This is a genomic window from Tomitella biformata AHU 1821, from assembly GCF_000524475.1.
Lineage (GTDB): Bacteria > Actinomycetota > Actinomycetes > Mycobacteriales > Mycobacteriaceae > Tomitella > Tomitella biformata.
The window spans coordinates 1-56,461 of the sequence record NZ_BAVQ01000079.1 but is presented as its reverse complement, the minus strand read 5'-3'; the positions used below and the strand labels follow the sequence as shown (position 1 = coordinate 56,461).

Sequence of the window (56,461 nt, the reverse complement as noted above, 5' to 3'; positions counted from 1 at the left end):
GCTCCGCGGGCGGTGTCGTCGCGGACAGCACCCTGGGGGCTGCCGGGGTGGGCCTGTTGCTGGTTCCCGGACTGGTCACCTCTGTGCTCGGCATCATCGCACTGCTGCCGCCCACCCGGTGGCTGCTGCGGCCGCTGGCGCTTGCCGCCGCCCGCCGCCGCTCGCCGATGGTCGCGACGCTGGTCGGGGAGCGGGGCGCCGCGGGGCCCCTGGACAACGGCTTCGACGAGTTCGTCCGCCGCCAGTCTGCGGGCGGCACCACCCCGACGGGGGACTTTGTGGTGGTCGACGGAGAGGTCATCGACGGCGACGTGACAGACGACATCAACCCGCTCCGGCCAGGCCTTCCGCCGCGCCCGGGCCCCGCGCAGTCCCGCTAACGGCGAGCCGCGGAGCGGTCGCCGCGCCGCAGCGGGCAGACTAGAGCCTCGTGAGCACGAAACTCTTGGTCAACGGACGCATCCACAGCCCCAGCAACCCGGACGCCACCGCCATGGCGATCACGGATGGCATCGTCGTGTGGCTGGGGGACGACACCCCCGCCCGCGCTCTGCACCCCGACGCGGAGGTGGTGGACCTGGCCGGCGCCTTCGTTGCGCCGGCCTTCGTCGACGCGCATGTGCACCTGACAGACACTGGACTTGGCATGATCGGCCTGGACCTCTCACACAGCGAATCCCTGGCGGCTTGCCTGGCCGCAGTGCGAGCGCACGCGGAGCGCAACCCCGACGCGCCTGTGCTGTGGGGCCACGGCTGGGACGACACCGACTGGCCCGAGGGACGAGCGCCGCGCACCGATGAGCTCGACGAGTGCGCCCCCAGCCGCGCCGTCTATCTCGCCCGGGTCGATGAGCATTCCGCCGTCGCGTCCTCCACACTGCGGGCAGGCGCCGAGGCCCCCGACGTGCTGACCGGGCCAGAGCACCATGCAGTCCGCGCACGGGCGCGTGCGCTGCTGCCGGCGCACGACCTCGCGGTGGCCCGGCGGGCAGTCCTGGACCATGCCGCGGCCCAGGGGATCGTCGCGGTGCATGAGTGCGGCGGCCCCGAGATCAACGGCTTGGAGGACTTCCAGGCGGTTCTGGCGCTCGAGCACGGAGTCGCTGTACGCGGCTACTGGGGCCAGTTGGCGGATACCCCCGAGCACGCGCGCGAGCTCCTCGAGTCCACTGGCGCGCACGCGCTGGGCGGGGACCTTTTCGTCGACGGCGCCCTCGGCTCACACACCGCGTGGGTGACCGACGGCTACGCGGACTCCGATGCGGCCGGCACCGGCCGCGCCTTCCTCACCGTCGACCAGATCGCCGACCACCTGCGGGCCTGCACGGCGGCCAAGATCCAGGCCGGGTTCCATGCCATCGGCGACGGCGCGGTCAGCGCGGTCGCGGAGGCCTTCCGCCAGGTCGCGGATGAGCTTGGCGTCGCCGCCATCGCGTCCTGCGGCCATCGCATCGAACACGTTGAGATGATCAGCGCCGAGCAGTCCGCGCAGCTGGGCGGGCTCGCCGTCATCGCGTCTGTCCAGCCGCAGTTCGACGCGCGGTGGGGCGGCGCCGACAGCATGTACGCCACTCGCCTAGGCGCCGAGCGCGCCGCGCGGATGAATCCCTTCGCGATGATGGCCGCCGACGGTCTCTCCCTGGCCATCGGCTCGGATGCGCCGGTCACAGCTATGCGGCCATGGGACGCGGTGCGTGCTGCCATCCACCATCAGACGTCCGGCAGCGGTGTGTCGGCCCGCGGCGCGTTCACCGCGGCCACCCGCGGCGCCTGGCGTGCCGGTGGCCGGCGCGACGGACTCGCGGGCACACTCGTCGCCGGGGCCCCCGCCTCCTACGCGGTCTGGGAGACAGGGGAGCTGGTGGTCGCTTCGGCATCTGGCTCCGTGCAGCGCTGGTCGATGGATCCGCGCTCGCGGGTGCCCGCGCTGCCAGATCTGTCCGACGCTGAGAACAACCCGGTGTGCCTGCGCACCGTCCGCGATGGCGTGACGATCTACGAGAGGGCTGTGTGAGTTTCTCCTGGCGCGGTCTGCGCGACGGGGCCCTCCACGCGCTGCCCCGGCAGCTGGCCGCGGTGGCCGGCGGGCTGCTGATCTTCGCCGGCTTCCCGCCCCGGACCCTCTGGTTCCTGGCACCGGTGGGGATCACGCTGATCGTCCTTGCCATCATGTGGCCCACCACCAGGCTGGAGCATGGCGCGTCGGCCGTCGGCGGCTTCGGCTACGGCTACCTCGCGGGGCTCGGCTTCCTGGTGCCCCTGCTGCCCTGGGTGGGAGTCTACGTGGGCGCGGCACCCTGGTTGGCGCTGGCAGCGGTCGAGGCACTGTTCATCGCGCTCTTCGGCCTCGCGGTGGCGCTCGTCAATCGGCACCGACTGGGACCGCTGTGGCTGACCGCGCTCGCCCTGGCGGCCTGCTGGTCGCTGACCGAATGGCTCCGTTCGAGCGTGCCGTTCGGCGGTTTCCCCTGGGGCAAGCTGGCCTTCGGGCAATCGGAGGGCTGGCTGCTGCCCCTGGCCTCGGTAGGCGGAGCCCCGCTGCTCAGTTTCGCGGTGGCGCTGATCGGCGCCGCGATCGCGATCGTCGTGGTGGCCATCGCGGACTGGAAGTACGCCACCTATCGGCCGGCCACCATCGCCGGCCTGCTGATCGCGGGCGTCCTGGCCCCCCTCGGCGCGGGGGCCGCGTCTCTCACCCTGCCGGATATGGACTCGGGCCCGCAGGTCACGGTCGCGGCCATCCAGGGCAACGTGCCCCGGCTCGGCCTCGAGTTCAACGCGCAACGCCGCGCGGTGCTCGATATGCATATCGCCCGCACCCTGGAGCTCGCCGCGGATATTCGCAGCGGCCGCTCGCCGCAGCCAAGCGTGGTGGTGTGGCCTGAGAACTCGTCCGACATCGACCCGCTGCGGAACCCCGACGCCAACGTGGCGATCTCAGCGGCCGCCGCCGCGGTCAACGCGCCGATCTTGGTGGGTGCGGTTTTAGTCAACGGGGACGGCACCACCACCAACTCGGTGATCGTCTGGGACCCGGTCTCCGGTCCTGGGGATCGCCACGACAAGGGCATCATCCAGCCGTTCGGCGAGTACCTCCCGTACCGCGACTTCTTCCGCAAGTTCTCGTCGTATGCCGACAGCGCGGGCAATTTCGTGCCCGGCGATGACAATGGGGTCGTCACCGCCGCGGGCCTGACCATCGGCGTCGCCACCTGCTACGAGGTGGCGTTCGACCGTGCGCTGACGACCTCCGTGCGCGATGGTGCGCAGTTCCTCGCAGTGCCTACCAACAATGCGACCTTTGGCGATACCGAGATGACCTACCAGCAGCTCGCGATGTCTCGCGTCCGGGCCGTGGAGCACGGCCGCGCCACCGTCGTGGCTGCGACCAGCGGGGTCAGCGCGATCATCAGCCCCAACGGCACTGTGACCCAGAAATCCGAGTTGTTTGTGCCGGCCGCACTCGTCGCCGACATCCCCCTCCGGCAGGAACAGACCCTCGCCACCCGCCTAGGCCCCTGGCCGGAATACGCGCTGATCGCCTTCGCAGGCGCCATGCTGCTCGTCGGCGCTGTCCGCTCACGCCTCAACTAGCGGCTAGGGGAGAGGCGCACCGAGAGACGCGAGAGCCCGGGACATCGATCTTGTCCCGGGCTCTCGCATTAGTTTCTGTGGCCGGCTAGCTACACCGATCCACCGCGACGGCGAATCTTGTGCAGGTCCAGGCGCTCCTTGAGCAGCTCGTCGAGCTCCTCGAAGGAACGGCGCTCCAGCAGCATGTCCCAGTGGGTACGCGGCGGCTTTACCTTCTTGGTCTCCGGCGCGGTGCCCTCCATGAGCTTGCCCTCGAGCCCATTCCGCCCGATCCAGGTACCGGGGATCTCCGCCTCGTCCGAGAACGGAACCTCGAAGACCTCGCCGTTCTCGCACTGGAACTTGGCGGTGCGCCTCGGCGCCAGGTCGTGGTCACGATCAGTCTCATAGCTGACGGAGCCAAGTCGGCTCCCACGCAGCACGCGATCTCCCATGATCGTTCCTCATTTCTGTCGACAACTCGCAACTTCGGACCGCCAGTTCCCAGGTCGAGACCCGAAACTAGCGAACACTCTTAACAACGTACGAGGACTAGGCATCGTTCCCGAAGGTCCAACGCATCATCTTACCGTGTCTGGGCGAACCTAAAACGCCAAGTGGGTAGTGTGCGTGTTTGTGGACCGCAAACCCGACCCCTGCTTATGGTGCGGCCGCCCCGTGCCCGTGGTGGCCGCCGGGCGGCGGCGCCGGTATTGCCGACAGTCCTGCCGACAGCGCGCCTATGAGCAGCGCAGCATCCTGCGTGAGGTGTCCGTGCCTCAGGACTCCACGATCCTCACCGCAGAGGAGGCCAACGCTTTGGCCGACCGGGCATTCTTGGTCCGGTGCGCCGCCGAGGATGTCGCGACGGCGGTGCGTGAGGGCGCGACGGCCGAGGAGTTGGCGGACCTGAGCGCGGAATTGGTCAGCCTGGCCCGTGATGCCGAGCGTATTCGCTGAGTCGATCGTCGGGGCCGGCGATGCGATTTATTCCGGCCAGTCCAGAAATAGTCGACGGTGATAGAATGGAATTATAATACTCCCGCTATTCTGAGATGTGAATTCGTTAGCTAACCACCGAATTATCAGAATAGCCGGGCCGATTCCGCTTTATGTGTAGACAGGACCTAACATTATGGGCCCAATAATGGTCGACGAAAAACATTCCAGCCAGCATCAGCTGCTCGGCACCCCAGCCCGGCGCGCCGTCGCATACACCGCGGCGGTAGCCGTCCTGGCCGTCATCATCTCGGTGGTCTTCTCGTACCTCACCACCGATGCGCCGGGCTCGTGCGCCACGGAGGAGGTATTCAGCTGCATCTCCGTGAACCGGTTGATCCTCACCTTCGGCCCGAGCGGCGTGCTCGCACTCGGTGGCATCGGCGCATTTATCAAAACCCTGCGGACCTGGCGGGTCGGCGGACCATGGATGGTCTGGCACGCCAGTGGCTGGGTCCTCTTCGTGCTCATGATTATGTTCGTGGCGACTGCGGGTGGCGCGCTGATTGTCCAGCCCTGACGCCCGCGGGGCCCTCCATCCGTGCCTACACCTCGCCGTCGGCACGCCGATGCTCGTAGCGGGAAATCCCCTCGTCGGTCATCACCGGTTCCAGTGGATCATGGTGCTCGCGTTTCGAGATCCCCACCAGAATAACGCCAGCTAGGGCAAAACACACGACGGCGATAATCGCGGCGATGATGCCCCACATATAACTGGTGGAGGCAATTCCGACAATCGCCATGCCGCCTAATGCGAAGCCGAGAACGAGGAATACATAACCGACAACACCTGCATAGTTGCTGCGCATTTCTCAAACCCCTTTTCGTTCAGAGGCCCAGTTGAGGCGAGACCCGCCACACCCAGCGCCTAGCTACACGATAGAGCCAATCGATTACGGGTGCGGTCGGAATCGGCGGGCCGACGCTCCCGCAGAGGCTGGGATGCACCCTTATAACGTCACGTGACGTTATAAGGGTGCGCATCTGGGGTCAGCAGGGGACGCGGCAGGGTTCGGGAACTGGAGCATCTGGGCGGACCCCGGCGGCCCGCAGCGATTCGCCACGTCACGGTTGGATTCTGGATTCATGAGGTGGCGCCTAGTGGAGTCATCACCAGCCGTGAGCTATCGGCAGCCAGCGCGCACCGTGCGGGCAGCCGATGCGAGTCGACGGAACATGACAACTCGCATCGTGAGGCGAGTACGCCCAGGGGAACATAATGTGACCGCGCGGCAAGCTTTGGACCCGGAACCGGCCACGTCCTGGCATGCTGGTAAACATCCGATAATCTACATTATGTCAACTACCGGGCATGGAGGCCGCCCGACGCCGACCTCGTCCGCTGTTCGGCCACTACTTGCTCGCAGTACCGGCGCTGTTGACATCCAGATCGTCAATGCCGTAACCGAGGTCGAGTTGGCACAGCTCCCGGGACTCCCTCCACAACTGTCCGCGACGGCGACACTGGGCCGGGAACTCGTTCTGTTCATCGCGTGCGACGCCGGGCGGATTTGTTGCCATGGCGACCTCTGTGGCGTTTCCGCTCGGCTCTGGCTGACACAGCCTCGCGAGCGCTCTCCTAGCGACTCCCCCCCTGATCGACTCGCACACTCATGCCATGACGCTGGCCAATCCTTGTATCGTCTGTCTCAATGAATCTTGGACTCCCGCATTTGGTTGACCCCCGTCTGTTGCCTCTCGTCGAGGACTCACGCGCCTTCTATGCCAACCGCACGCCGGGACGTGGCCCAGGCAGCCTGGTCGAGCTGCGTGCCATCCGAGCCCAGCTCGTCGCCCCCACCGCGTCTCAACCGCCGCCCGCCGAGGAGCTCGTCAGCGTGGACGGGCGCACTGTTGCGCTGCGGATCCACACCCCTGCGGACAGGCCGCCGACGGGCGTCATCCTTGAGATCCACGGCGGCGGATTCTATCTGGGGTCGGCCGCCAGCAGCGACATTCGCAACCGCGCCCTCGCGGACGCACTCGGCGTGACGGTCGCGAGCGTGGATTACCGGCTCGCCCCAGAGCACCCGTGGCCAGCCGCGCCCGAGGACTGCGAGACTGCGGCGCTCTGGCTCGCCGAGCACGCCGAGGATCGCTTTGGCACATCCAAGGTCGCCATCGTCGGCTTCTCTGCCGGCGCAACTCTGGCAATCAACACGCTTCTGCGGCTGCGTGATCAGGGGGTGTCCGCAGTCGACACCGCCGTGCTGCAGTTCGGCACCTATGACCTGAGCGCCCAGACCCCAGCCGGCCGGCTGATCGCCGACGAATACTTCCTTGAGGCCTACGCCGGTTCAGTCCCCGACCGCACACGACCGGATCTCTCGCCAATCTACGCAGACCTCAAGAACCTGCCGCCAGTCCTGATGATCGTCGGCGACAGAGACATCCTGCTCCAGGACAACCTGGCCATGGCGGCAGGACTCTCGGCCGACGGCGTCGACGTCGATCTTCGCGTCTACCCCGAAGCGGCCCACGGGTTCACCGGCCATCCGACACCGATGGCGGGCGCGGCGCTCGCAGACATCGGGGCCTGGCTCTCCGGGTACCTGGGCTGAAAATCTGCGGACAGGTCGTGGATATGCGTCGCGATCACCTCTCCATGCATTACTGTGCCAATGGAACATTAAGTTGGGCAATGCCCGGCGGCCGACGGTCGTCCGGCGCGATGGGAGTCAGCATGCGGGTGGCAGTAACCGGCGGAACCGGGTACCTAGGGGCACACGTGGTCCGTTCTCTGTTGACCGCAGGCCACGAGGTGCGGCTCATGGTCGCCCCAGGAGAGCAGGTCGACAAGCTCGTCGTGGCGCTTTCCGAGCTAGGCCCTGTCGAACAGTTCGCAGGCGACGTGCGCTCCCCCGACGTGGTGCGCTCCCTGCTGGAGGGGTGCGACGCCGTCATCCATGCGGCCGGCGTGGTCGGGACGGACGACCGCCGCGCCGAGCTGATGTGGGAGGTCAACGCCTACGCCGCTGAGTCTGTCCTGCGATCCGCGGTCGATCTGGGGCTCGACCCGGTGGTGCTGGTGAGCAGTTATGCCGTGTTCACTCCCACAGACGATCCGGTCATTAATCTCGAGACGGCAACCGCAGAGGCCCGCAGCGCCTACGGCCAGAGCAAGGCGCACGCTGAGCGCTACGCCCGCACCCTGCAGGACGAAGGTGCCCCGGTGGTAATTACCTACCCCAGCAGCGTGGTCGGACCCGCTTTTCACACCAACGTCGGGATCACGGAACAGGGTTGGTCCACGATCACGCGGGCCCGCTGGGCGCCGCGCGTGCACGGCGGCATGCCGATGGTTGATGTGTGCGACATCGGCGAGGTCCATTCCCGCATCGTCGACGCCGGCCCGGGACACGGTCCGCGCCGCTACCTGTGCGGAGGGCTGCTGATGCCCTTCGATGGCATGGTCGACGCGGTCGAAAACGGGATGGGCCGCAAGGTGCGGCGAATCCCCCTGAGCCCGGGCCTGTTCCGGGCGATCGGCCGGGCGGCCGACTCGGTGGGTCGGTGGGTACCAATCAGCGGCGGATTCAGCCGTGACGCCGCCGAGCTGTTGACCGCCGCCACTCCGACGGATGATCGGGAGACGCTGGCGGACCTGCAGATGCAGTGGCGATCCCCCGCCGAGGCAATCGTGGCGACCTTCAGCTAGTCGTCGGTGCTGGCGGTCGCCACTGCGGCCGAGGACAGCAGCTGCGTGATGGTCGCCCGCAGCGCCGGCGTGTCGTCCTCCCCCGCGATGACCGACGAGAACAGCGCCGCCCCTGCCGCCATGATCAAGATCGCCTGCGGGATCGCAGTCCCGTCCCGGGTCTCATCGTCAGCGAAGAGCCCGACGGCCGGATCGCTGAACCCACGCCACAGTCCAGTCCGGAGCCCGGGGTCCTCCTGAAACGCCACCAACAGGCCGGGCAGGGCGGCGCGCACCTCGGGCCGGGCGAACAGCTGGTGGCTGCCCTCGACAACCCAGGCGATCCAGCCCGCCCGATCGGTGCCGGTGAATGGCTCCAGATCTGGCAGCTGGCCAAGGATGGCGTGCAGCACCAACTCTGCTTTGGACGACCACCGCAGGTGCGCACTGGTCCTGCTGACCCCGGCCCGCGCGGCCACCTGCCGCACGCTGAGGCTGTCCCAGCCGACCTCGAGTAGCAGCTCTCGACAGGCTTCGTACACCCTCTCGTCGATCGACTCGTCGCGCGGCCGGCCCACCGGTTGCGCACTGCGACCTTGGATCTCGCTCATGTGCCGATCCAACCATGCGGCGGGGGTCCCAGCCGACAGACTGGCACGCGCTACTTCCCTACGCCGCGCAGAACTCGTTACCCTCGGGGTCGCGCAGCACCCACCAGTGCCCGGCGGGACCCTGGTCGACCTCGCGGACCCGGCTCGCGCCGAGTCCCGCCAGCCGCTCCACCAGCGCGGTCAGTCCCTCGTCTCCGCTATGGATATCAATGTGTAGTCGATTCTTGCCCGATTTGCGCTCTGGCACATCCTGAAACAGGATCCGTCGGCCCTGCCCCACACCACTGGCCTCGTCGAATGGGTCGTCTGGATGGCGGATCGCTGCGAACCCCCGGAAGTTCCGCCGACCGTGATGCTCGTGCGTCTGGCCCTGCGCGAGGTGCCCGGCTGCCAGCAGTTGGTCCACCAATGCGCTGGGGTCCTCGACCGCATAGCCCAGGGCCGCAGCCCAGAAGTCGGCAAGCACAGGAGCGTTCTCACTGTCCACCACAAGCTTCCAATGCAAGGCCATAATCGGAGGCTACGCCCACCCCGCCCCGCTCGGCGGCCGTCTGCGACGATATCCACCATGACAGCCCGTGCCTCGGCCCTGCTCCCCCGCACCGCACGCGGGTGTCTCGGATGATCCGCTTCCTCATCTTCTCGGTGGTCCTCGCACTGCTCACATGGTGGCTCCAGCGTCGCTTGGTGCGCCGGACACGTCTCCCCCAGCCGTGGTCCCGCGCGGCGACGATCGCACTGGTGGGTTTGTGGGTGTTCGCGAGCATCGGTGTCGGCAGCGGCGAGGTGTTCGACCCGGATTGGGCACGTGGCCCCGCGTTCGTCGGGTGGGCTTGGTTGGGCATCGCCTTCTATATCGCGCTCGGCCTTGTGGTCATCGCCCTTGGCCTGCTGGTGGCCCGGCTCGTTCGTCGAGTGCGACGGACGAGCGACGGGAAGGCGCAGGGACGGGGGCCGCTGGCGGCGGTGCGCATCGCGACAGCGGTGGTCGTGGTGGCGGCGGTCGGTGTGGGGACCTTCGGCCTCGTCGCGGCCGCCCGACCCCAGGTGGTGCGGGCCGACATTGCGCTGGACCAGTTGCCGACCGAGTTCGACGGCGTCCGCGTGGCGCTGATCTCCGACTTGCATGTGGGGCCCTCCCGGGGCCGTGCCTTCACCCAGCGCGTCGTCGACTTGGTGAACGCCGAGCAGCCCGACCTCGTCCTCATCGCCGGCGACCTGGTGGACGGGACCGTCGAGAAGGTCGGCCCCGATCTCGCTCCCCTGGCTCAGCTGTCCGCGCCCCTGGGCGTGTTCGGAGTGAGCGGGAACCACGAGTACTACTCCGGCGATGGCGGCCGGTGGCTGGATGTCTGGGATGGGCTGGGGATCCACACGCTGCGCAATGACCGGGTGGGGGTCGAGCGGGACGGCGCCAGGATCGAGATCGCGGGCATCCACGACTACTCCGCGCCGGAGCCGTATCAGCCCGATCTCCCCGCGGCCCTGGCCGGCAGCGACCCCAACTCGTTCGTGTTGTTGCTCGCCCACGAGCCTCGCCAGGCGCAGGAGGCGTCGGACCTCGGGGTGGACCTGCAGGTCTCCGGCCACACGCACGGGGGCCAGATGTGGCCCATCAACTATTTGGTGCCGCTGCAGCAGCCGATGGTGGAGGGACTGGGCACGGTCGGCGACACAACGCTGTACACCTCCCGCGGCGCCGGCGCGTGGGGCCCGCCCATGCGGGTGGGCGCGGCCCCCGAGGTCACCATCCTCGAGCTCACCCGAGGGGACTGAGCCACTCCCGCGGGAGTAGCAGCCTGGGCAATGCGGCGGGCTGTAATTGTCGCCACATTCACACCTCGGCGGTCTCACCGCGGCGGGGTTAAGTGATGAAAAATACACCGTTTGCGGTCACTGCGCGTCCCGTCGGCGCGCCGCCAGCCCCGTGAGGACGAGGGCGCAGCGGGACGCCCAGCGCGCTGCCCAGCATCGCCCACACGTACAGCACCCGCCAACCCCAGCCCAAGCCGACGGCCAGGTCGCCGATCCCCGGCCGGTCGATGTTCGAGCCGATCGTCGGTCGAGCCTCTCGCCTGACGAAGACGCTGCATGGCCCCTGCCGGGGTGCGATCAGTCAGCGGTGCGGGGTGAGGGTGAAAGTGCCGACCAGCAGACCGCCCAGGTATGCCGGGCCGTCATATCCGCCCTGTCCGTCGCTGTTCATGAAAACCCGATGGCCAGGGAAGAAGTCCACGTAGCCGCCGGTGGGCGTCGGATGAATGGGGTAACGCCCGATCAGGACGAGGTCCTGGCCCTGGACCTGCCCGTCACGTTGCAGTAGCACGACACCAGACGAGGATGTCGTGGACGTGTAGGCACCCGGGGCAACGTCGGCGGATGCCGGGCCGGCCGCACCGACGAGGGCGGCGGCGCTGACCGCTACGGCGACGACAGCACCCCGGAACACAGAGGCAATGGGCATGTCATTTCCTATCTACTCGGGGTGAATCAATTATGCGCCCGACGTGTGGGTTCTGGGCGGATTCGGTTGGTGTCAGTCACGACGGTGCCGACTCTGCGATCAAGAGGGATCGCATTGAGAACCTTGAGGAACGGCGCCAAGCACTACCGGAACGACCCACCCCGGCAGCTCCCGGGCGATCCGCAGCCGCTCCTCGGTCGGCCGCGCCCAGGCAGGGACGTGCGCGGACTCGGTCTCCTGGCTGGTCACTGATCGCCTCCCATCCTCGAGCGTAGTGATCCCGGGCGCGTTCCGGATCGGCTATCGGGCGTATCAGCCGCTACTCCCGCGGGAGTGGCTGCCTGGGCAATGCGGCGACGCGTGACTCCGTGATTGCCGACAGCCGCAAAATCCCGACAGTCGCGTCAAACGCCCCACGGCATGTAATTCAATCGATCGACAGACAATGCTGGCCCCGCTGATTATTATCAACGGGTGATCACGAATTGGACAAAATCACTTGTCGCGCCCGGAATTGTCGCGGTGACGGCACTTCTCACCTTGGCCGGTTGCTCGTCCAGTCCTAGTGCCTCGGAGCCCGCCACCCACGCGGCCACCCCGTCCGCGACCGCGTCGGCGCAGCCCACCACCTCGGCGAAGGCCACCACCAGTTCGACCACGCCCACGGGCAGCACGGCCGCAACCTCCACGTCCGCAGCCCCGACGTCGGGTGCGATCTCGGCGGTGCAGATCGTGATCCAGTCCAGCGACGAGGTCTCGCCTGGCACGCTGCAATACGCTGGCTCCCTCGCTCAGTTCAAGGCAAATTGGATGGCAATAAGCAACGGCGCCACCTACGACGGCGAGAAATGCGCCGCCGTGATCACATTGGTAGATCCCAGCGGTAATGTGCTCAAAACCGACCGGCAGAGCACCTGTACCGGATCAACTTCCTTCACCCTCCGCGCCTCGACAAACGGCACCGGGCAATTCACGGTGAAGGCCGCCATCGCGCCCTGGGACAAGCCCGACAACGCGGTGCTGGCCGAGCAGCCCTTCACTGTCATCGCGAGCGGCTCGTAACTCCCACCACATCGCGGCGGGCTGTAATTGTCGCCACAGTCACACCTCGGCGGTGAGACCGCCCTTGCGCTCGACCGCGCCGGGCCACACTGGATTGATGGTCCGGTGTCGGCCGCCGGGGGTCTGTCACTAGAGTTGTCGGCGGGTCCACACCCATCAGGATCGGCTGACTGAAACAGCGGCAACTCATCCGCAAGGAGTGCGTAATGACGAACGAGTCCGGGCAACCACAGCGACACCGCGTCGTGGTGATCGGATCAGGCTTCGGTGGGCTATTCGCCGTGCAGAAGCTCAAGCGGGCCGACGTCGACGTCACCCTGATCGCCAAAACCACCCACCACCTGTTCCAGCCGCTGCTCTACCAGGTGGCGACGGGCATCCTGTCCGAGGGCGAGATCGCCCCCGCGACGCGCCTGGTGGTGCGCAAGCAGAAGAACACCGCGGTGATCCTGGGCGACGTGCAGCGGATCGACCTCGCCGCGAAGACGGTCGTCTCCTCCGCGATGAACATGGAGACGGTCACGCCGTACGACAGCCTCATCGTGGCGGCAGGCGCGGGCCAGTCCTACTTCGGAAACGACCACTTCGCCAAGTATGCGCCGGGCATGAAGACCATTGACGACGCACTGGAGCTCCGCGGCCGCATCCTCGGCGCGTTCGAGCAGGCCGAGCTCTCCCAGGACGATGACGCGCGTGAGCGCCTCATGACGTTCGTGGTGGTCGGTGCGGGGCCCACCGGCGTTGAGCTGGCCGGCCAGATCGCCGAGCTCGCCCACCGCACCCTGGTCGGCTCCTTCCGCAACTTCGACACCCGCGACGCCCGAGTGATCCTGCTCGACGGCGCGGACAACGTCCTGCCCGTCTACGGCGGCAAGCTCAGCGCCAGCGCCACGAAGAAGCTCGAGAAGATGGGCGTCGAGATCCAGCTCGGCGCGATGGTCACCAACGTCAACCGGGATGGACTCGCCGTCAAGGACAAAGATGGCACCGAGCGGGAGATCCGCTCGCAGTGCAAGGTGTGGTCGGCCGGGGTGCAGGCGAGCCCGCTGGGCAAACAGCTCGCGGACCAGTCCGAGGCCGAGATCGACCGCGCGGGCCGTGTGCTCGTCAATCCTGACCTGAGCATCCCCGGGCACTCGAACGTGTTCGTCATCGGCGACATGATGTCCTTGGACAAGCTCCCCGGCCTCGCACAGGTGGCGATGCAGGGCGGGCAGTACGTCTCGAAGAACATCATGGCCGAGAATAAGGGCCGCTCCATCGACGAGCGCAAGCCCTTCAAATACTGGGATAAGGGCAGTATGGCCACGATCTCGCGCTTTAGCGCGGTGGCCAAGGTCGGCAAGCTTGAGCTCACCGGTTTCATCGCGTGGGTGATCTGGCTGGCCATCCACCTGATGTACCTCGTGGGCTACCGCAGCCGTCTCGCGACGCTCCTGTCCTGGTCCACCACGTTCTTCGGCCGCGGCCGCGGGCAGATGACGATCACGGTGCAGCAGGTGCTGGGCCGCCAGGCGATGGACCGGTTGACCGGCAATGTCGGCGTCGGGCATGGCGACTCCCCCACGCAACAGCTCCCGCCGGAGCAGCAGGCGGCGGCGTCCACGGAGAAGGACGTCGCCAGCTAGCAGGCGCAAGTAGATGGCGACGGCCGAGCATATTGCTCGGCCGTCGCCATCTCCGTTGTCCAGGGCTACTTGCCCAGGTGTGCCGTGTCCACGATGTTCTGCAGGCGCACCTGGCCCTGGGCCACCAGCTTGCCCTCCTCGTTGGTGATGGTCACCCGCCAGATTTGCTGGGTGCGGCCGCGATGCACCGGCTCCCCCACGGCCTCGAGTACGCCCTCGCGGGTGGCCCGCAGGAAGTCGGTGTTGTTGTTGACCCCCACCACATGGCCGCGTTCCCCCAGCCAGAGCGACGCGCCGATACTCGCGACGGACTCGATCACACTGCAGTAGGCGCCGCCGTGCACGATGCCCATGGGCTGGTGCAGGCCCGGGCCCGCAGACCACCGCATCCGCATCCGATCGCCGGACGCCTCGAGGTACTCAGGCTCGAAGTTGGCATCGAACCCAACCTTGCCCATCTTGTTCAGGTCGTCGAGCATCTGCTGATTCGGGTCGGTCATCTGCACTCCATCTGATTTTCGGGATCGCGTGCGCACACCCCGCGCGGCATGGCGGGAACACCAGGGCATTCCCGTTCGTCTTATCTGTGACGACTAAATTACACACGGCGATAGCGCCGATACGGCCCGTGGTCGACACGCCGACTACACGGCGTAGTATAAAGAGTCCAGAAACAACTAGTAAGGTAAACCTATGTCAGGACTTGGGGAGCTCGAAAAAGCGGTCATGGAACACCTGTGGGCCGCCGGCGAGCCGCAGACGGTCCGTCAGGTGTACGTAGACCTGTCCAGCCGCCGCGAACTGGCGTACACCACCGTGATGACAGTACTGCAACGCTTGGCCAAGAAGGGCCTGGTCAATCAGCGTCGAAGCGATCGCGCGCACCAGTACTCACCCGTGCACACCCGGGATGAACTGGTCGCGGGGCTGATGGTGGACGCACTGGCGGCGGGCACCGAGTCCGGCGAGCGGGTGGGAGCGCTCGTGCGATTCGTCGAGCAGGTGACACCCGACGAGGCGGATGCCCTGCGCGCCGCACTGGCGGACCTCGAGGCCCGCAACACCCCGGCGGCGCCCGACGCTGCCGAACCCGCGTTCGCCGCGCCCACCGCGGTCGAGCATAATTGAGTCGTGACTTGCCCTAGGGCCAGGGGAGCGCGATGTCGGCATTGATCTTTGGGCTGCTCGCGCTACTGCTGATCGGACCCGTACCTAACGCGCTGAGTAAGGCCGAGTGGCCTAAGCGCGCCCCCCGTGCCGCCCTGGTGTTGTGGCAGGCCGTGGCTATCGCGGCCGTGCTCTCCGCGTTCAGCGCTGGCCTGGCCATTGCCAGCAGACTGCTTGTGCTGGGGCCCGACGGCCGGCCCACCACCGCCCCGCTCGATGAGATCAGTGTCCTCGGCTGGCCCCTGTGGATCCTGTACGTGCTGGTGTTCGCACTGACATTGCTGGTCGGCGCACGATTGATCGTCGCCGCCGTCCGGGTCGGCTTTCACACCCGGCGCCGCCGCTCCCATCATCGAATGGTCGTCGACCTGCTCGATCATCCGATGGAGCTGCGCGGGCGCCCCGCCTCCGCGAGCCTGCGGATCTTGGACACCATGCAGCCCGTCGCCTACTGCCTGCCCGGCATCCGGCATCGCATCGTGCTCTCGGAGGGCACTTATAGCGCGCTCGACGACGCCGAGATACAGGCGGTGCTCGCCCATGAGCGGGCGCACCTGCGCGCGCGCCACGACCTCGTGTTGGAGGCGTTCACCGCCGTGTATGAGGCCTTCCCGCGGGTGGTGCGCAGCAAGACCGCACTGGGTTCGGTCCGCCTCCTCATCGAGATGCTCGCGGACGACACCGCCCGGCGCGTGGCCGGCACCACCCCCCTCGCCCGCGCGCTGGTGGCCTGCGCGGGCGCCCACACGCCCGCGGGTGCGATGGCTGTGGGCGGCTCCGACACCCTGGTGCGGATCCAGCGGTTGGGGCTGGGCGGGAACAACTCTCGGGTCGCGCTGTGCGCCTATGCGGGCGCGGCGACACTTCTCGTGGTCCCGACGGTCGCCGTCGCGCTGCCGTGGCTCACCGAGATCTCCCGCCTGCTGCGCTCCCCCTGACCTTTCAGACAATTCTTCTGGCGCGGCTAGTAACGTGGCAGCCAGTCCGGTCAACACCCGGTGGCACGCTGCACCCGGGCACAGGGAAAGCTGAGGCAATGACTTCAACAGCGGCAAATGACGGTTCTCGCGCACAGGCGCAGATCGGTGTGACCGGACTCGCGGTGATGGGCTCGAACCTCGCCCGCAACCTCGCGCGGCATGGCCACACCGTCGCGGTGCACAACCGGAGCAAGGCCAAGACCGACGTGCTCATCGCCGACCACGGCTCCGAGGGCAACTTCATCCCGTCCGAGTCCATCGCGGACTTCGTCGCCTCCCTCGAGTTGCCCCGCCGGGTCCTGATCATGGTCAAGGCCGGCGATCCGACCGACGCCGTCATCAACGAGTTGGCCGACGCGATGGAGCCCGGCGACATCATCATCGACGGCGGCAACGCGCGCTTCACCGACACCATCCGCCGCGAGGCCGCTATGCGCGAGCGCGGCCTCCACTTCGTGGGCGCTGGCGTGTCCGGTGGCGAGGTTGGGGCCCTCGAGGGCCCGTCCATCATGCCCGGCGGCTCCGTCGAGTCCTATAAATCCCTGGGCCCGCTGCTCGAGTCCATCTCCGCGCACGTCGACGGCATCCCCTGCTGCGCCCACATCGGCACCGACGGCTCCGGGCACTTCGTGAAGATGGTGCACAACGGCATCGAGTACTCCGACATGCAGCTCATCGGCGAGGCGTACGACCTGATGCGCCGCGTCCTCGGCTACAGCGCTGCCGAGATCGCCGCCGTGTTCCGCGAGTGGAATGCGGGTGAGCTCGAGAGCTACCTCGTCGAGATCACCGCGGAGGTGCTCGACAAGATCGACCCGCAGACCGGCAAGGCCCTCGTGGACGTCATCGTCGACGCCGCCGAGCAGAAGGGCACCGGCCGCTGGACCGTGCAGTCCGCACTGGACCTGGGCGTGCCCGTGACCGGCATCGCCGAGGCCGTCTTCGCCCGCGCGCTGTCCGGCTCGCGCGCCCAGCGCGCCGCCACCCGCGGACTCACCGGTGGTGACCTCCCGAGCGCCGACGAGGCGCTCGCGGGCCGTGACGCCGACGCCTTCGTCGAGGACATCCGCCTGGCCCTGTTCGGCTCCAAGGTCATCGCGTATGCGCAGGGCTTCGACCAGATCACTGCAGGCAGCGTCGAGCACAACTGGGGCGTCAAGCCCGTGGACCTGGCGACCATCTGGCGGGGCGGCTGCATCATCCGCGCTCGCTTCCTCAACCGCATCCGCGACGCGTACACGGAGAACCCTGAGCTGCTCAGCCTGATCCTGGACCCGTACTTCCGCGACGCGGTGGGCGGCGCACTCGGCAGCTGGCGACGCGTCGTGACTACGGCCGTCACACTCGGCATCCCGACGCCGGGCTTCTCCTCCTCGCTGGCCTACTACGACGGCTTGCGCGCGGACCGGCTCCCCGCCGCACTTACCCAGGGCCAGCGCGACTACTTCGGCGCACACACCTACGAGCGCATCGACGCGCCCGTGGGCAAGAAGTTCCACATTCTGTGGAGCGAGGGCGGTGCCGAGGTCGAGGCCTAGGTTCCAGGCCGAAGAGACCTCACCGCCATGCGTTTTCTGGGGAACTCCGCGCCGCCGTATGAACTGACATACGACGACGTCTTCCTCATGCCGAGCCGTACCCGGGTGGAGTCGCGTTCCGACGTGGACCTCTCCACCGGGGACGGCTCCGGCACCAGCGTCCCGCTGATCGCGTCGAACATGACGGCCGTCTCGGGCAAGCGGATGGCGGAGACGATGGCCCGCCGCGGTGGCCTGGCGGTATTGCCGCAGGACCTGCCACTCGAGGCGTTCACCGAGGCCGTTGAGTACGTCAAGAGCCGGCCGCTGGTCGCGGAGACCCCCGTGACGCTCTCCCGCTCCGACTCCGTCGCAGACGCGGTGGTGCTAATCCCGAAGCGCTCACACGGCGCCGCCGTGCTTATCGAGGACGGCCACCCCGTGGGGATCGTCACCGCCGAAGACTGCCAGGGCGTGGACCGGTTCAGCCGCGTCACCGCCGTCGCCACAGACCTGTTCCCCACCGCCGCCGCGGACGCGACCCCGCGCGCCGTCTTCGACTTGCTCACCGCGGCCCACGCCGAGCTCGCCGTATTGGTCGACGGCGCGGGCTGCCTGGCCGGCGTGCTCACGCGCTCCGGCGCGGTGCGGGCGGGAATCTATCGGCCCACCGTCGACGCGGCAGGCCAACTGCGCGTCGCCGCGGCGATCGGCATCAACGGCGACGTCGGCGCAAAGGCTGCCGCGCTCGTCCACGCGGGCGCGGACCTGCTGGTCATCGACACCGCGCACGGGCATCAGGAGAAGATGCTCGACGCGATCCGCGCGGTGCGGGCGCGGGAGCTCCAGGTGCCGATTGTGGCGGGCAACGTCGTCTCGGCCGAGGGGACCCGGGACCTGGTGGCGGCTGGCGCGGACATCGTGAAAGTGGGCGTCGGGCCCGGTGCGATGTGCACCACCCGCATGATGACCGGGGTGGGCCGACCCCAGTTCTCGGCCGTCGCCGAATGCGCCGCGGCCGCCGCTGAGCTCGGCGCGCACGTCTGGGCCGACGGCGGCGTCCGGCATCCCCGCGATGTCGCGCTGGCCCTCGCCGCGGGCGCCTCGAACGTGATGGTGGGCTCCTGGTTCGCCGGCACCTACGAGTCCCCCGGCGATCTGCACGTGAACCGGGATGGCGCGGCCTATAAGGAGAGTTTCGGCATGGCGTCCAAGCGGGCCGTCGCGGCGCGCACCGGCCACCACGACGCCTTCGACCGCGCGCTCAAAGGGCAGTTCGAGGAGGGGATCTCCACCTCGCAAATGCTGCTGGACCCGGCCCGGCCCAGCGTGGAGGACCTGATCGACCACATCTGTGCCGGGGTCCGCAGCACATGCAGCTACGTGGGCGCGCACACCCTCGCCCAACTCCACGAGCGGGCCGTTGTCGGCATCCAGTCCGCTGCCGGATTCGCCGAAGGCCGCCCGCTGCCGACGGGCTGGTGACGGGCTCCACCGCACGCGGCACCCCACCGCCCGGTAAACTCCAGGCCAGCCCCGTCTGAGACGGGCCGTTCGACTACCGGACAAGCCCACCAAGAAAGAGGTAGCAGGTGCCCCCGGCACCCACATTCGACACCGCGGCCCAGTCCGCCAATGCCCCCGGCGGGGACACCCCGCCTGACGAGGACCCCCCTTCTGCTGGGGCTGCCCCGACGCGCGAATCGCGCAATGACGGGCGGCCCAACCGATGAACCTCGCACTGACCATTCTCAGCTTTGTCGGCTTCTTCGCCCTGACACTGAGCACCGCAGTGTTCGTGGCCGCGGAGTTCTCGCTGACCGCGCTGGAGAAGAGCACCGTCGACGGGCACGCGAAAAACGGTGACCGCCGCGCGCGCATCGTCCAGCACGCGCACCGGACTCTGTCCTTTCAGCTCTCCGGCGCCCAGCTCGGCATCACCATCACGACGCTGATCACCGGCCTCATCGCAGAGCCCGTGTTCGCCCGCCTCTTCCACACGCCGCTCACCGCCTGGGGCGTCGGACAGGGCCCCGCGGACTGGATCTCCCTCGCGCTCGCGCTCATCGTCGCGACGTCTCTGTCGATGATCCTCGGCGAGCTCGTCCCCAAGAATCTGGCCATCGCTCATCCCCTCGCGGTGGCGCGCGTCGCCGCACCCCTCCAAGCGGGCTTCTCGTTGGCGTTTACCTGGGCCATCGGGGGGCTCAACAGCGCCGCGAACATCGTCGTGCGCGGTTTCGGCGTGGAGCCGGCCGACGAGCTGCGCTCGGCGCGGTCCCCTGAGGAGCTGGGCTCGCTCGTGCGGAACTCCGCGCGGCACGGCTCCCTCGACCCGGAAACCGCGCTCCTTATGGACCGTTCGCTGCACTTCGGTGAGCGCAACGCCGACGAGATCATGACCCCGCGGGTCCGCATCGAATCCCTAGACAAGGACGACACCGTGGTGGACCTTCTCCGGTTGGCCGCCAGCACCGGCTATTCCCGATTCCCAGTGACCGATGGCGACCTCGACAACACCGTCGGCGTCGTACATGTGAAGCAGGCCTTCTGGGTCCCCGCGGCGGAGCGCAAGCGAACCCGGGTGGCCGGGCTCGCCCGCAAAGTGCCCGCGGTGCCCACCAGCCTGGACGGCGACGCCGTGATGGATCAAGTCCGGGCCCACGGCATGCAGGTCGCGATGGTCGTCGATGAGTACGGCGGCACCGCGGGGATGATCTCCATGGAGGACCTGATCGAGGAGATCCTCGGCGACGTCCGCGACGAGCATGACAACGACAGCACCGACGTCCAGCGCATCGCCGACGGTTGGCTGTGCTCCGGACTGCTCCGTATCGACGAGGTGCGCAGCGAGATTGGCCTCCCACTCCCCGAGGGCGACTACGAGACCCTCGCCGGTCTGCTGCTCAACGAGTTCGGGCACATCCCCGTCGAGGGCGATGAGATCACCCTGCCCATCACCAGCGGCCGCGAGCAGTCGGAGAACGCACTGACACGGATGGAACCCCACATCGAGGTGTGGCGGGCCCGCATCGTCAGCATGGACGGGCGCCGGATCGACAGGGTCGCGCTGAGCACCGAGCTGCCTGCGGACGAGCCTGAGGGCTCCGTCGGTACCGACGGCGAGCAGGCAGGTGAGACTCGATGACCGACGTGTGGTCGCTTCTGCTCATGGTTTTTCTCCTCGCGGGCAACGCCTTCTTCGTGGGCGCCGAGTTCGCGCTGATCTCCGCCCGGCGTGACCGGCTGGAATCCCTTGTCGAGCAGGGACGAAAGAAGGCCGAGACGGTCATGCGCGCAGGTGAGCATCTATCCCTGATGCTCGCGGGCGCGCAGCTGGGCATCACCATCTGCTCGATCCTGCTGGGCCGCATCGCGGAGCCGGCCGTGGCTCATCTGCTCGAGATGCCGATGTCCGCCGTGGGTATTCCCACAGAGTTGCAACACACGGTGGCGTTTGTGATCGCGCTGCTCCTCGTCGCGTTCCTGCACATCCTCTTCGGCGAGATGGTGCCGAAGAATATCGCCATCGCCGGCCCAGAGCGCATGGCGATGCTGCTGGTGCCGCCGCACCTGTTCTTCATTAAAATGATGCGGCCTGTCATCGCGTTTTACAATTTCTCCGCCAACCTGGTGCTCCGGCTGATGGGCGTCCGACCGCGCGATGAGCTCGACGCGACGGTGTCCATGTTGGAACTCTCGGACATCATCGGCGAGTCCCGATCCGAGGGGCTGCTAGACGCCGAGGAACACCGTCGCCTCACCCGTGCGCTCACCACCAAGGAGAAGACTGCGGCGCAGGTGATGATCCCCTTGGCGGACGTGCGATCGATCCCGATGCTGCCGGGCGGCCCCACCTTAGGCTCCATCGAGCAGGCGGTGGTGGAGACCGGCTTTTCCCGCTACCCCGTGCGCTCGGACACCGGCCAGCTGATCGGGTACCTGCACGTGAAGGACATCCTGGGCCGGCTGCTCGACGACTCCCTCGGCCCCGACAGCCGCATCCCCGTCTCGGATGTGCGGGCACTGCCCCGGGTCGCCTATGACTCGCCCCTGGATGAGGCTCTCGCGGTGCTGCGCAAGACGCACAGCCATCTGGCGGCGGTCACCCGAGTGGCGCCCACCACCGGTCTGCCCCGGCTGGTCGGGATCGTGGCGATGGAGGACGTGGCCGAGGAGTTCGTGGGCACGGTGCGCGATGCCACGCACCGCGGCGAGCCGCCGGCGCCCGAGGGGCCGGCGTGATCGGGCACCGGCAGGGCACTGACGTGTAATCCCCTGGCCTGTCCCCCGGCTGAGGCCGTGTGTGCAGTTTCACCATGAAGATTCCCACCATCGGCCAGACACGCCATGGTGTTCGATGTTGAATGCCGCGCACAGACCTAGACTCTGGGCATCTAGCTTCATCGGCGAGAGAGCGGGTAGACCATTGAGCCAACATCGCAGTGCCTCCACCAAACGCGGGATCGCAAGGTGGCCGGTGCTGGCCGTTGTCGGACTCCTCGTGCTGGCCGCTGTCATCTTCGGCTGGCTGCAACTGCGCGAGCACAATGAGAACCAGAACAGCGCCGCCGCGGCGTCGTGCTTCGACGGCGATCGCACTCTCACCATCGCCGCCGATCCCGGCATCGCACCAGTGATCGAGCAGATCGCGGCCCGCTATGGCGAGACCCAGCCCGTGGTGCGGGACCAATGCATCACCGTGTCGGTGCAGGCCGAGTCCGCCGACCAAGTGCTGGCGGCACTGGACGAGTCCCCTGTTCAGGACCTGCCCGCGGTCTGGATCGCCCAGTCCGGCGCCGACTTGGACCAGGCCCGTGCGAGCCACCCGGATGCCCTCTCGAGCGCCAGCCGCTCAGTGGCGACCTCGCCCGTCCTACTCGTCCTGCCGGAGCAGCAGGCCACCGCGCTGGCACAGCTTTCCTGGCAGGAACTGCCCGCTCGCCAGAGCGCCGGTGAGCTTGGGCTGACACTGCCCGGCGGCGCCGATTCCGGTCCCGGCACCCTGGCCCTGTCCGCGGTCGCCGCGGCGGTCGCTGGCTCCGACGGGAAGCCCGTGACCGCGGAGCAGGCAGGTTCTCCCGCGGTGCGCGACGCGCTGACCGCCCTCCGCGCGGGCACAACTGGGCAGTCCTTCGACGACACCGCCGCCGCACTCGCCGCCGTGACCGGCGACTCCCCGGGGGTCCTCGCCGTGCCCGTCACCGAGCAGCAGTTCTACATGGCAGTCAAAGACCAGCAGAATCCGAGTGCCCGCGGCCTGTCTCCCGCCGGCGCCACCCCGGTCGCCGACTTCCCCGCCACCACGCTGAGAGCCGCGGAGGCGGATGAGACTCTTAGCCGCGCCGCGTCGGCATTCAACGAGTTCGCTCGACAGCCTGACCAGCTGGGACTCCTGGCCGAGTCCGGGTTCCAGGTGGAGGGAGCCGCGCCTGTGGACACCGACAATGGCGTCGTCTCCTTCACCCGCCCGCAGTCGGTGCTCCCCCTGCCCCAGGCCGACGCCATCGCGAAGATCGCCCCGCGCCGGGGTGGAGCGCAGCAAGCGCATGCGACGACGGTCCTGCTCGACGTGTCCGGCTCCATGCGCGTGGCGGATGGGAACCAGAGCCGACTGCTCAATGTCACGGAGGCGCTGCGCGGCGAGATCGCCGCCTTGCCCGACGATGCGGCGGTCGGGCTCTGGCGCTATAGCGCGAACCTCGACGGCACCACGCCCTACGCCATCGACGTGACCACGGGCCCGCTCGGCGAGCCGGTGGGCGCGGAGGGGCAACGGCGGCAACTCCTGGACACGGCGCTGTCCTTGGCCAGTCCGGTCTCTGCGACACACACCTATCGCTCCTTGCAAGCGGCCTATGCGAGCGCGGTCGAGGGCTTCCGCCCGGACCAGGCGAACTCGGTGCTGCTGATCACGGACGGGCCAAATGACGACCAGTCCAACCTCGACTCGGCGGCCTTGCTGCGGAACCTTGCCGCAGCACAGGATCCGGCGCGGCCAGTAGCTGTCAACGTCATTGTGATCAGCCCCAACACCGATCTCGCGACGCTGCAAGCGATCGCGGACCAGACCGGTGGCACGTTGACGTTCCTCAACAGCTCTGCGGATCCCCAGTTGCCCGTAGCGATCCACACCGACATGGGCTGAGCCTCACGCAGCAAAGAGCCGCTGGCCCCCTCGGCGTAGACGGGGCCAGCGGCTCTTTCGGTTGTCCGCTCAGCCGATCTTGCGATTGCTGCGGGTCTTGCGGCGAGTGGCCAACTCGTCCTCGGGCGCCTCGATTTCATGGCCGCCGACCGCGACCTCACCTGGGAAGTCCGCGATGGAGCCGGTGAGCTCGCGCATCGCGCCGCTCACAGCGATCCCGAACACGCCCTGGCCGCCCTGCAGGAGGTCTACGACCTCCTCCGCCGAGTTGCACTCGTAGACCGAGACGCCATCGGAGAACAGCGTGATGTTCGCGAGGTCCTCGACCCCGCGATCGCGCAGGTGGTCGACGGCAACCCGGATGTTCTGCAGCGAGATGCCCGTGTCAAGAAGCCGCTTCACTATCTTGAGGACCAGGATGTCCTTGAACGAGTACAAGCGCTGGCTGCCGGAGCCCGCCGCCCCCCTGATTGCGGGGACGACCAGCGATGTCCGCGCCCAATAGTCGAGCTGGCGGTAGGTGATATTGGCGATCTGGCAGGCCGTGGGGCCCCGGTAGCCGATCAGCTCCGCTGGCGCCTGGCGTTCGGCGGCTGCTTCCTCGAGGCTGGACTCCTGCTGCGGAGACTCCCGAAACAGTTCTGCGTCCTTCGGATGCTCGCCCACTGGTAACTCCCTCTCGCCACGGCCCCGTCCCGTCGAGTTGCGAAAGTACTCTCGCACGACAACCAGGGGCGCGTTCAGACTACGCCGGATTTTGAATCACAACCATGCGATTCACTGAGCTAGACGTTATGAGGGCAACGGCGGCCGATCAATGCGACTCGCCGTAAGCCTCAACCTCAAGTTGAGGTTGAGACTCAATCGTGACCTAAGCGTGTCGCGCGCGGCTCACTCGGGCAACGCAGTGTCGCCCGGATTGAAGTCCTCCGGAGAGATCGTGTCGAGGAACTCCTTGAACTTCTCCACCTCGTCCTCGCGCTCGCTCGGCATCGCAAGTCCCGCCTCCGCGAGCACGGCCTCCTCCGCGAAGATCGGCGCGCCCACGCGGATTGCAATCGCGATCGCATCGGACGGCCGCGCAGACACGGTGACGTCCTGGTCGAACACCAGATCGGCATAGAATGTGCCCTCGCGCAGCGCGACGATGCGCACCTCGAGGAGTGTGCGCCCGAGAGCCTCCACGATGTCCTTGACGAGGTCGTGCGTCAATGGCCGCGCCGGCGCAATGCCCTGCTGCTCCAGCGCGATCGCGGTGGCCTCCGCCTGCCCGATCCAGATCGGCAGGAACCGCTCCCCCTCGGACTCCCTGAGGAGCAAGACCGGCTGCTGCTGGGGCTGCTCCACGCGAATGCCCACCAACTGCATCTCACTCATTGCACTCGCCTCCACAGCGGTAGTCCAGAATTCTCGCCGCACACACTCGTATCCCAGAGTCTAGGCGACCATCGGCCGCCCACACCACGAGACGCGACGCGTGTCCGTCAACCATCAAGCGCATTGCGCACAGCAGCCTTGACCAGGCAACTGTGCAGAGTCACAGACAAGGCCGCGAGCTCACGAACTAGCTCCTCGGCCCGGTCCCGCGCGCCAGCTTCCCGCCCCTTGGCCACGGGCGCGGCGATCTGCGCAACCAACCCGGCCTCGCGATCCGCCGCCGATTTGAAGGCCCGCAGGTGGCGCACCTCCAGCCCGAAGCCAGCCATGTCGCGGACCGTCTTCACCAACGTCACGCTGTCCTCATTGAAGAACCCCCCGGCGCCCGGCGTCAATAGCCCCGCCCGTATCAGCTCCGTGACAAAACGATCCTCAACCTCGGCCCGCGCGCACAGATCGCCTCGGCTCATACGCGCATCGGGGTCCGACCGGAACGCCTCCGGGGACACCAGCCCGGGCGCGATGGCCAGAGCCCGCGGGTGCCGCAGAGGGACCACTTCGACGGCGCCCGAATCGCCAGCCTCGAGTTGCTCCTTGATGACCTTCAGCGGCAGGTACTGATCACGCTGCGCAGTCAAGACATACTTGAGTCGCTCGCAATCGCCTACAGAGAACCGGCGGTAGCCCGACGGCGTCCGCTCGGGCGTCACCAAGCCCTCCGCCTCCAGGAAGCGGATTTTGGAGATGGTGACATCCGGGAACTCGGGACGGAGTCGATCCAAGACCGTGCCGATGGACATCCCGACTGGCGCCGGCTGGCTCGCCGCGGTCACCGGCCTTCCGACCCCGCTGACCCACTGTCCAAACCTGCGTCGCTGCGCGGTCCTGTCAGGAAGACCAAGCGGAACTTCCCGATCTGAACCTCGTCACCGTTGACGAGCACCGCCGCGTCCACCGGCTCGCGATTGACGTAAGTGCCGTTGAGGCTACCGACGTCGACAACCTCGAACGCGTCATCCAGCTGCCGGAACTCGGCATGGCGACGGCTCACGGTCACATCGTCGAGGAAGATGTCGCTGGCCGGGTGCCGGCCGGCGGAGGTCGCGGCCTGATCCAGCAGGAATCGAGACCCGGCGTTGGGCCCACGCTTGACCACCAGCAGGGCCGAGCCCGGAGGCAGCCCCTCCACGCCACTCACCGAGGACTCAGAGGTCTGTCCCGCCGAGGGGTCTAACTCACTGAGGAAGTCCGCTCGGAAGACCGAAGTGGTCTCAACCGAAGTCTCGAACCCCGAGTTCTTGTCGTTCTCGCTCACCGCGTCTCCTTCGTCCGTTGACCGGACCTCACACCGAATTTGCCAGTTGTCTTGAATCGATCTGACCGACCTACTTGACGGTACCTTGTGGCCGCCTTATTGGCCGACTCCCCACTGACAGTTTCTGCCGTACTGCCAACCAGCACACCGGAACTGGCGTGCCTGCCTAGAATCCGACAGCCAAGTAGTACAAAAATGCTACCTGAGGCTGCCACGCACAATCACCCCAGCCTAGTCGCCTGGAGTGCCTTTCCGCGGCGCAATCGGATCCCGCACCGCAGATATCTCCACCGAGTCTCGCGGATCCACGGTGACCTCGCCACCAACTCGGCGCACGGTGTCGATGACGCCGCCCGGAATATTCAATGCGGCGGACAGCGTCGGTGGGTCGCCGATCGCGGTTACCGTGAACGGCGCGCTCACCTCCACCCCGTCGATCTTGATCGCCCCGGCTCCGCCCGTGATCCACGAGTCAACGCCGATCCGGACGTTCTGATCGGCGCGGCCGCCACTGATCTGGACCGCCTCAGCGCCCGCCGCCCGCAGTTCCTGGAGCTGGTCGAGCAGCACGTCGGCGTCCACGCCCCCGCGGGGATCAGCGATCATCACAATGAGGCCGGGTCCGGTGGCGGGGGCCGAGCCCACTTGAATTTGGAGCGAGGACAGCCGCGCCCGCGCCTCGTCGAGTGCCGCCTCGGAGCTGTTCCCGTCGGACTGCATCGAGTCGAGGGAGTGCTCCAGCGCGGTGATCTCCTGGCGCAGCGCTGCCTCGCGTTGGTGCAGGCTGTCCAGGAGCGCGAGCAGATCGGACGGGCGGGCAGAATCCAGCCCGTCGCCAGATTTGGTGTCCCGGACCTGCGTGACGATGCCGATGCCCAGCAGCATGCACAGCAGCGCCACCAGGATCACGGAGACGGCGGGCCTACTCTTCCTAGGCTTAGTCTTACCGGGGCCCGGCGCCCCCGCGGGCTCAGGCACCGAACAACCTCCGTCGCAGCGCCGCGGCGTTGCCGAAGATCCGGATGCCGAGCACCACGATCACCGCGGTGGATAGCTGGGTGCCGACCCCGAGCTGATCGCCGAGCAGCACCAACAGCGCCGCAACCACCACGTTGAAGACGAACGAGACGACGAACACCTTCGAGTCGAAGATGCCGTCGAGATACGCGCGCAACCCGCCGAACACCGCGTCCAGCGCTGCGACCACCGCGATCGGTAGATACGGCTGGAGAACCACCGGAACTTCGGGGCTGAAGATGATCCCAAGGACAATCCCCGCCACCAGAGCTAGAAATCCGATCATCGCCCACCTTCCCGATCTGCTCCCGCGTGCGGTCCCTGCTGTGCCATCGCCGTCAGCTCCCGTGCGCGTATCTGAGGTCCCGAGTCGGCGCCTCCGCCAGTTGCAGGCTATCCGCCGACTCGATGGCCACAGTGGCGCCATACAACTGCTGGAGCGGCTGCAGTCGCAGATACCCGGGACTGACGATGTAGGCCGCCTGCATCGCGCCAGCGTCCCCGATCGCCTCAAGGGCATAGGGACTAGTCACTGGCTGGTTGTCCACCAGGATCGCGCCACCCGCCTGGCGGATGGACGCGCCGGGGCCAACCCGGACGCCGTCGATGGCGATGGCCTCGGCGCCGCTGGCCCACAGCGCGTTGACGACGGCCTGCAGATCATGGTCCAGGATCACCTGACCGCGCTCGGCCCCGCCAGGGCGCCCCTTGTCGGTGAGGTCGGGCCGCGCCGGCGGATCCCCGATATCCACCCGGATGCCCGGGCCCGTCACCGCGACCGCCGCCGCACCCATCTCGGCCACGCGCAGCTCCCCGAGGATCCGGCGGCCCTCGGCATCGCCGGCGAGGTTGGCGGTCCGCTTGGCCGCCTCGCGGATGGCCAAGGCGTCACGGTCCCGCGCGAGCGCGTCGTTGCCGGATTGTTGGATGCGCACATCATCTGCGATCTGCTGCTGTGCGGCCATCGTGTCCGGGGCGCGCCGGGTCTGGTGGGCGGCGCTGACGCCGAAGACGAGGCCGACCACCACCGTGCCCGCGACCAGCCAGGCGAGCCCGCCCGAACGGGACCGGGGGGTCCGCTCCCCCGCGGCCCGCAGCCGAGCCTCGTCGGCATAGCCGGGGTCCAGGTGATCAGTGAGCAGCGAGCGCAGGAGAGAGGGCACTGGATTACGCTGGACCTTCTCGGCCTGCGCGACCTCCTCCGCTGGCGTCATCGCGGTGTGGTGTCCGCCTCCGCGCGGGCGGCCCTGGACAGGTGCGGCAGCGCGCGGGCCATTCGGACGGCCTGGGCCAGGTAGAGGAACCCGGTCCACACGTAGAGGACGACACCCCAGGTCATCAGGGCCCAGCCCCACGGGTGCAGTGCGGTGGCCACCGCGGAGTCACCGAAGCCGGCCAGCATCACCGGCAGCGCGATCATGAGCGTGAAGGTGGCGGCCTTGCCGAGGTAGTGGACTTCTGGCGGTCCGAGGCCGCGGCTCTTATAGAACGGGAGCGTGGCCGCCAACAGCGCCTCGCGGAGCAACAAGATTGCGACGAGCCACCAGGGGATGATCCCGCGGGCCGCGAAGGCCAGCGGGATCGCGATCATGTACAGCCGGTCTGCGATGGGATCCAGGAGTGCCCCGAACCTGCTCATCTGGTTGAGCCAGCGTGCCAGCTTCCCGTCCAGCCAGTCCGTCCCGCCGCTGATCAGGAGGACGGCGAGCGCCCAACCGTCTGCCTCCAGACCGAGGATCAGATATAAGAACAGTGGGACGCCGAGGATCCGCAGCCCGCTAATCAGGTTGGGAATAGTCCAGATCCCGTGGTCGGGGGCGGCACCGCTCAACGTCGCGGCCGTCGCTGGCCGTTCGCCCTGCGGAGCCATGCCACCCCTTCCCGTCTGGAACCTGTGTGTCCTGATCGATACTCGATCAGGAGTTAGATGACGCCCATCGAGAACATCGCGTCGGCCACCTTGACGAAGCCCGCGATGTTGGCGCCCAGCACGTAGTCGCCGGGCTTGCCGAACTCCTCAGAAGTCTCGCTGCAACGGCCGTGGATGTCACGCATGATGGCGGCAAGTCGCTCATCGGTGTAATCGAAGTGCCAGGAGTCGCGCGACGCGTTCTGCTGCATCTCGAGGGCCGAGGTGGCTACGCCGCCCGCATTCGCGGCCTTGCCCGGGGCAAAAGCGACACCCGCCTCGCGGAAGAGCTTGAGCGCCTCCGGGGTGGTGGGCATATTGGCGCCCTCCGCGACGGCGATGACGCCGTTCTTGATCAAGGTCTTCGCATCCTGCTCGGTGAGCTCGTTCTGGGTGGCGCACGGCAGCGCGACATCACACGGCACATCCCAGATGGAGCCGTTCTCGATGAACCGCGCCGACTTCCGGGTCTCGACATACTCGCAGATGCGTCCGCGCTGGACTTCCTTGATGTCCTTGAGCAGCTCGAGGTCGATGCCGTCCTCGTCCACGATGTAGCCGGAGGAGTCTGAGCACGCGATCGCGGTGCCGCCGAGCTGGTGGACCTTCTCGATGGCGTAGATGGCGACGTTGCCGGAGCCGGAGATGACGACCTTCTTGCCGGAGATCTCGGTGCCCTTGGCCTCGAGCATGTTCGCCACGAAGTAGGTGACGCCGTAGCCGGTCGCCTCCTTTCGAACCTGTGAGCCGCCCCAGGTCAGGCCCTTGCCCGTGAGGACGCCGGACTCGTAGCTGTTCGTCAGCCGCTTGTACTGGCCGAAGAGGTAGCCGATCTCGCGGCCGCCGACGCCGATGTCGCCCGCGGGGACGTCGGTGTACTCGCCGATGTGGCGCTGCAGTTCCGTCATGAAGGATTGGCAGAAGCGCATGATCTCGGACTCAGAGCGGCCCTTCGGGTCGAAGTCCGAGCCGCCCTTGCCGCCGCCGATGGGCAGGCCGGTGAGCGCGTTCTTAAAGATCTGCTCGAACCCTAGGAACTTGACCATGCCCAGGTTGACGCTGGGGTGGAAGCGCAGTCCGCCCTTATAGGGGCCGAGCACGCTGTTGTACTGCACGCGGAATCCGCGGTTGACCCGCACATTGCCCGCGTCGTCCGTCCAGGGCACGCGGAAGATGATCTGGCGCTCTGGCTCGCATAGCCGCTCGATCAAGCCGAAGTTGGCGTAGTGGGGATGACGCTTAAGGACGACGGTGAGGGACTCGAACACCTCCGCGACGGCCTGATGGAATAGCGGTTCGCCAGCATTCCTGTTGACGACCACGTCATAGATCTTGCTGACCTGCTCATTCCCGGTCACACGTCACCTCTTTCCACACACGAATTCGCTTGTTGGACAAGCCTGTAGCGTAGCTGGATCAGGGCCTGATCAACGAACCGGCAGCACAGACGGCATTTACCGCCAGGCGAACACAGGTTGCTCTAGACCAGCTACACGAGTGTCTCTCCCCCGGAGCACAACCTCTCGAAACTGATACATGACGGCCGCCGTAGGGGCATGCAGATAGCCGTCGCGCCACGGCAACATTATCACCGGTTTGTCCGATTGCGGGATATTTTCGAACTGTGGTTCGACGTCTAACTCGGCAAAGGAGATAAAGAACACCTCAGCGACCTCCGCGGGGCTGGGAGTCACCACATGTTCGGAGTCCGCGCCCCACAGCACGACGGGGCTCATCACAAAACCCGACCGCGTGACGTAGTCGTCCAGGCGTCCGAGCACGGCGCTCGCCGGGAGCTCGACGCCTATCTCCTCGCCCAACTCGCGCCGAGCCGCGCCGGGCGCATCCTCCCCCTCATCGACTCGGCCGCCGGGCAGCGCGAACTGTCCTGGGTGCGTGCGGAGGGTGAGCGCGCGTTGGGTCAACCAGATACCCAGGGCCCCACCGGATTCCACCACCGTCAGGGCAACGGCTGCTGCGTGCGCCGAGCTGGGCACCGCCACTGGCTCGAAGGCGTCCACCCGAGCTTGGACGTCTGCACGAGACTGTGGGAACTCGACAGAGCCTGCCATCGACCGACCTCTCTCCACCGCTTCCGGCCAGCGACTGCTGCTGCCGCGCCTTCCCAGGTTACGGCAGCTTGCCGGCCATCATTTTCAGGTCCACAGGGCCTTCGGCGTCGGGCTGTCCGCCCATGTCCCGGATCTCTGTGTGCAGCTGTTCCATCCGGTGGTCCAACTGGCTGGCGATATCCGCGGCCTCAGTCAGGCTGGCCACGAGGTCTCGGGGCACCGCACCCTTGTACTTGTAGTAGATCTTGTGCTCCAGGCTCGCCCAGAAATCCATGGCGATGGTGCGGATCTGCACCTCGACCACCACCGGAACCGGCCCGTTGGAGAGGAACACGGGGATCTCGACAATCGCGTGGAGACTCTTATAGCCGTTGGCCTTGGGATGTGCGATGTAGTCCTTGACCTCGAGCACCCGCAGGTCCGACTGGGTGGTGAGCGTCTCGAGGAAGTAGTACGTGTCCGCAATGAAACTGCAGGTCACACGCAGTCCCGCAATGTCGGTGATGTTCGCGCGGATCGCGTCGAACGATGGCTCGATCTCCCGCCGATCCAATTTCTCCACGATGCTGCGCAGCGTTTTCACTCGGGAGGTCACATGCTCGATGGGGTTGTACCGGTGCAGATGCTGAAACTCTTGCTGCAAGATGGAGATCTTGGTCAGCATCTCGTCGACGGCGAACTTGTACTGCATCATGAAACGGGTGATCTGATCTCGCGCGTCCGACTCCGGCAACAGCGCCAGTGCGTTGATAGCCGCTAAATCATCCGCGCCGCTGTGCACATCGTTCTCCCGCCTCATCGCCGGCCGAATGCCGTCGGGCTCACTCTACTTGCGCGCCGCCGACAGCTGCCCGGTGATGATCTCCGCGCCGCGCGAGGACGCTAGAGGACTTGAGAGAGGAAGGTCCGCAACCGATCTGTCTTCGGGCTTTCGAACACCGCGGCGGGCTCACCACTCTCCACCACCACACCTCCGTCCATAAACACGACGGTATCCGAGACCGAGCGTGCGAAGCCCATCTCATGTGTGACCACGACCATCGTCATGCCACCCGAGGCCAGGTCCGCCATCAGCGCGAGGACGCCCTTCACCAGTTCGGGATCTAAGGCCGAGGTGGCCTCGTCGAAGAACATGACCTGGGGGCTCATCGCCAGCGCCCGGGCGATCGCCACGCGCTGCTGCTGGCCGCCGGAAAGGTTCGCCGGCCGAGAGTCTGCCTTGTGCCCCAACCCCACGAGTTCGAGCTGCGCCATGGCGAGCTCCCGCGCCTGGTCCTTCGACAGGCCTTTGAGCTTGCGGGGCCCAAGCGCGATGTTCTCGGCGACGGTCTTGTGCGGGAACAGGTTGAACTGCTGGAACACCATGCCAATGCGCTGGCGCAGCTCGTCGGGGCTATCCCTCAGCACCGAGCGTCCGTCGAGCAGGATGTCGCCGGCATCGGGCTCGTGCAGACGGTTCAGGACCCGCAGCAGAGTCGATTTCCCTGAGCCCGACGGCCCGATGACCGTGACCGCCTTGCCCGCGTCCACGTGCAAGTCCACGCCTCGCAAGATCTTGTTCGGACCGAAGGCCAGGTGCAGGCCCTGGCCGGTGAGCGAAACGCCGCGCAGCGGAGTCCCGTCAACGTTGTCAGTCATGTCAGCCCTTCTCCACGCTCAGGTTCAGCTCCACCGGGTCGGCCGCGACCTCGGGACGGCCGGTTCGCAGCCGCTTATCGATGTAGTTGACCAAATGCGTCAGCGGGATGGTCAGAGCCAGGTAGAACAGACCCGCCGCCACCAGTGGCGACAGGCTGCCGGTCTGCGCGTTGAGGTCCCGGCCCACCGCGAACAGCTCTCGCTGGGAGGCCAACAGACCCAGGAAGTAGATCAGCGAGGAGTCCTTGATCAGCGAGATGAACTGGTTCATCAGCGCCGGCAGCACACGCCGCACACCCAGCGGGATCACGATGAGCACCATTGCGCGGGCGTGGCTGAAGCCCAGAGCGCGCGCCGCCTCCATCTGGCCGGGCTCCACGGACTGGATGCCGGAGCGGAAGATCTCCCCGATGTACGCGGCGGCGAGCAGCGACAGCGCGGCCGCGCCCAGCCAGTACGGGTTGTTGCCGGTGAGCCCCTTGACCAGTGGGCCGACTCCGAGGCCGACGATCAGGATGATGACCACCGCGGGCAGGCCGCGGAAGACGTCGGTGTAGATCCGCGCAGGCCAGCGCAGCCAGCGGGTGCGGGAGATGCCCGCCATCGCCAGCAGCATGCCCACCACGGTGCCGACCACGCCCGAGACCGCGGCCAGGATCAGGGTGTTCGGCAGGCCGACCTTGAGCAGGTCCGGGAAGGCCCGCTGATACAGCTCCCAGTCGAAGAAGGTGTCGCCCAGCTGCTGCAGCGTGGACTTCGGCGCCGCCTCGCTCTGGTCCGTGTTGGCGACGCGCTCCGCGGCGAGCGCGGCGAAGTCGGGCAACTGCGGCTCGGGCGCCGCCTTGCTGCCAGGCTTCCAGCCCTCTGGTAGCTCACGTGGCACCCAGTCGGAGTACAGCTGCGCCCACTCGCCGTCGGCGATGACAGCGTCGAGCCCGGAGTTGAGCGCGTCCACCAGCGCCCTGTTGTCCTTCGCCACGGCCCAGGCGACAAAGTTGTTCAAGCTGAACGTGTTCTGCACCACCGACGCCGGGTCGCCCGGCGCGATCGCGCCCTCCGCCTGCTGCGAGGGCGCCACCCAGGCGTCGATCTGCCCGGACTTGAGGTTCGCGTAGGCGGTGTTGTAATCGGGAAACTTCACGGGGTCCAGGCCGAGCGTGTTCAACACGTATTCGTCTTGCACGGTGCCCTGCACGACGCCGATCCTCGTGCCCGGGCTGAGGTCGGAGAACGCCTTGAGCGGGCTGCCGTTCGGGACCACCAAGGAGAAGTATCCGAAGTCGTAGCCGTTGGTGAAGTCGACGAGGTTGCGGCGCTCGTCGGTAGTCGTGATCGAGGACGAGCCGACGTCGAAGCGGTGGTTCGCCACCTGCGCCAGCAGGCTCGCGAACTCGGTGCCGACGAACTCGACCCGCAGGCCCAGCTTCTCGCCGACGGCCTTGAGAAGTTCGTTGTCGTAGCCGGTGAACACGTTGTGCGAGTTCACGCAGATGCTCGGCGGCGCGTCGGACAAGGTGCCTACGGTCAGCACGCCCGGGGTGGCCAGTCGCAACGCGCTCACGTCGATGTCCGCCAGCGGGGTGACGCCCTCCGTCGTGAACCGGTCGACCTCCTTAGAAGCGCCCTGGTCCAGGTCCGTCGGCGCGGCGGACGCGGCCGCGGGGCCTGGCGGCGAGCACTGGTCGCGATCGCTCGAGCCCCCGCCGCCCGAACACGCGGCCAGGGTGATGGCTAGCAGCAGCGATAGGAGGGCCGCCGCGATGACCCGCGTGCAGACGGACATTGACCTGGGCATGGAGGAATCGTAATCGCCGAGGCGGGGCGCCGCCGCACGAAGCGCCGGGACCGGGCCCGGCAGACGCTGGAGCGCCTCCTCTATTACCGTCGTCCCCATGACCCGGCCCATGAACACCGCAGCCTACGAGCGTGCGACCAGTCGTCCCTGGCAGGAATGGGTCGACGCGCTCGACTTGGCGGGGGCACGTGATCTTCCGCACCCCGGGATCGTGCCCCTGGTCCTCGCCGACATCGATGCGGCGACAGTGAAGAACGCGCATTGGTGGGCGCAGGGCATCACCATCGCCTACGAGCAGCACATCGGACGCCGGATCCCCGGCCAGCGGGGCGACGGCACCTTCGCCGGCACCGTCAGCAAGACCTATTCGGGCTCGATGGACGAGGCAGTCGCGGCGTGGCTCGCGCTCGTCAAGGGGCGCACGGAGTTCCTGGGCCTCGAGGTGGTGGCCGAGCCCAGCACGTCGGCCACTGAGAAGTGGCGGTACTGGCGGTGTGGGCTGGTCGACGACTCCAAGGTCAACGTCACGGTGAACACCGCGTCGCCGGGCAAGTCCCGCGTGGCGGTGGAGCACAGCCGGCTCGCCTCCCCAGAGGCGACAGCCGAGGCCAAAGCCTGGTGGAAAGCGCTCCTCGCCCAGCTGTGACCGGTCCTCGAACACAAAAAATCCCCAGGTGATCGAATGATCGCGGGGGGTTCTTTGTCGGGACGACAAGGCCCCTGGCGCAAGCGGCTAGCGGTAGGCTGCCATATCGCTGCCCTGAATACCGTCGCGGGACTGCCCGGCTGCAGGCTGGTGGGCACGGGCGTCTCGTGTTAATCTGATGCGTCCGAGTTCGGCATGGCGCGAGAGAGCAGGAGGTGAGTTGATGATTGCGGCAAAGACCGCTGCCCTGGGCAGCGTCCGAATCATGCTCACTTCCTGGGCACTGTTCTAATTAATCCCCATCGCTAATAGCGGCGTGAACTACGTGGCTTATAGCCTCGATGGGTTCGATGTCCGAGCAGGGCCCCCTTTCAAAGGGTCTCACTTTGTATCAGTCTCAATCTCAACCTTCCTCGTCCTTGTTCGGTCTATCCACACTCGGTTGGGACGACTGGTTCGCAGGACAATTCGCAGAGCACGCGGCGGCCGGTCTGATTCCCGCTCGCGTCGTGCGAGTTGACCGAGGGTTCTGCGACACGCTCACCGCATCGGGTGCTGTCCGCGCGGACAGCACGGCTGTAACCTCCCTCGACCCCACTTATTCCGTGTGCACAGGTGACTGGGCAGCGCTGCGCCCAGGGCCTGAGCCGGAGATTGTGGCGCTGCTAGCAAGGCGCAGCGCCATCACGCGGGCATCGTCGGATCGGACTTCCCACCAGCAGGTCTTGGCGGCGAATATCGATTCCGTCGCTATCGCTGTCTCGCTCTCAGCACCGCTGAACGCGGGCCGGATCGAGCGGCTACTGGCGCTGGCTTGGGACAGCGGAGCGAAACCAGTCCTCGTGCTCACCAAAGCCGACGCCGCCGACGATCTCGACGCGGCGTTGGCCGTCCTCACCCCGCTGGCCCCCGGCGTGGACATCGTCACCACCAGCGCCACGACAGGTATGGGTCTAAACCTTCTGTCAACAACGATGACCGGCACCACAGTGCTGATCGGCCCGTCGGGGACTGGGAAGTCCACGCTTGCAAATGCGCTGCTCGGTCGAGAACATCTGGGCACCAACGAAGTTCGGGCCAGCGACGGCAAAGGCCGACACACCACTGTGCGCCGTGAGCTACTACCCCTGCCCGGCGGCGGGGTGCTGATAGACACCCCGGGGTTGCGAGCTATCGGCTTGCAAAACGCCGCAGATGGGGTCGAGCAGGTGTTCTCCGAAATCGAAGCCTACGCCCGGGACTGCGCATTCAGCGACTGCCAACATCGCAGCGAACCCGGCTGCGCCGTGCAGGAAGCTGTGCGCGTCGGCATGTTGGATGCGGGCCGACTCGATCGGTACCGAAAGCTGTTACGCGAAAGCGAGCGGGCGGCGTCCCGGGGGAACGCCCGCGAGTCGAGCAAGCAAGACAAAACCAAGAAGGCGATCACGAGGGATTTGCGCGCGACCTACCAATTCCGCGACCGTCAGCGCTGACGGCCGCATGTGACGTCTAGACGGCCACAGGCACTACTCACCATCACGAAACGGAGAAAACTATTGTGAGCGCACCGCACGAATGGATCACTCGCGCCGAGACCGACGCCGACATCCCCGCGATCCGCGAGATCAACCTCGCTGCCTTTAACACCATAGAGGAGGCTGACCTCGTAGATGATCTACGCACGGATCCGGCGTGGATAGAGGGGTTGTCCATCTACAGCGCAGGGCCGGACGGCAAGCCCGTCGGTTATGCGCTGCTGACTCGCTGTCACGTCGACGACACTCCGGCGCTGTGCCTGGGACCGTGCGCGGTCCTGCCCTCGCACCAGAATACCGGCGCAGGCTCAGCCGCGATCCGAGCTGCTCTCGAAGCCGCCGAACGGGCATGCGAGCGGTTCGTGATCGTTCTCGGGCATCCGGCCTACTACCCGCGGTTCGGGTTCACCCGCGCATCGGAGAGCCGCATCCGGATCAGTATCGATGTCCCCGACGATGCATTGATGGCACTGAGCCTCGGCTCCAAAGAACTACCCAGCGGCACCGTCCGCTACGCAGCGCCCTTCGGCATCTAAGGAGCCGAAAACACTCCGATACGCCGCATCCCGTTGACTGTGCCCGGCCTGCATGCCTACAGGCCGGGCACAGCGCTCCTCGGCGTCCAGAAATTCTCGACGCCATGCGGGACGTGCGTTGCGGGTCCAGCTACTTGGCGGACTCGCGAATCGAGAACGGCATGGGGCCGTCCCCGACGATAACCATCCCGGACTCGTCTACCCCGTCAAGCATGCCGTCGAGGATGCTCTCGTCAAGCTGCACCGTCTCGTCGCCGTCGTACAGGAACTCGACGGGGATGGACGGGCTGATCCACAGGAAGTGCCGGACCAGCGCGCCACCGTCGGTGGAGGCCATGATGCCGAGGCTAAAGCTCTCATCCGCAGCCAGCAGATTGTGGGTGACCGCGTGGACGTAGGCCAGGTTCTTCTGGTCGAGACCGTAGTGGACCCCGTTATAAATGATCGCGCTCAAGGTGGTGCTCCTTCTGACGATGGATGCGGCACTCCTACCGTAGGAGATACACATCCAGAAACAAGAAAGGCCCAGGTAATCTTTCGATTACCTGGGCCTTTCATTGTCGGGACGACAGGATTTGAACCTGCGACCCCTTCACCCCCAGTGAAGTGCGCTACCAAGCTGCGCCACGTCCCGATGCGCTCTTTCGAGTGCCTGTGAAGAGTACCGCAGCAGGTGGCGAAGTTACCAATCGCCTGGTCAGGGTGTGTTTATTTCGTTTTACGCTCGCGCTTTTCCCGGACGCGAATGGACACCCGAACTGGGCTGCCGTCGAAGTCGAAGTCCTCACGCAATCGACGCTCGAGGAACCGTCGGTAGCCGGCCTCGAGGAAGCCCGTGGTGAAGAACACGAATGTCGGAGGCCTGGTGGCCGCCTGCGTCGCGAACATGATGCGGGGCAGCTTGCCACCACGCATCGGCGGCGGGGTGGCCGCCGTGATCTCCTTGATCCAGGTGTTCAGCTGGCCGGTGGTGACGCGCTTGTCCCACGAGTCCAGCGCCTTCTCCATGGCGGGCACGAGCTTCTGCACGGACCGGCCGGTCAGCGCAGAGATGTTGACCCGCTGGGCCCACGGCACCCGCTCGAGCTCACGGTCGATCTCGCGATCCAGCTCGTAGCGGCGGTCCTCGTCGACGAGGTCCCACTTGTTGAACGCGATGACGAGCGCTCGACCGGTCTCGGCCACCATCGACAGCACCCGCAGGTCCTGCTCGGTCATTGGCACGGACGCGTCGATCAGCAGGATCGCCACCTCGGCGGCCTCGATGGCCGAGCGAGTGCGCAGAGACGCGTAGAACTCCGCGCCGCTGGCCTGGCGAACCTTGCGGCGGAGGCCGGCGGTGTCGACGAAGCGCCACGGCTTGCCACCGAGCTCCACCATGGAGTCGACGGGGTCGACGGTGGTGCCGGCGACGTTGTGTACCACCGAGCGTTCGTTGCCCGCCAGCTTGTTCAGCAGGCTGGACTTGCCAACGTTCGGCTTGCCCACCAGGGCGACGCGGCGAGGACCGCCCCCGGGGATGCCCTCACGGGGTGTCTCCGGCAGAATCTCGAGGACCTTATCCAGCATGTCGCCGGTGCCGCGGCCGTGCACAGAGCTGACCGGGAACGGCTCGCCCAGGCCCAGCGACCACAGTTCGGCCACGTCGGGCTCGCGCCGCTCGTCGTCGACCTTGTTGGCCACGAGGATCACCGGAGTCTTCGAGCGGCGCAGCGTGCGCGCCACCGCCTCGTCCGTGGTGGTGGCGCCGACCGTGATGTCGATCACGAGCAGGATGGCGTCGGCCTCCCGCATCGCGACCTCGGCCTGCCTGGAGATGGCCTGCTGCAGACCCTTGCCCTCGGGCTCCCAGCCGCCGGTGTCCTGCACCTTGAAGCGCCGACCGGCCCAGTTCGCCTCGTAGGAGACGCGGTCCCGGGTCACACCGGGGACGTCCTCCACAACGGCCTCGCGACGGCCGATGATGCGGTTGACCAGAGTCGACTTGCCGACGTTCGGGCGGCCGACCACGGCGATCACCGGAATTGGCCCGGTGAACTCGGGGAGCTCGTCGCCGGCCTCCAGGATCGAATCCCAGTCGGACTCATCCGACCAGATGCCGTCCAGGGCCGGCGCCGGCTCTTCCATTCCATAGAATTCTTCAGTCATCGTGCCGCTCCCATGCTCTGCTCAGCCAACGACCGCAGCAATTGCACTACCTCGTCAAAGCCCAAGTCGCTTGTATCGATTACTTGCGCGTCGTCCGCGGGGCGCAGCGGGGAGGCCGCGCGCGTGGAGTCGAGGTGGTCGCGCCGGCGGACCGACTCGAGCACCGCCTCGAAGTCGTCGCCACGACCCTCTCGAATGTTTTGCGCGTTCCGCCGTTGCGCGCGGGCCTCGGCCGACGCGGTGAGGAACACCTTGATGTCGGCGTTCGGCAGCACCACAGTGCCGATATCGCGGCCCTCGATCACGGCCATCGGATACTGCGCGGCCAGGGTCCGTTGCAGGTCCACCAGCGCTTCCCGCACCTCAGGGATAGCGGCAACGACGGAGACCGCCGCGGTCACGTCCGCGCCCCGAATGTCGTCCGCGACATCCTCACCGGCCAGCAGGACCTCTTCCGCGAGGGGGTCCGAGCCGATCGACATCGGCAGTCCCCGCACGGCCTCGATGACTCCCGCGGTGTCCGCCGGTTCCACGCCCGTGCGCAGGACGTGGAGCGTCGCGACGCGATACATCGCGCCGGTGTCGAGATAGCCTGCGCCAATCTGATGCGCCACCTGCCTGGAGACGCTCGATTTTCCGGTCCCGGAGGGGCCATCGATGGCGAACGTCAGCCGCTGCCCCGCGGCAGCCCCACTCACAGGCCTACCGCGTCGTACAGGTTGCTGATCTCGCCGCGGCCCAGGACGCGCAGGCTGCCCGGACGCTGCTCGGCCAGAGATACCGGGCCCACATCCGTGCGGACGAGCTGAAGGACGGGGAAACCCACCTCATCGAGCAGACGGCGCACAATGTGCTTGCGGCCCTCATGGAGGATCAACCGAACGAGGGACTTGCCTTCGAAGACCTCGAGCACCTCGAACTTGTCGACCTGCACGGGGCCATCCTCGAGCTCGATCCCGTCCTTGAGCTGACGCTCCATGATCTTGGGGACCATGCCGTTGACGGTCGCCATGTAGGTCTTCATGATCTCGAACGACGGGTGCATCAGGCGGTGCGCCAGCTCGCCATCGTTGGTGAGCAGGATCAGGCCCTCGGTCTCCGCGTCGAGACGGCCGACGTGGAAGAGCCGCTGGCCGGACATCACGCGCTCCGCGACGATGTCGCCGATGCACGGGCGGCCCATATCGTCAGACATGGTCGACTGCCAGCCCTTGGGCTTGTTCAGTGCGATGTAGACCTTTTCCTGGTCAATGACGATGCGGACACCGTCGACCCGGACCACCGAGGCGGTGGGGTCGATGCGCTTGCCCTGGTGACGAATGACCTCTCCGTCAACCTCGACGCGGCCCTCGTCGATCAGCTGCTCAGCTGCGCGACGCGAGGCGACGCCAGCCTGGGCCAGCACCTTCTGCAGTCGCATGCCCTCGGCATTGGCATCGCCGCTGTGGACGAAGGACGTGGAGGCGGGGCCCTCACCCTGGTAGCGCGCGGGCTTGGCGTAACTCATCGTCGCCCTGACCTGGGCCTTTTTCTGGGGCTTGTTCTCGCGCTTGGCTGCTTCCTTGTCCGAGAGCGGCCTGCCGGCCCCCTGCCAGCTGGGCTTCGAGCCGCCCTGCTGCGGCCCACCGGAACGTGGGTAGCCGGAGCCACCGCGCCCTGCGCCGCCGGACCGGTCGTCACGAGGCGCTCCGCCGCGCGAATCGGCACCGCCACGGGAATCGCCACCACGGGAATCGCCACCACGGGAATCACCACCACGGGAATCACCGCGGGGGCCGCCACGGCTGTCACCACGAGGCGCTCCACCACGCGAATCGCCGCCACGGGAATCACCGCGGGGGCCGCCACGGCTGTCCCCACCACGAGAATCGGGACGAGAGGCGCCACCGCGGTAGTCACCGCCACGCGAATCACCACCACGCGAATCGCCTCGGGGGGCGCCACGGCTGTCCCCACCACGAGAATCGGGACGAGAGGCGCCACCGCGGTAGTCACCGCCACGCGAATCACCGCCACGCGAATCGCCTCGGGGGGCGCCACGGCTGTCGCCACGAGGCGCTCCACCGCGCGAATCGCCGCCACGGGAATCGGGACGGGGTCCGCCACGGCTGTCACCACGGGGAGCGGAGCCACGCGAATCGCCACCACGGAATTCGCCTCTGGGCGCTCCGCCACGGGAATCACCACGGGGGGCAGCGCCACGATTGTCCGAGCGGTCATGGCGGGGTGCGCCGCGGCCGTCTCCACGCGGGGCTTCGCGACTGTCGCGACTGGGCGCACCGCGCCGATCATCTCGGGGTGCGCCGCGGCTTGCGCCACGATCTCGATTGTCATCCGGTGTGCCATCTCGGCGAGCGGGTCTATTCACTGCTATTCACATCATTCTCAGTAGGTTCGTCGCCCGGCCCCGAGTGGGGACCGCGCGTATTCAGTTTTTGCATGCGAGGCTCGGAGTCGAGATTCTCACTGATGTACTCGATCACATCCACATCCGGCAGGAGCGGGGCCAACGCCGGCAGATCTGCCAGGGATGCCAGGCCCAACCGCTCTAGGAACATCTCGGTGGTCGAATACATAACGCCGTGCGAATCTGGGTCCGTGCCGGCCTCTGTGATCAGCCCGCGAGCCAGCAACGTCCGCATCACGCCATCAACGTTCACGCCGCGGACAGCACCAACCCGGGCACGGGTCACCGGTTGACGGTATGCCACCACGGCCAATGTTTCCAGTGCCGCCCGGGTCAACGTGGACCTGCTCCCGTCCAAGAGCAGCCGTTCCACATAGCCCGCGTACTCGATCCGGGTGAAAAGCCGCCAGCCGTCGCCTACAAATCGCAGGTCAAAGCCGCTATTACGGTCCGTCATGGACTGAGACATCGCACGGAGCCGAGCCGTGACCCGCCCTTCGGTGACCTCCAGCACATCGGCGAGGGTACTCGCGGGCGCCGGGGAGTCGATGACCAAGATAAGCGACTCCAGGATGGCATCAAGCTCACTGTCGGTGATCCCGTCGGAGGGATTCTGGGCCGCAGCCGTCTCGTCACTCATCCGTACTCCTCATCGCTGGCTATCTCGCTGTCGCCCCCACCGGTCCAGGACACCCGGAGTTCCTCCAATGCCTCGTCCTGCTCGAAGGACACAGACTTCTGCCGATACAGCTCCAGCAGACCCAGGAATCGGGCCACGATCTCCACGGGCAGGGTGCACTCGGCCACCAGCTGGGAGAACGACGCGGACTCCCCCGGCGCTAGTGCCTGCAGGATCTCCAGGATGCGCGCGGCCTGCTCCTGCACCGAGACACGTGGCGTGTGCAGGTGGTCGAGGTTCACGGTGGGCACCAGGCGCGGCCGCATGGCCGCGGCGGCGATATCAGCAAGCTGCCAGGGGCTGACCCCGATTGTCACCTCGGGGAGAAGTTCAGTGAACTTGTCCTCCAGGCCAACATCGGCCGGGTACCGGCGCAGCGCCGCGGACTCCAGCTCCGCGAACAGCTCGGCCACCTGCTTATAGGCCCGGTACTGCAGGATCCGGGCGAACAACAGATCCCGCATCTCCAGCAGGGCAAGGTCCTCATCGTCCTCGACTTCGCCCGCCGGGAGCAGCCGAGCCGCCTTGAGATCGAGCAGAGTGGCCGCCACCACGAGGAACTCCGTGGTCTGGTCCAAGTCCATCCGGCTGCCGAGCTGCTTCGTGTATGCGATGAAGTCATCGGTGACGGTGTGCAGCGCCACCTCGGTGACGTCAAGGCGATGCTGCCCGATCAGCTGCAGCAGCAGGTCGAACGGACCCTCGAAATTGCGGAGCCGGACGGTGAACCCGGCCTGGCCTGCCGACGCCGGTACGGTCTGCACGTCGGCGCCGGCCGTCATTTCCCTATGCGGTGAATCAGTTCGCGGGCTACGGCGCGATAGGACTCCGCGCCGCCGGACTTCGGGGCCCAAGTGGTGATGGGCTCTCCGGCCACCGAGGTCTCCGGGAAACGCACGGTGCGGGAGATGGCCGCGTCGAACACCAGGTCGCCGAAGACCTCGACCACGCGAGACATCACCTCACGAGAGTGCAAAGTGCGGGAGTCGAACATCGTCACCAGGATCCCGTCGAGGGTCAGGCGCGGGTTGAGCCGGTCCCGCACCTTCTCGATGGTGTCATTGAGCAGCGCGAGGCCACGGAGGGCGAAGTACTCGCACTCCATGGGGATCACGACGCCGTCAGAGCACGCGAGGGCGTTGACCGTCAACAGGCCCAGCGAGGGCTGGCAGTCGATCAGCACATAGTCGTAGCGGTCCAGCACCGGGTGCAGGACACGGGCCAGGGCCTGTTCGCGGCCGACCTCGGTCACGAGTTGGATCTCCGCGGCCGACAGGTCGATATTGCTGGGAAGCAGGTCCAGGCCGTCGACTCTGGTGCGCATCAGCACATCGTCGATCGAGACATTCCGCTCGACCAGCAGGTTGTACACGGTCTTCTCGAGCTCATGGTGGGCCACACCGAGGCCTGCGGACAGCGCCCCCTGGGGATCGAGATCCACCAGCAGGACGCGCCGACCGTATTCGGCGAGCGACGCGCCGAGGTTGATCGTGGAGGTCGTTTTGCCGACCCCGCCCTTCTGGTTGCACATCGCGATGACGGTGGCGGTGCCCTGGCGGACCGTGGGCCCTGGCACCGGGATGTCTCGCCACGGCCGACCGGTCGGGCCGAGCTGTGGGCCCTCGTCGCCTGCGGGCTGCGTCGACATACCCTTCGCGTCGCCGGGAGAATCAATGAGCGTGCCGTCCGGACCGCCCGCATTGGCGGTCTCGGTCCTCGGCGGCTGCGGTGCCGTCACAATCCGTGCTCCCGTCCGCTGAGTAAGTACATCTGAACTGTGCCAAGTCTATTGGGTGGCAGCCTATCTGCCGACTGTAGCGGCGGTGTGGCGCGCCTAGCTGAATCCACGCCCACAGGAGGCCACAGACCGTAAAATCCAGCTACAACCTATCTCCGGGAGCCTGTTCGTGGGTGGACTAAGGGAGCTTCAGGACGTCAGCGCGCCCGGGGATGGGCTCCAGCCCAGACCTCGCGCAACGCGGTGACCGTGACCATCGTGTAGATCTGGGTGGTGGACACGGACGCGTGCCCCAGCAGCTCCTGCACGACGCGCACATCCGCGCCGCCCTCCAGCAAGTGCGTGGCGAACGAGTGCCGCAGGGTGTGCGGAGACACCCCGGCATCGATGCCCGCGCGCTGCGCAGCGTCCTGCAGCACCTGCCAGGCGCTCTGGCGGGACAATCGGCCACCGCGGACGTTCAGCAGGAGCGCCGGGCCACCACGTTTGGCCAACCCCAGACGGCCCCGCACCAGATACGCGTCGACCGCCTCGATCGCCGGCCGCCCGATGGGAACCACCCGGTCCCGACCGCCCTTGCCGCGGAGGATCACCGCGCGGTTCTCCAGGTCGAGATCATCGATGTCCAGCCCGATCGCCTCGGAGATCCGTGCGCCGGTCGAGTAGAGCAGCTCCAGCAGCGCGCGGTCCCGCAGCGCACCGGGATGCGAGGACTCGGCCCGCTCCCCCGCGGCATCCAACAGCCGCAACACGTCGGCCACGGCCAGCGCCTTCGGTAACCGACGGCCCGCGTTCGGCGGTTTCACCTCGCGCGCCACGTTGGCGGACACCATCGACTCCTCCGCTGCGAACTTGTGCAGTCCGCGGACCGCGATCAATGCGCGGGCGGCCGAACTGGCGGCCAGCCCGCTGATGCCACGTTCCGGATCGCCCCGCCGCAGCATCGCCACAAACTGCGAGACATCTTGCTCGTCAACACCTTTCAGGTCTGCGATGCCGCCAGCGAGCAGAAACTGCCGGTACCGCTCGAGGTCACGCCCATACGACAACAAGGTGTTTTTGGCGGATCCGCGCTCTATCGCCAGATGATCCAGGTAGGCCTGGATCTGGCCCGAGAGCGGATCGCCTGGGCCTGCGGTCATGTCAGTGGGCGGGGCGCTGAGCCCGGCGCCGATCGGTGAAGGCGTGGGGCGTGAACGCCATCGGCGCGTCGACCGGGCGGGGGGTGGCCGCACCGGAGCGGATCGCTGCCAGCGCGAGGAGGCCGGATACCGCGGCCCCGTTGATAATCTCGCCACGCAGGGCCATCGCCACCGCCTCGGCCAGGGGGATGCGGTGGATCTCGATGTCCGCCTCCTCATCCTCGGGCATCGGACGGTCCACCTCGGACAAGCCCTCCGCGAGATAGATCCGGAGCGTCTCATCGGTGAACCCTGGCGAGGCCGCGATGTCGACGAGCACCGACCAGCGTGCCGCCGCCAGGCCGACCTCCTCAGCCAGCTCGCGGCCGGCACCGATGACGGGCGACTCGCCATCCATGTCGAGCAACCCCGCCGGCAACTCCCAGATCCGCATACCCAGGGGATGGCGGTACTGGCGGATCAAGATGACCTGGTCCTGCTCGTCGAGGGCGAGGATCACCACCGCGCCGTGGTGCTCGACTACCTCGCGCTTGGCCGCGCGCCCGCCCGGCATGGCGACAGTGTCCACCCGGAGAGCCACGATCGCGCCACTGTAGTGGGTCTGCGATCCGGTCACCACAAACTCGTGGCGCGCCGCTGGTGTCTGCTCAGGTGTCACTGTCGCCAGGCCTTTCGCTACTCGGTGCTAGAACCCTTGACCGCGGAACCCTCGTCGAGGGACTCGGCGACCGACTCATTGTCGCCGCGGCCCGGGATGCGGACCGGCAGGCGCTCTTCGGCCTTGTAGGCGAGGGCGGCCTTCACGAACGCGCTGAACAGCGGGTGCGGGCGCGTCGGACGGCTCTTGAGCTCCGGGTGCGCCTGCGTGGCGACGAAGAACGGGTGCACGTCCGTCGGCAGCTCCACGAACTCGACCAGCTTGCCGTCGGGCGAGGTGCCGCTGAAGCGCAGGCCGCTCTCGGCGATGCGGTCGCGGTAGGCGTTGTTGACCTCGTAGCGGTGCCGGTGCCGTTCGGACACGTCCTCCGACTCGTAGATCGACGCCACCACGGAGCCCTTGTCGAGCCGCGCCGGGTACGCGCCGAGGCGCATCGTGCCGCCGAGATCAGCCTCGCCGGAGACGGCCGCCTGCTGCTCCTCCATCGTCGAGATGACGGGGTGCACGGCGTCCGGCTCAAACTCGGTGGAGTTCGCGTCGGTCAGCCCGACGGAGCGGGCCGCCTCGATGACGACGCACTGCAGGCCCAGGCACAGGCCCAACAGCGGGATGTTGCGGGTGCGGGCATAGTGAACCGCGCCAAGCTTGCCTTCGATACCGCGGATGCCGAAGCCGCCGGGAACGAGCACGCCGTCGATGTCCTTGAGGGACTCCAGCACTCCCGCGTCGGTCTCGCAGTCGTCGGAGGGGACCCAGACGATCTCAACCTTGGCGCGGTGCGCGAAGCCGCCGGCACGCAGCGCCTCGGTGACGGAGAGATACGCGTCGGGCAGGTCAACGTACTTGCCGACGAGCGCCAGACGCACAGTCTCGGTGGGCTCGTGGACGCGGCCAAGCAGGTCGCCCCACACGGTCCAGTCGACGTCGCGGAAGGGCAGGCCCAGCTGCCGCACGACGAATGCGTCGAGCTGCTCGCGGTGAAGGACCTTGGGGATGTCGTAGATCGACGGCGCGTCGGGGGTCGAGATGACCCCCTCGACATCGACGTCACAGAACAGCGCGATCTTGGCCTTCAGCCCCTCGGGAACCTCCCGGTCGCAACGCAGGACCAGCGCGTCCGGCTGGATGCCGATGTTGCGGAGCGCGGCGACAGAGTGCTGAGTCGGCTTGGTCTTCAGCTCGCCTGACGGCGCCAGGTACGGCACCAGCGACACGTGCAGGAAGAACACGTTGTTGCGGCCGACATCGTGGCGGATCTGGCGCGCGGCCTCCAGAAAGGGCTGCGATTCGATATCGCCGACCGTGCCGCCGATCTCGGTGATCACGACGTCGGGGACATGGCCCTCGTCATCGGCCTCGGCCATCGCCCGGATGCGATTCTTGATCTCATCCGTGATGTGCGGGATGACCTGGACCGTGTCGCCGAGGTACTCGCCGCGACGCTCCTTGGCGATCACCGTGGAGTAGATCTGGCCGGTCGTGACGTTCGCGGTGCCGGCGAGGTTGCGGTCGAGGAATCGCTCGTAGTGGCCGATGTCGAGGTCTGTCTCGGCACCGTCCTCGGTGACGAACACCTCGCCGTGCTGGAACGGGTTCATCGTGCCCGGATCCACATTCAGATAGGGATCGAGCTTTTGCATTGTCACCCGCATTCCCCGCGAGGTGAGCAACTGCCCCAGGCTCGAGGCCGTGAGCCCCTTGCCCAACGACGACGCAACGCCGCCGGTGACAAAAATATGCTTAGTGTTAAAGCGCGAAGAATTACGTGGCAGATGCAACGAGGCTCCCGTGTGACCTTGCAGGTGGATATGGGCCTGCCGACCCACGGAACCCCACGCTAACACCTTCTCGCTCTCGCCACCTACAGACACGGGCGAATCGAGGGAGATTCCGCTCACCCCGACCCACCCGCACTGTGTCTACCGGTAGCTACTGCACGGTGATCGCGGTCGCCCCGGGCCCGACGCCATACTGCCCCGTGCGGTCGTCCAGCTCCGCCTGCAGCGCGAGCACCATCGTGATCTGGCCCGAGATGCGGTCGACGTTGTCGACGGTGCTTAGGTGACTGGACAGGGCCGAGTCCGAGCGCGCCACCGCGACGGCCCCACTCCCCTCTGCAGAGCCGGTGGCCCCAGCGAGCACGGCTCCCGCGCCGCGGGAGTCCATCGCCGCGCTAAAGCGCGCGATGACCGATCCCTGGTTGCCCTCGCCCTCAGATTTTCCGCCGGTCACAATGAGCGCCATCTGGCCCGGCGCGATCGTGCCGTCGTCATAGGCGATGAACCCGCCCGAGCGCAGAGTTTGTAGTGCGAGCTCCAACTCCTGCGGCGTCGACTGCGGCAGCGCGGTCTCCGCGTCGAGCAACAGGACCGAGCCCAAGAGGTCGCCAGCGATGCTGCCGGAGTCGACCGCGGCGGTGCTGAGCTGGGTGCCAGCCGGGACGACATTCGTGACGGCCGCGCGCAACTGGTCCGCGTCGGCCGAGTCGACGAAGCTGTCGGTGAGCCCCACTCGGCCGCTGATCGAGGCTCCGGACTCGGTGATCATCTTGGTCGCGGCGTCCACCTCGGCCGGCGTCGCCTCGGGCGCGGTGATCACGATCACCGAGCGCTCGGCCAACGCGTTATGCACGATCCGGCCCGCCATCGCCGAGTCGAAGGAATCGGCGGAATCTATCTGCAGCTGCTTGTTGTTGACCTGGTTCTGCAGCGTGTTGACCTGGCCCTGCAGTTCCTTTTTATCGTTGCCCAGGCCGGAGAGCAGACCGTCGGAAAGCACGCTGGAACCCAGCACCACACCCACTGCCAGCGCCAGAAAAACAGCGGCCAATGAGATGGCGTGCTGACGAAGCGAAATCACGTGAAGAGCCCCTGAACCTTGAGTGCGAACGAGTTCCAGGTATTGATGAACCAGTCGACGAAACCGTCCGCGCCGCCGGAGACAGCCACCGCGGCGACCAGGGCCAACAGCGCCGCCAGCACCACCATCATGATGATCAGCCCGGACACACGGCTGCGATAGAGGGTGGCGACGGCCTTGCTGTCGACCAGCTTCTCGCCGACTTTGAGCCGGGTGAGGAAGGCAGACGGATTCGACTCTCGACGGCTCCGGTCGAAGAAGTCGTCCAGCGACGCGCGGGCGCCGACCGTGACGATGAGCGCGGCACCGTGGTGGTCTGCGAGCAGCAGCGCCAGGTCGGTGGGCGCACCGGTCGCGGGGAACGTCATCGCGCCCACACCCAGGTCCTGGATCCGCTCGAGTCCGGCGGCGTGGCCGTCCTGGTCGGCCGGGAGCACCACCTGGGCGCCGCACTTCAGCGTCTCGGCGGAGATGTCCTCCGGCTCGCCGACGATCAAGTCCGGGCGGTAACCCGCCTTCATCAACGCGTCTGCGCCGACACCCACACCGATCAGGATCGGCGAGTACTCCTTGAGGAAGGGCTTGAGGTTCTTGAGATCCTCGACATGGTCGGGTCCGTCCGAGACGACGACGACGTGCCGACCGGTCAGCTCCACATCGATATCGGGCACGCCCACGCCGTCGATCAGCAGCGGGCTCTCGCTGCGGATGAACTCGATGGTGTTGCCGGAGAAGGCCTCGAGGTGGTTGACGAGGCCGGTCTTGGCCTCGATCATGAGGTCGGAGATCTCCTCGAGGGTGAGCTCCTCGCCCTTCGCGAGCCGGCGTTCTCCGGTGTAGACGGTGCCCTCGTTGACCCGGATCCGCGCGCCGTCCTTGACCTTGCGAAGCGCGTCCTCCCCCGCGTTGTCGACCAGCGGGATCCCCGCGGTGACAATCACCTCGGGTCCGAGGTTGGGATAGCGGCCGGTGATCGACGGCGATGCGTTGATCACCATGCTCACGCCCGCGGCGACGAGGGCGTCGGCGGTCACGCGGTCCAAATCGATCTCGTCGAGGATAACGATGTCACCCTCGCCAACCCGCCTCAGCAGCTTGGCCGTATTGCGGTCGACCCTGGCAATCCCCACAGTGCCGGGTAGTGACTCCGAGTTTCGCGACAACAAGGCTGGCATTCTCATGGGTTGCATCCTGACGCGTCAACACGGCCAGTGGAGGGAGGCGCGCCGTGGGCCAGCCAGGTTATGTAACACATCTCAATCAGCGATGTGTATGAACGGGCTACAGGGCGCGAGCGGCCCCCGCGGTCGCCAGCAGCTCCTCTGCGTGGGCACGGCCGGTCTCGGTGTCGTCGAGCCCGGCCAGCATCCGGGCGAGCTCGAGGACCCGCTCTTCGTCGCCGAGTTGCCGCACGTCGCTGACCATCCCCGTGGCACCGTCCTGCTTGCCAATCACCAGGTGCGTGTCCGCGAACGCCGCGACCTGCGGTAGGTGCGTCACCACGATCACCTGATGGGTGCGGGAGAGCCGAGCCAGCCGCTTGCCAATCTCAACCGCGGCCCGTCCGCCCACGCCGGCGTCCACCTCGTCGAAGACCAAGGTGCCGCCGCTATCGCGGCCTGCCAGCACCACCTCGAGTGCCAACATCACGCGGGAGAGCTCGCCGCCGGAGGCGCTCTTGCCGATAGGCAGCGCCGGCGCTGCCGGATGCGCACCCAGCCGCAACTCCACCGCGTCGATTCCTTGGGGCCCGGCGTGCACGAACTCGCCGGCCCCGTCCATCGCAAGCCGCCACTCGTCCGACTCCCCCGCCGACACCATGGAGACCTCGACCTCGAGCCGCGACTTGCCCATCGCCAGCCCCGCCAGCTCGGCGGTCACCGACTCCGCGAGGCCTCGTGCAGCCTTGCTACGTGCCCGGTGCAGCGCCTTCGCCGCAGTGGCGGCCTGCGCCGCCAGCTTGTCCACCTTCTCCGCCACTTGCGCGAGCGCGTCCGCGGACACGTCAATGGTGCCCAAGCGGAGCTCGGCGGCCTGCGCCCACGCGAGGACCCCATCGATATCGGCCGCATACTTCTTGGTCAACGGTTTGAGCGCACTCTGCCTGCGCAGAAGGTCGTCGAGCGCCCGCCCGTCTGCGGGCAGCGTGGACAGATACGCGCCCAAATCTCCGGCGATGTCGCGGGAGAGCACCACCAACTCCTCGAGCCTCGGGATGAACTCGCGCAGAGCCGGATCATCCACACTCTCGAGCTTGCCCTGCGCGATGGAGGCCAGCCCGGAGACACCAGCCGCGTCACCTGCCACCGCATAGGCCGAGCCGCCCGCCAGCGCATCGTGGGCATACTCGGCGGTCTCCCGCAGCAGGTCCAGATCCCCCAGCCGCCGCACCTCGCCGGCGATCTCCAGATCCTCCCCGGGGACGGGGTTCACCGTGCGGATCTCGTCGAGCCCGAACTGCAATTGATCCGTTTCCAGCGCCAATTCCCGACTGCGGCTGGTACGCGTCGCCAGCTCGACCCGCGCCGCACCCCATTTGGCATGCGCGGCCTGGTATTTCGCCAGCAGTGGCTCGACGCTCTCCCCCGCGTAGCGATCCAGCGCCTCGCGTTGCCGATCCGCGCGCAAGAGGTGCAGCTGATCGTTCTGGCCGTGCACGGTAAGCAGCTGCGTCGTGAACTGTGAAAGCACGCCGATGGGCACGCTGCGCCCACCCAGGTGGGCCCGCGAGCGCCCGTCACGGCTGACCGAGCGAACGGCGATCACGCTGCCGTCATCGTCCCGGTCCGCGCCGGAAGACTCCAGGGTCTCGTCCACGTCGGCCCGTTCATCGGGCCGCAGGTCCTCGGTGGTGAAACGGCCCTCGACGACGGCCCGTGACATATCGGTGCGGATGCGATTCGCATCCGCACGTGCGCCCCCGAGCAGGTGCAGGCTAGTGACCACCATCGTCTTTCCCGCGCCGGTCTCACCCGTCAATGCGGTGAAGCCGGGATGGAACTCTGCGGTCGCCTTGGAGATCACCCCTAGGCCGTCAATTCGAATCTCAGAAAGCACGTGGTGATCCTAACCGCCGACACCGATATTGTCCGACACCCTGTTCGAGTCCGCGTGGTCTCACGGGCTGTCCGGCTTCGCCGGATCACGCACCGCGGCCACGCCAACCCGTCACGGGCAGCGCGAATTTGCGGACCATCCGGTCCGCGAACGGCGCCGAGTCCAATCGGACCCAGGCGACCGGTTGCGCGCCCTGGACCACCTCGAGTCTGCCGCCCGCGGGCACATTCAGCGCCCTGCGACCGTCGCAGAACATAATCGCCCCGCGACCGTCTGGGTCAACTTCCACCGCGACGACAGACTTGGGGCTGATGACCATCGGGCGGGCGAAGAGCGCGTGCGCGTTGCTGGGCACCACCAACAACGCCTCCAGCTCCGGCCACACAACGGGGCCGCCCGCCGAGAACGCGTAGGCGGTGGAACCGGTGGGGGTCGAGACCAGCAGACCGTCGCAGCCGAAAGAAGAGACTGGCCGGCCGTCGATCTCCAGCAGCAATTCGAGCACACCCAGCTGATGGCCCCGCTCGATGCTGACCTCGTTCAGGGCCCAACCGGTGCCGACCACCTCGTCGCCGGCGGTCACCCGCACGTCGAGGGTCATCCGGTGCTCGACGCGGTACTCCCGCCTGATCACCTGCCCGAGGCCCTCTACGAGGTGGTCCGCCTCGGCCTCCGCGAGGAAGCCGATCCGCCCGAGGTTGATGCCCAATACCGGGATGTCCGCGTGCCGGGCCAACTCTGCGGCCCGCAGGAAGGTGCCATCGCCACCCAACACGAGCACAAGCTCACAGCCGACGGCCGAGTCCAGGCCGTTGGGCACGATGCTCACCATCTCGAGTCCGGAGTCGGCCGGCGCCATCTGGATCTTGGCCGCCTCATCCGCGAGGATCCGCAGCCCGATGCCACCGTCGGCGAGCAATTGGGCGACGCGCCGGGCCGTGACCCCGATGGAGTCCCGGCCGGTGTGCGCCACAAGCAGGATCTCCCGGCGCCGGCCGCCCGCACTGGACGGTGTCGCTGCAGCCACGCTCACTGGGGTCCCTCCTCGATGGCCCGCCGGATCAGCTCTTCGACGGAGCTTGCCGGTAGTGCCCGATCAGCGCCCTTGTGCAGCCATAAGAAATACTCGACGTTGCCCGAGGGGCCGGGCAGCGGACTCGCGACCACACCGAGCGTCGACAGCCCAGCCAGGTGTGCGGCCTTGGAGACATCGAGGACCGCTTCCGCGCGCAATTCTGGACTACGCACCACACCGCCTGAGCCAACGCGGTCCTTGCCGACCTCGAACTGGGGTTTCACCATCGGAAACAGGTCGGCGCCCTCGTGAACGCACGAGGCCAACGCGGGCAGCACCAGTTTCAGCGAGATGAAGGACAGGTCCGCGACAACGAGGTCAACGCTGCCGCCGATCTGCTCGGCATCGAGCGCCCGCACATTGGTCCGGTCATGGACCTGGACACGATCATCATTTTGCAGTCGCCAGATCAGCTGTCCGTAGCCCACATCGGCAGCCACCACCTCGAGGGCGCCGCGGTGGAGCAGCACGTCGGTGAAACCACCGGTGGAGGCGCCCGCGTCCAAACACCGGCGGCCCGCCACGGTGACACCGGAATCAGCGAAATGGTCCAGCGCACCAATCAGCTTGTGCGCGCCGCGAGACGCCCACGACACTTCGTCGGGCGCCTCGATCACGTGCAGCGGTGTGCCGGCCTCGACGCCGGTCGCAGGCTTCGCGATCACCGATGGACCGCTCTTAACCCGGCCCGCGGTGATCAACTCCACGGCTTGTTCTCGGGATCGGGCAAGTCCTCGACGGACCAGTTCCGCATCTGCTCGTGATTTACGTGCCAACTCAGGCCCTATCCACTGTGCCAAGTGCCCGCAGCAATACCTCGTGCGCGGACTCGAACAATTCGGTCGATGCGCCGGGGCCCGCGTCGATGCGGCCCAGCAATGCCATGATCTCGCCTCGCACCACGCGGGGGTCGGCGCCTCCAGCAATTCCGTCCACAGGGCGCGGGACGGGGCGCGAGTCACCGCTGCCCGGTCCCGGGGCTCCTGCCACCGCATTCCATTCGCTCATCGGGGCTAACGCTATCCGATCGCCCCTCTAGACGGAGCGCACAGCCCGACGAAGAGTCGTCTCACCCATGCCAGGCCGCCACGAATGGGGCCGTGGCCTCGTCGGCAGCCCGGATCCGTTGGACATTCCCGGCGGACCAGGCCACGGGGGCGACGGCTCGGATTCCGGTGAGCGGATCGCCGTCGGCACCGGTGAACCGGACCACCAGATCCCCGTCGAGGACCTCGGCGTGCCAGTGCTCGGAACCACCAAAGCGCACGTCGTCGAGCGGCAGATGCAGACCGTCCAGGTTGTTAGCGATATAGGTGGGCCGCAGCGCGGAATCAGCCAACACCACGTCGACCACACTGGAGACTCCAGTCAGGACAAGCAGGCTGTCGAGCTCGGCACCGTTCGCCCCGGCGATGTCGGTGTCTAGCCGATCACCCACTACCAGGGGGTTGCTGGCACGGCTCAGCCGGCAGGCGTCGTCCATGATGGGGCTGGCGGGCTTCCCCGCAACGAGCGGCTCTTGGCCGGTGGCAGTCCGCAGAGCAGCCACCAACGAACCGTTCCCGGGGAGGAGCCCACGCTCGCTGGGCAGCGTGGTGTCGACATTGGACGCCACCCACAGCGCCCCAGCGCGAATCGCCAGGGCGCCTTCCGCGAGGTCGCGCCAGCCGATATCCGGAGAGAAGCCCTGTACGACGGCCACTGGCCGGTCCTCGAACGACCGAACCGGCACCAGCCCGACGTTAGCGATCTCGGCGGCCAGCGCCTCTGCCCCGACCACCAACACCATGCTGCCCGAAGGGATCCGAGCAGCCACCAACCGTGCGGCAGCCTGGGCGCTGGTCACGACTGCATCCGCGGTGGCGGCCATACCGAGCTGGGTCAGATGCTTGGCCACCGCTTCGGGACCACGACTGGCGTTGTTCGTGACGAAGAACTGCCTCGCCGTGCACCTGGCCAGCGCCTCCTTGGCGCCGGGGATCTCCTCGGGGCCCTGATAGACGGTGCCGTCAAGGTCGAGGAGCAATACGTCATAGCTGGTATCGAGAGAGGTCATTGGGACAGCCGTCATTCGCCGTCCGAGCCGACTTCCGCGACGCGTTCTTCGGCGTCAGTCTCGCCGTCCACGTCGGCGGCAGCTGAGTTCAAGAACCAGGTGATGGCGTCCTTTGTCCGATCGGCAGCCAACAACGCGTCCGCGTAGGCGTAAAACAGCCGAGCGTGCGCGGAGCCGGTCTTGCCCGGATCCAGCGGCGGCGACTGCAACGTGACAACTGCGGCCTCAGCCTGGCCGAGGTCCATGCGTGCGCCGGCGATTACGATCCGCAGCTCGATCGCCTGCTCCTCATCGAGGGCCCGCGCCTCATCGCTGCGGCCAAGCTCGATAGCGCGCTCCGGACGGCCAAGGCCGCGCTCACAGTCGGCCATCACCGCAATCAATCCGGGCCCGCCGCCCATCCGGCGAGCAGCGCGCAACTCGGACAGCGCCTCCGCCCACTCGCCCGCGTGATAGGCGGTGATGCCAACGGCCTCGCGGACGATGGCGATGCGGCCGGCGCGTTGCCGTGCGGACCGCGCGTGCTGCAGTGCGAGCACCGGATCCTCGTCGACCAGATTCCCGGCCATCGCTAGATGTCGGGCGACCTCATCCGCGTTCTGGCGCTCCAGGCCCAAGAGATCTCGGCGCACCGTCGGATCGAGATCCGTGGGTACCACGTCCTCGGGGATGGGCGGTTCGATGATCTTCGGCGTGCGACGCTCGGCGCGGTCCTGGGGACCACGATCATCTCTGCGCTGGCCGCCGCGGGGGTCCCCGCCGCGCCGATCAGCGCCGCCGGCACCACGGCTCGCTCCCGCATCGGTGCGAGGTCGATGATTTGCGGGCCGCCCAGCGGGTCCGCCACGGCGGCTATCACCGGAACCCCTGTTAGCGTCTCCGGAGCCGTTCGCCATGACATATTCCTTACTATATAAAGCACTAAAGGGGACCCGGTATGGGTCCCCTTTAGTGTAACGGATGTACGGCAGTGACCTACTCTCCCACACCGTAACCAGTGCAGTACCATCGGCGCAACAGGGCTTAGCTTCCGG

At 67.2% G+C, this 56,461-nt stretch carries 58 protein-coding genes, 1 tRNA gene and 1 rRNA gene (1 of these 60 cut by a window edge); 20 read left to right on the top strand and 40 right to left on the bottom strand.

The features are described from left to right. The 3 genes in view from TBIF_RS24625 to lnt are tightly spaced (at most 50 nt apart) and all read left to right on the top strand, a layout consistent with a single transcriptional unit that may run on beyond the window. Positions 1-380 carry the 3' portion of an FxsA family protein gene (locus TBIF_RS24625; RefSeq protein WP_024796324.1) on the top strand. Its footprint begins 187 nt before the window's first position, so 380 of the gene's 567 nt are visible here — the last part of the coding sequence; its start codon lies beyond the left edge, outside the window; its stop codon occupies positions 378-380. Between the two features lie 50 nt (positions 381-430). Beyond that, positions 431-2,014, top strand: coding sequence for an amidohydrolase (locus TBIF_RS18965; RefSeq protein WP_024796323.1), 1,584 nt, complete (start codon positions 431-433; stop codon positions 2,012-2,014). Beyond that, positions 2,011-3,594 carry an apolipoprotein N-acyltransferase gene (lnt, locus tag TBIF_RS18960; protein WP_024796322.1) on the top strand — a complete coding sequence of 528 codons (1,584 nt, stop codon included), beginning with the start codon at positions 2,011-2,013 and terminating at the stop codon, positions 3,592-3,594. The genes TBIF_RS18965 and lnt overlap by 4 nt, the downstream gene beginning before the upstream one ends. An 89-nt stretch (positions 3,595-3,683) precedes the next feature. On the opposite strand, the gene TBIF_RS18955 is transcribed toward lnt, so the two are convergent. After that, complete coding sequence (locus TBIF_RS18955) at positions 3,684-4,028, bottom strand: RNA polymerase-binding protein RbpA (RefSeq protein ID WP_024796321.1); 345 nt, start codon at positions 4,026-4,028, stop codon at positions 3,684-3,686. Between the two features lie 181 nt (positions 4,029-4,209). Here TBIF_RS18955 and TBIF_RS18950 point away from each other — a divergent pair, with 181 nt between their 5' ends. Both TBIF_RS18950 and TBIF_RS18945 read left to right on the top strand, forming a co-directional pair. Beyond that, positions 4,210-4,533, top strand: a complete 324-nt coding sequence (locus tag TBIF_RS18950) for a hypothetical protein (RefSeq protein WP_051461648.1) — start codon at positions 4,210-4,212, stop codon at positions 4,531-4,533. A gap of 187 nt (positions 4,534-4,720) precedes the next feature. Next, complete coding sequence (locus TBIF_RS18945) at positions 4,721-5,092, top strand: hypothetical protein (protein ID WP_024796319.1); 372 nt, start codon at positions 4,721-4,723, stop codon at positions 5,090-5,092. Between the two features lie 25 nt (positions 5,093-5,117). Here the strand turns inward: TBIF_RS18945 and TBIF_RS18940 are convergent, their stop codons facing one another. After that, positions 5,118-5,381 carry a hypothetical protein gene (locus TBIF_RS18940; protein WP_024796318.1) on the bottom strand — a complete coding sequence of 88 codons (264 nt, stop codon included), beginning with the start codon at positions 5,379-5,381 and terminating at the stop codon, positions 5,118-5,120. An 843-nt stretch (positions 5,382-6,224) separates the two neighbouring features. Between TBIF_RS18940 and TBIF_RS18935 the strand changes: the two genes are divergently transcribed. Both TBIF_RS18935 and TBIF_RS18930 read left to right on the top strand, forming a co-directional pair. Next, positions 6,225-7,133 (top strand): alpha/beta hydrolase, encoded by a 909-nt coding sequence (locus TBIF_RS18935; protein ID WP_024796317.1) that lies wholly within the window; start codon positions 6,225-6,227, stop codon positions 7,131-7,133. A 122-nt stretch (positions 7,134-7,255) separates the two neighbouring features. Then, entirely contained in the window at positions 7,256-8,230 is a 975-nt protein-coding gene (locus TBIF_RS18930; protein ID WP_024796316.1) for an NAD-dependent epimerase/dehydratase family protein, read from the top strand. On the opposite strand, the gene TBIF_RS25505 is transcribed toward TBIF_RS18930, so the two are convergent. Then, on the bottom strand, positions 8,227-8,820 hold the full coding sequence (locus tag TBIF_RS25505; protein ID WP_024796315.1) for a TetR/AcrR family transcriptional regulator: 594 nt from the start codon (positions 8,818-8,820) through the stop codon (positions 8,227-8,229). The two genes, TBIF_RS18930 and TBIF_RS25505, sit on opposite strands and share 4 nt — an antisense overlap. Positions 8,821-8,878: 58 nt before the next feature. Beyond that, the gene (locus tag TBIF_RS18920) at positions 8,879-9,331 is read right to left on the bottom strand and encodes a VOC family protein (RefSeq protein ID WP_024796314.1); all 453 of its coding nucleotides are present in this window, start codon (positions 9,329-9,331) and stop codon (positions 8,879-8,881) included. A gap of 110 nt (positions 9,332-9,441) precedes the next feature. Here TBIF_RS18920 and TBIF_RS18915 point away from each other — a divergent pair, with 110 nt between their 5' ends. Beyond that, positions 9,442-10,596, top strand: coding sequence for a metallophosphoesterase (locus TBIF_RS18915; protein ID WP_024796313.1), 1,155 nt, complete (start codon positions 9,442-9,444; stop codon positions 10,594-10,596). A 340-nt stretch (positions 10,597-10,936) separates the two neighbouring features. Here TBIF_RS18915 and TBIF_RS18910 read toward each other — a convergent pair whose 3' ends face one another. Beyond that, on the bottom strand, positions 10,937-11,284 hold the full coding sequence (locus tag TBIF_RS18910; RefSeq protein WP_024796312.1) for a hypothetical protein: 348 nt from the start codon (positions 11,282-11,284) through the stop codon (positions 10,937-10,939). A gap of 467 nt (positions 11,285-11,751) precedes the next feature. Beyond that, positions 11,752-12,051 (bottom strand): hypothetical protein, encoded by a 300-nt coding sequence (locus TBIF_RS25500; RefSeq protein WP_024796311.1) that lies wholly within the window; start codon positions 12,049-12,051, stop codon positions 11,752-11,754. A 43-nt stretch (positions 12,052-12,094) separates the two neighbouring features. On the opposite strand from TBIF_RS25500, the gene TBIF_RS23985 reads away from it, so the two are divergent. Continuing rightward, positions 12,095-12,346, top strand: coding sequence for a hypothetical protein (locus TBIF_RS23985; protein WP_024796310.1), 252 nt, complete (start codon positions 12,095-12,097; stop codon positions 12,344-12,346). 206 nt (positions 12,347-12,552) lie between these two features. After that, positions 12,553-13,974 carry an NAD(P)/FAD-dependent oxidoreductase gene (locus TBIF_RS18895; protein ID WP_024796309.1) on the top strand — a complete coding sequence of 474 codons (1,422 nt, stop codon included), beginning with the start codon at positions 12,553-12,555 and terminating at the stop codon, positions 13,972-13,974. A gap of 65 nt (positions 13,975-14,039) precedes the next feature. Here the strand turns inward: TBIF_RS18895 and TBIF_RS18890 are convergent, their stop codons facing one another. Continuing rightward, complete coding sequence (locus TBIF_RS18890) at positions 14,040-14,474, bottom strand: PaaI family thioesterase (RefSeq protein ID WP_024796308.1); 435 nt, start codon at positions 14,472-14,474, stop codon at positions 14,040-14,042. A 193-nt stretch (positions 14,475-14,667) separates the two neighbouring features. On the opposite strand from TBIF_RS18890, the gene TBIF_RS23980 reads away from it, so the two are divergent. From TBIF_RS23980 to TBIF_RS18855, 7 genes are all read left to right on the top strand, one after another. Then, positions 14,668-15,102 (top strand): BlaI/MecI/CopY family transcriptional regulator, encoded by a 435-nt coding sequence (locus TBIF_RS23980; protein WP_051461644.1) that lies wholly within the window; start codon positions 14,668-14,670, stop codon positions 15,100-15,102. Between the two features lie 32 nt (positions 15,103-15,134). After that, positions 15,135-16,079, top strand: coding sequence for a M56 family metallopeptidase (locus TBIF_RS18880; RefSeq protein WP_024796306.1), 945 nt, complete (start codon positions 15,135-15,137; stop codon positions 16,077-16,079). A 98-nt stretch (positions 16,080-16,177) separates the two neighbouring features. Continuing rightward, a complete protein-coding gene (gnd, locus tag TBIF_RS18875) occupies positions 16,178-17,659 on the top strand; it encodes an NADP-dependent phosphogluconate dehydrogenase (RefSeq protein ID WP_024796305.1) in 1,482 nt (493 codons plus the stop codon). Between the two features lie 27 nt (positions 17,660-17,686). After that, positions 17,687-19,123 (top strand): GuaB1 family IMP dehydrogenase-related protein, encoded by a 1,437-nt coding sequence (locus TBIF_RS18870; protein WP_024796304.1) that lies wholly within the window; start codon positions 17,687-17,689, stop codon positions 19,121-19,123. A gap of 244 nt (positions 19,124-19,367) precedes the next feature. After that, positions 19,368-20,786, top strand: a complete 1,419-nt coding sequence (locus TBIF_RS18865; protein WP_024796303.1) for a hemolysin family protein — start codon at positions 19,368-19,370, stop codon at positions 20,784-20,786. Then, positions 20,783-21,883 (top strand): hemolysin family protein, encoded by a 1,101-nt coding sequence (locus tag TBIF_RS18860; RefSeq protein ID WP_024796302.1) that lies wholly within the window; start codon positions 20,783-20,785, stop codon positions 21,881-21,883. The genes TBIF_RS18865 and TBIF_RS18860 overlap by 4 nt, the downstream gene beginning before the upstream one ends. Before the next feature lie 235 nt (positions 21,884-22,118). After that, complete coding sequence (locus TBIF_RS18855; protein WP_051461643.1) at positions 22,119-23,786, top strand: hypothetical protein; 1,668 nt, start codon at positions 22,119-22,121, stop codon at positions 23,784-23,786. Positions 23,787-23,855: 69 nt separating this feature from the next. On the opposite strand, the gene TBIF_RS18850 is transcribed toward TBIF_RS18855, so the two are convergent. From TBIF_RS18850 to TBIF_RS18790, 13 genes are all read right to left on the bottom strand, one after another. After that, positions 23,856-24,452 (bottom strand): MerR family transcriptional regulator, encoded by a 597-nt coding sequence (locus TBIF_RS18850; protein WP_024796300.1) that lies wholly within the window; start codon positions 24,450-24,452, stop codon positions 23,856-23,858. Positions 24,453-24,677: 225 nt separating this feature from the next. After that, positions 24,678-25,163 carry a bifunctional nuclease family protein gene (locus TBIF_RS18845; RefSeq protein ID WP_024796299.1) on the bottom strand — a complete coding sequence of 162 codons (486 nt, stop codon included), beginning with the start codon at positions 25,161-25,163 and terminating at the stop codon, positions 24,678-24,680. A gap of 107 nt (positions 25,164-25,270) precedes the next feature. Next, positions 25,271-25,996: a transcriptional regulator FtsR gene (gene ftsR, locus TBIF_RS18840; protein ID WP_024796298.1), complete on the bottom strand. Its 726-nt coding sequence runs from the start codon at positions 25,994-25,996 to the stop codon at positions 25,271-25,273. Next, on the bottom strand, positions 25,993-26,478 hold the full coding sequence (garA, locus tag TBIF_RS18835; RefSeq protein ID WP_024796297.1) for a glycogen accumulation regulator GarA: 486 nt from the start codon (positions 26,476-26,478) through the stop codon (positions 25,993-25,995). The genes ftsR and garA overlap by 4 nt, the downstream gene beginning before the upstream one ends. A gap of 231 nt (positions 26,479-26,709) precedes the next feature. Further along, the gene (locus TBIF_RS18830; protein ID WP_051461642.1) at positions 26,710-27,456 is read right to left on the bottom strand and encodes a DUF881 domain-containing protein; all 747 of its coding nucleotides are present in this window, start codon (positions 27,454-27,456) and stop codon (positions 26,710-26,712) included. Continuing rightward, on the bottom strand, positions 27,449-27,781 hold the full coding sequence (locus TBIF_RS18825; RefSeq protein ID WP_024796295.1) for a small basic family protein: 333 nt from the start codon (positions 27,779-27,781) through the stop codon (positions 27,449-27,451). Before TBIF_RS18825 ends, TBIF_RS18830 begins: the two co-directional genes overlap by 8 nt. 52 nt (positions 27,782-27,833) lie before the next feature. After that, on the bottom strand, positions 27,834-28,709 hold the full coding sequence (locus TBIF_RS18820; protein WP_024796294.1) for a DUF881 domain-containing protein: 876 nt from the start codon (positions 28,707-28,709) through the stop codon (positions 27,834-27,836). Beyond that, positions 28,706-29,365: a CDP-alcohol phosphatidyltransferase family protein gene (locus TBIF_RS18815; protein WP_024796293.1), complete on the bottom strand. Its 660-nt coding sequence runs from the start codon at positions 29,363-29,365 to the stop codon at positions 28,706-28,708. The genes TBIF_RS18820 and TBIF_RS18815 overlap by 4 nt, the downstream gene beginning before the upstream one ends. Before the next feature lie 53 nt (positions 29,366-29,418). After that, the gene (gene gdhA, locus TBIF_RS18810; RefSeq protein ID WP_024796292.1) at positions 29,419-30,762 is read right to left on the bottom strand and encodes an NADP-specific glutamate dehydrogenase; all 1,344 of its coding nucleotides are present in this window, start codon (positions 30,760-30,762) and stop codon (positions 29,419-29,421) included. A gap of 96 nt (positions 30,763-30,858) precedes the next feature. Next, the gene (locus TBIF_RS18805) at positions 30,859-31,476 is read right to left on the bottom strand and encodes an NUDIX hydrolase (RefSeq protein WP_038171929.1); all 618 of its coding nucleotides are present in this window, start codon (positions 31,474-31,476) and stop codon (positions 30,859-30,861) included. A 58-nt stretch (positions 31,477-31,534) separates the two neighbouring features. Beyond that, positions 31,535-32,275, bottom strand: a complete 741-nt coding sequence (locus tag TBIF_RS18800; RefSeq protein WP_084611789.1) for a GTP pyrophosphokinase — start codon at positions 32,273-32,275, stop codon at positions 31,535-31,537. Positions 32,276-32,358: 83 nt separating this feature from the next. Then, complete coding sequence (locus TBIF_RS18795) at positions 32,359-33,114, bottom strand: amino acid ABC transporter ATP-binding protein (protein ID WP_024796289.1); 756 nt, start codon at positions 33,112-33,114, stop codon at positions 32,359-32,361. A gap of 1 nt (position 33,115) precedes the next feature. Next, positions 33,116-34,909 (bottom strand): ABC transporter substrate-binding protein/permease, encoded by a 1,794-nt coding sequence (locus TBIF_RS18790; RefSeq protein WP_024796288.1) that lies wholly within the window; start codon positions 34,907-34,909, stop codon positions 33,116-33,118. 97 nt (positions 34,910-35,006) lie between these two features. Between TBIF_RS18790 and TBIF_RS18785 the strand changes: the two genes are divergently transcribed. The 3 genes from TBIF_RS18785 to TBIF_RS18775 all read left to right on the top strand — a co-directional run bounded on the left by TBIF_RS18785 (position 35,007) and on the right by TBIF_RS18775 (position 37,608). After that, positions 35,007-35,555, top strand: coding sequence for a hypothetical protein (locus TBIF_RS18785; RefSeq protein ID WP_024796287.1), 549 nt, complete (start codon positions 35,007-35,009; stop codon positions 35,553-35,555). A 341-nt stretch (positions 35,556-35,896) separates the two neighbouring features. Next, positions 35,897-37,030 carry a ribosome small subunit-dependent GTPase A gene (gene rsgA / locus TBIF_RS18780; RefSeq protein WP_369385465.1) on the top strand — a complete coding sequence of 378 codons (1,134 nt, stop codon included), beginning with the start codon at positions 35,897-35,899 and terminating at the stop codon, positions 37,028-37,030. Between the two features lie 65 nt (positions 37,031-37,095). After that, positions 37,096-37,608 carry a GNAT family N-acetyltransferase gene (locus tag TBIF_RS18775; RefSeq protein WP_024796285.1) on the top strand — a complete coding sequence of 171 codons (513 nt, stop codon included), beginning with the start codon at positions 37,096-37,098 and terminating at the stop codon, positions 37,606-37,608. Between the two features lie 130 nt (positions 37,609-37,738). On the opposite strand, the gene TBIF_RS18770 is transcribed toward TBIF_RS18775, so the two are convergent. The 20 genes from TBIF_RS18770 to rrf all read right to left on the bottom strand — a co-directional run. Continuing rightward, positions 37,739-38,062 carry a DUF7882 family protein gene (locus TBIF_RS18770; protein ID WP_024796284.1) on the bottom strand — a complete coding sequence of 108 codons (324 nt, stop codon included), beginning with the start codon at positions 38,060-38,062 and terminating at the stop codon, positions 37,739-37,741. A 106-nt stretch (positions 38,063-38,168) separates the two neighbouring features. Further along, positions 38,169-38,242, bottom strand: a tRNA-Pro gene (locus TBIF_RS18765). Positions 38,243-38,316: 74 nt separating this feature from the next. Continuing rightward, a complete protein-coding gene (gene der / locus TBIF_RS18760) occupies positions 38,317-39,756 on the bottom strand; it encodes a ribosome biogenesis GTPase Der (RefSeq protein ID WP_024796283.1) in 1,440 nt (479 codons plus the stop codon). Further along, entirely contained in the window at positions 39,753-40,454 is a 702-nt protein-coding gene (gene cmk, locus TBIF_RS18755) for a (d)CMP kinase (protein WP_024796282.1), read from the bottom strand. Before cmk ends, der begins: the two co-directional genes overlap by 4 nt. Next, positions 40,451-41,263, bottom strand: a complete 813-nt coding sequence (locus tag TBIF_RS26340; RefSeq protein WP_024796281.1) for a pseudouridine synthase — start codon at positions 41,261-41,263, stop codon at positions 40,451-40,453. Before TBIF_RS26340 ends, cmk begins: the two co-directional genes overlap by 4 nt. Beyond that, a complete protein-coding gene (locus TBIF_RS26335) occupies positions 41,260-42,090 on the bottom strand; it encodes a hypothetical protein (protein WP_207165274.1) in 831 nt (276 codons plus the stop codon). Before TBIF_RS26335 ends, TBIF_RS26340 begins: the two co-directional genes overlap by 4 nt. Before the next feature lie 26 nt (positions 42,091-42,116). Beyond that, the gene (scpB, locus tag TBIF_RS18740; RefSeq protein WP_024796279.1) at positions 42,117-42,803 is read right to left on the bottom strand and encodes an SMC-Scp complex subunit ScpB; all 687 of its coding nucleotides are present in this window, start codon (positions 42,801-42,803) and stop codon (positions 42,117-42,119) included. Then, a complete protein-coding gene (locus TBIF_RS18735) occupies positions 42,800-43,624 on the bottom strand; it encodes a segregation and condensation protein A (protein WP_024796278.1) in 825 nt (274 codons plus the stop codon). The genes scpB and TBIF_RS18735 overlap by 4 nt, the downstream gene beginning before the upstream one ends. Next, positions 43,621-44,490 (bottom strand): ParA family protein, encoded by an 870-nt coding sequence (locus TBIF_RS18730; protein WP_024796277.1) that lies wholly within the window; start codon positions 44,488-44,490, stop codon positions 43,621-43,623. The genes TBIF_RS18735 and TBIF_RS18730 overlap by 4 nt, the downstream gene beginning before the upstream one ends. A gap of 287 nt (positions 44,491-44,777) precedes the next feature. After that, positions 44,778-45,722, bottom strand: coding sequence for a site-specific tyrosine recombinase XerD (gene xerD / locus TBIF_RS18725; protein WP_024796276.1), 945 nt, complete (start codon positions 45,720-45,722; stop codon positions 44,778-44,780). A 1-nt stretch (position 45,723) separates the two neighbouring features. Beyond that, on the bottom strand, positions 45,724-46,380 hold the full coding sequence (locus TBIF_RS18720; protein WP_024796275.1) for an NUDIX domain-containing protein: 657 nt from the start codon (positions 46,378-46,380) through the stop codon (positions 45,724-45,726). Positions 46,381-46,397: 17 nt separating this feature from the next. Next, the gene (gene pyrG / locus TBIF_RS18715; RefSeq protein WP_051461647.1) at positions 46,398-48,152 is read right to left on the bottom strand and encodes a CTP synthase; all 1,755 of its coding nucleotides are present in this window, start codon (positions 48,150-48,152) and stop codon (positions 46,398-46,400) included. A gap of 157 nt (positions 48,153-48,309) precedes the next feature. Continuing rightward, complete coding sequence (locus TBIF_RS18710; protein WP_024796273.1) at positions 48,310-49,239, bottom strand: copper transporter; 930 nt, start codon at positions 49,237-49,239, stop codon at positions 48,310-48,312. Further along, entirely contained in the window at positions 49,236-50,420 is a 1,185-nt protein-coding gene (gene steA / locus TBIF_RS18705) for a putative cytokinetic ring protein SteA (RefSeq protein WP_024796272.1), read from the bottom strand. The genes TBIF_RS18710 and steA overlap by 4 nt, the downstream gene beginning before the upstream one ends. Before the next feature lie 100 nt (positions 50,421-50,520). Next, the gene (recN, locus tag TBIF_RS18700; protein ID WP_024796271.1) at positions 50,521-52,296 is read right to left on the bottom strand and encodes a DNA repair protein RecN; all 1,776 of its coding nucleotides are present in this window, start codon (positions 52,294-52,296) and stop codon (positions 50,521-50,523) included. A gap of 85 nt (positions 52,297-52,381) precedes the next feature. Further along, positions 52,382-53,323, bottom strand: coding sequence for an NAD kinase (locus tag TBIF_RS18695; protein WP_038171937.1), 942 nt, complete (start codon positions 53,321-53,323; stop codon positions 52,382-52,384). A gap of 2 nt (positions 53,324-53,325) precedes the next feature. Further along, positions 53,326-54,147 (bottom strand): TlyA family RNA methyltransferase, encoded by an 822-nt coding sequence (locus TBIF_RS18690; protein ID WP_024796269.1) that lies wholly within the window; start codon positions 54,145-54,147, stop codon positions 53,326-53,328. Positions 54,148-54,440: 293 nt separating this feature from the next. After that, positions 54,441-55,427 (bottom strand): HAD-IIA family hydrolase, encoded by a 987-nt coding sequence (locus TBIF_RS18680; RefSeq protein ID WP_024796268.1) that lies wholly within the window; start codon positions 55,425-55,427, stop codon positions 54,441-54,443. Between the two features lie 11 nt (positions 55,428-55,438). Next, positions 55,439-56,323, bottom strand: coding sequence for a tetratricopeptide repeat protein (locus TBIF_RS25060; RefSeq protein WP_084611786.1), 885 nt, complete (start codon positions 56,321-56,323; stop codon positions 55,439-55,441). Positions 56,324-56,389: 66 nt separating this feature from the next. Further along, positions 56,390-56,461 (bottom strand): 5S ribosomal RNA (rrf, locus tag TBIF_RS26740); the annotation flags it as partial.

What these genes read in the sequence shown, in the direction of transcription:
- TBIF_RS25505 (WP_024796315.1), bottom strand. Translation starts at nt 8,820, where the DNA reads ATGAGCGAGATCCAAGGTCGCAGTGCGCAACCGGTGGGCCGGCCGCGC.
- TBIF_RS18805 (WP_038171929.1), bottom strand. Translation starts at nt 31,476, where the DNA reads ATGGCAGGCTCTGTCGAGTTCCCACAGTCTCGTGCAGACGTCCAAGCT.
- xerD (WP_024796276.1), bottom strand. Translation starts at nt 45,722, where the DNA reads ATGACCGCAGGCCCAGGCGATCCGCTCTCGGGCCAGATCCAGGCCTAC.
- TBIF_RS18940 (WP_024796318.1), bottom strand. Translation starts at nt 5,381, where the DNA reads ATGCGCAGCAACTATGCAGGTGTTGTCGGTTATGTATTCCTCGTTCTC.
- steA (WP_024796272.1), bottom strand. Translation starts at nt 50,420, where the DNA reads ATGAGAATGCCAGCCTTGTTGTCGCGAAACTCGGAGTCACTACCCGGC.
- TBIF_RS18790 (WP_024796288.1), bottom strand. Translation starts at nt 34,909, where the DNA reads ATGCCCAGGTCAATGTCCGTCTGCACGCGGGTCATCGCGGCGGCCCTC.
- TBIF_RS18915 (WP_024796313.1), top strand. Translation starts at nt 9,442, where the DNA reads ATGATCCGCTTCCTCATCTTCTCGGTGGTCCTCGCACTGCTCACATGG.
- TBIF_RS18935 (WP_024796317.1), top strand. Translation starts at nt 6,225, where the DNA reads ATGAATCTTGGACTCCCGCATTTGGTTGACCCCCGTCTGTTGCCTCTC.
- TBIF_RS18730 (WP_024796277.1), bottom strand. Translation starts at nt 44,490, where the DNA reads ATGTCGACGCAGCCCGCAGGCGACGAGGGCCCACAGCTCGGCCCGACC.
- TBIF_RS18910 (WP_024796312.1), bottom strand. Translation starts at nt 11,284, where the DNA reads ATGCCCATTGCCTCTGTGTTCCGGGGTGCTGTCGTCGCCGTAGCGGTC.
- TBIF_RS23985 (WP_024796310.1), top strand. Translation starts at nt 12,095, where the DNA reads ATGGCAATAAGCAACGGCGCCACCTACGACGGCGAGAAATGCGCCGCC.
- TBIF_RS18795 (WP_024796289.1), bottom strand. Translation starts at nt 33,114, where the DNA reads ATGACTGACAACGTTGACGGGACTCCGCTGCGCGGCGTTTCGCTCACC.
- scpB (WP_024796279.1), bottom strand. Translation starts at nt 42,803, where the DNA reads ATGAGTGACGAGACGGCTGCGGCCCAGAATCCCTCCGACGGGATCACC.
- TBIF_RS18785 (WP_024796287.1), top strand. Translation starts at nt 35,007, where the DNA reads ATGACCCGGCCCATGAACACCGCAGCCTACGAGCGTGCGACCAGTCGT.
- TBIF_RS18880 (WP_024796306.1), top strand. Translation starts at nt 15,135, where the DNA reads ATGTCGGCATTGATCTTTGGGCTGCTCGCGCTACTGCTGATCGGACCC.
- TBIF_RS23980 (WP_051461644.1), top strand. Translation starts at nt 14,668, where the DNA reads ATGTCAGGACTTGGGGAGCTCGAAAAAGCGGTCATGGAACACCTGTGG.
- TBIF_RS18895 (WP_024796309.1), top strand. Translation starts at nt 12,553, where the DNA reads ATGACGAACGAGTCCGGGCAACCACAGCGACACCGCGTCGTGGTGATC.
- TBIF_RS18860 (WP_024796302.1), top strand. Translation starts at nt 20,783, where the DNA reads ATGACCGACGTGTGGTCGCTTCTGCTCATGGTTTTTCTCCTCGCGGGC.
- TBIF_RS18920 (WP_024796314.1), bottom strand. Translation starts at nt 9,331, where the DNA reads ATGGCCTTGCATTGGAAGCTTGTGGTGGACAGTGAGAACGCTCCTGTG.
- TBIF_RS18815 (WP_024796293.1), bottom strand. Translation starts at nt 29,365, where the DNA reads ATGGCTCCGCAGGGCGAACGGCCAGCGACGGCCGCGACGTTGAGCGGT.
- TBIF_RS18820 (WP_024796294.1), bottom strand. Translation starts at nt 28,709, where the DNA reads ATGACGCCAGCGGAGGAGGTCGCGCAGGCCGAGAAGGTCCAGCGTAAT.
- TBIF_RS26340 (WP_024796281.1), bottom strand. Translation starts at nt 41,263, where the DNA reads ATGAGTTACGCCAAGCCCGCGCGCTACCAGGGTGAGGGCCCCGCCTCC.
- TBIF_RS18865 (WP_024796303.1), top strand. Translation starts at nt 19,368, where the DNA reads ATGAACCTCGCACTGACCATTCTCAGCTTTGTCGGCTTCTTCGCCCTG.
- TBIF_RS18945 (WP_024796319.1), top strand. Translation starts at nt 4,721, where the DNA reads ATGGTCGACGAAAAACATTCCAGCCAGCATCAGCTGCTCGGCACCCCA.
- TBIF_RS18890 (WP_024796308.1), bottom strand. Translation starts at nt 14,474, where the DNA reads ATGACCGACCCGAATCAGCAGATGCTCGACGACCTGAACAAGATGGGC.
- TBIF_RS18955 (WP_024796321.1), bottom strand. Translation starts at nt 4,028, where the DNA reads ATGGGAGATCGCGTGCTGCGTGGGAGCCGACTTGGCTCCGTCAGCTAT.
- TBIF_RS18930 (WP_024796316.1), top strand. Translation starts at nt 7,256, where the DNA reads ATGCGGGTGGCAGTAACCGGCGGAACCGGGTACCTAGGGGCACACGTG.
- TBIF_RS25060 (WP_084611786.1), bottom strand. Translation starts at nt 56,323, where the DNA reads ATGGCGAACGGCTCCGGAGACGCTAACAGGGGTTCCGGTGATAGCCGC.
- TBIF_RS18680 (WP_024796268.1), bottom strand. Translation starts at nt 55,427, where the DNA reads ATGACCTCTCTCGATACCAGCTATGACGTATTGCTCCTCGACCTTGAC.
- TBIF_RS18845 (WP_024796299.1), bottom strand. Translation starts at nt 25,163, where the DNA reads ATGAGTGAGATGCAGTTGGTGGGCATTCGCGTGGAGCAGCCCCAGCAG.
- der (WP_024796283.1), bottom strand. Translation starts at nt 39,756, where the DNA reads ATGACTGAAGAATTCTATGGAATGGAAGAGCCGGCGCCGGCCCTGGAC.
- rsgA (WP_369385465.1), top strand. Translation starts at nt 35,897, where the DNA reads ATGGGTTCGATGTCCGAGCAGGGCCCCCTTTCAAAGGGTCTCACTTTG.
- gnd (WP_024796305.1), top strand. Translation starts at nt 16,178, where the DNA reads ATGACTTCAACAGCGGCAAATGACGGTTCTCGCGCACAGGCGCAGATC.
- TBIF_RS26335 (WP_207165274.1), bottom strand. Translation starts at nt 42,090, where the DNA reads ATGACAATCGAGATCGTGGCGCAAGCCGCGGCGCACCCCGAGATGATC.
- TBIF_RS18870 (WP_024796304.1), top strand. Translation starts at nt 17,687, where the DNA reads ATGCGTTTTCTGGGGAACTCCGCGCCGCCGTATGAACTGACATACGAC.
- TBIF_RS18800 (WP_084611789.1), bottom strand. Translation starts at nt 32,275, where the DNA reads ATGAGGCGGGAGAACGATGTGCACAGCGGCGCGGATGATTTAGCGGCT.
- TBIF_RS18735 (WP_024796278.1), bottom strand. Translation starts at nt 43,624, where the DNA reads ATGACGGCCGGCGCCGACGTGCAGACCGTACCGGCGTCGGCAGGCCAG.
- TBIF_RS18825 (WP_024796295.1), bottom strand. Translation starts at nt 27,781, where the DNA reads ATGATCGGATTTCTAGCTCTGGTGGCGGGGATTGTCCTTGGGATCATC.